Source organism: Mycobacterium sp. NGS35, assembly GCF_059812855.1.
Genome location: NZ_JCALDL010000015.1, coordinates 55,749 through 100,212, shown reverse-complemented (window position 1 = coordinate 100,212; position 44,464 = coordinate 55,749). Strand labels below are relative to the sequence as shown.

At 66.0% G+C, this 44,464-nt stretch carries 41 protein-coding genes and 2 tRNA genes (1 of these 43 running past the window's edge); 18 read left to right on the top strand and 25 right to left on the bottom strand.

Annotated features, from left to right (window positions below; genetic code table 11):
• Positions 1–43: 43 nt before the first annotated feature.
• The 10 genes from pth to AC5Y4C_RS20040 form a co-directional block, all read right to left on the bottom strand.
• Positions 44–622 (bottom strand): aminoacyl-tRNA hydrolase, encoded by a 579-nt coding sequence (gene pth, locus AC5Y4C_RS20085; RefSeq protein ID WP_499964634.1) that lies wholly within the window; start codon positions 620–622, stop codon positions 44–46.
• A 3-nt stretch (positions 623–625) separates the two neighbouring features.
• Complete coding sequence (locus tag AC5Y4C_RS20080) at positions 626–1,282, bottom strand: 50S ribosomal protein L25/general stress protein Ctc (protein ID WP_499964636.1); 657 nt, start codon at positions 1,280–1,282, stop codon at positions 626–628.
• A gap of 122 nt (positions 1,283–1,404) precedes the next feature.
• The gene (locus AC5Y4C_RS20075) at positions 1,405–2,271 is read right to left on the bottom strand and encodes an oxidoreductase (protein WP_499964638.1); all 867 of its coding nucleotides are present in this window, start codon (positions 2,269–2,271) and stop codon (positions 1,405–1,407) included.
• 124 nt (positions 2,272–2,395) lie between these two features.
• Positions 2,396–3,025 (bottom strand): LpqN/LpqT family lipoprotein, encoded by a 630-nt coding sequence (locus tag AC5Y4C_RS20070; RefSeq protein WP_499964640.1) that lies wholly within the window; start codon positions 3,023–3,025, stop codon positions 2,396–2,398.
• Entirely contained in the window at positions 3,022–3,375 is a 354-nt protein-coding gene (gene arsC, locus AC5Y4C_RS20065; protein ID WP_499951826.1) for an arsenate reductase (glutaredoxin), read from the bottom strand. The genes AC5Y4C_RS20070 and arsC overlap by 4 nt, the downstream gene beginning before the upstream one ends.
• Positions 3,375–4,355 carry a ribose-phosphate diphosphokinase gene (locus AC5Y4C_RS20060; protein ID WP_499909387.1) on the bottom strand — a complete coding sequence of 327 codons (981 nt, stop codon included), beginning with the start codon at positions 4,353–4,355 and terminating at the stop codon, positions 3,375–3,377. The genes arsC and AC5Y4C_RS20060 overlap by 1 nt, the downstream gene beginning before the upstream one ends.
• A gap of 75 nt (positions 4,356–4,430) precedes the next feature.
• Positions 4,431–5,885 carry a bifunctional UDP-N-acetylglucosamine diphosphorylase/glucosamine-1-phosphate N-acetyltransferase GlmU gene (glmU, locus tag AC5Y4C_RS20055; RefSeq protein ID WP_499951828.1) on the bottom strand — a complete coding sequence of 485 codons (1,455 nt, stop codon included), beginning with the start codon at positions 5,883–5,885 and terminating at the stop codon, positions 4,431–4,433.
• 112 nt (positions 5,886–5,997) lie between these two features.
• Positions 5,998–6,582, bottom strand: coding sequence for a TIGR03086 family metal-binding protein (locus AC5Y4C_RS20050; RefSeq protein ID WP_499951829.1), 585 nt, complete (start codon positions 6,580–6,582; stop codon positions 5,998–6,000).
• 78 nt (positions 6,583–6,660) lie between these two features.
• A tRNA-Gln gene (locus AC5Y4C_RS20045) sits at positions 6,661–6,732 on the bottom strand.
• A 53-nt stretch (positions 6,733–6,785) separates the two neighbouring features.
• Positions 6,786–7,190, bottom strand: coding sequence for a response regulator transcription factor (locus AC5Y4C_RS20040; RefSeq protein ID WP_499947695.1), 405 nt, complete (start codon positions 7,188–7,190; stop codon positions 6,786–6,788).
• Here AC5Y4C_RS20040 and AC5Y4C_RS20035 point away from each other — a divergent pair.
• The 4 genes from AC5Y4C_RS20035 to AC5Y4C_RS20020 all read left to right on the top strand — a co-directional run bounded on the left by AC5Y4C_RS20035 (position 7,167) and on the right by AC5Y4C_RS20020 (position 13,140).
• Positions 7,167–7,769, top strand: coding sequence for a TetR/AcrR family transcriptional regulator (locus AC5Y4C_RS20035; RefSeq protein WP_499951830.1), 603 nt, complete (start codon positions 7,167–7,169; stop codon positions 7,767–7,769). The two genes, AC5Y4C_RS20040 and AC5Y4C_RS20035, sit on opposite strands and share 24 nt — an antisense overlap.
• Positions 7,770–7,837: 68 nt before the next feature.
• Positions 7,838–8,356 (top strand): GAF domain-containing protein, encoded by a 519-nt coding sequence (locus tag AC5Y4C_RS20030; protein ID WP_499947693.1) that lies wholly within the window; start codon positions 7,838–7,840, stop codon positions 8,354–8,356.
• 75 nt (positions 8,357–8,431) lie between these two features.
• The gene (mfd, locus tag AC5Y4C_RS20025; RefSeq protein WP_499964643.1) at positions 8,432–12,034 is read left to right on the top strand and encodes a transcription-repair coupling factor; all 3,603 of its coding nucleotides are present in this window, start codon (positions 8,432–8,434) and stop codon (positions 12,032–12,034) included.
• A complete protein-coding gene (locus AC5Y4C_RS20020) occupies positions 12,031–13,140 on the top strand; it encodes a nucleoside triphosphate pyrophosphohydrolase (RefSeq protein WP_499964645.1) in 1,110 nt (369 codons plus the stop codon). The genes mfd and AC5Y4C_RS20020 overlap by 4 nt, the downstream gene beginning before the upstream one ends.
• Before the next feature lie 53 nt (positions 13,141–13,193).
• Here AC5Y4C_RS20020 and efeB read toward each other — a convergent pair whose 3' ends face one another.
• From efeB to efeU, 3 genes are read right to left on the bottom strand one after another with little or no spacing between them, the layout of a single operon-like run.
• Entirely contained in the window at positions 13,194–14,516 is a 1,323-nt protein-coding gene (gene efeB, locus AC5Y4C_RS20015) for an iron uptake transporter deferrochelatase/peroxidase subunit (protein WP_499964647.1), read from the bottom strand.
• Positions 14,497–15,666 carry an iron uptake system protein EfeO gene (efeO, locus tag AC5Y4C_RS20010; RefSeq protein ID WP_499964649.1) on the bottom strand — a complete coding sequence of 390 codons (1,170 nt, stop codon included), beginning with the start codon at positions 15,664–15,666 and terminating at the stop codon, positions 14,497–14,499. The genes efeB and efeO overlap by 20 nt, the downstream gene beginning before the upstream one ends.
• Positions 15,663–16,586 carry an iron uptake transporter permease EfeU gene (efeU, locus tag AC5Y4C_RS20005; protein WP_499964651.1) on the bottom strand — a complete coding sequence of 308 codons (924 nt, stop codon included), beginning with the start codon at positions 16,584–16,586 and terminating at the stop codon, positions 15,663–15,665. The genes efeO and efeU overlap by 4 nt, the downstream gene beginning before the upstream one ends.
• A gap of 218 nt (positions 16,587–16,804) precedes the next feature.
• Here efeU and AC5Y4C_RS20000 point away from each other — a divergent pair, with 218 nt between their 5' ends.
• From AC5Y4C_RS20000 to AC5Y4C_RS19980, 5 genes are read left to right on the top strand one after another with little or no spacing between them, the layout of a single operon-like run.
• Positions 16,805–17,536, top strand: a complete 732-nt coding sequence (locus AC5Y4C_RS20000) for a lytic transglycosylase domain-containing protein (protein ID WP_499909405.1) — start codon at positions 16,805–16,807, stop codon at positions 17,534–17,536.
• Positions 17,537–17,587: 51 nt separating this feature from the next.
• The gene (gene eno, locus AC5Y4C_RS19995) at positions 17,588–18,877 is read left to right on the top strand and encodes a phosphopyruvate hydratase (RefSeq protein ID WP_499947681.1); all 1,290 of its coding nucleotides are present in this window, start codon (positions 17,588–17,590) and stop codon (positions 18,875–18,877) included.
• Between the two features lie 3 nt (positions 18,878–18,880).
• Entirely contained in the window at positions 18,881–19,534 is a 654-nt protein-coding gene (locus AC5Y4C_RS19990; protein ID WP_499964653.1) for an FtsB family cell division protein, read from the top strand.
• Positions 19,527–20,018 (top strand): DUF501 domain-containing protein, encoded by a 492-nt coding sequence (locus tag AC5Y4C_RS19985; protein ID WP_499964654.1) that lies wholly within the window; start codon positions 19,527–19,529, stop codon positions 20,016–20,018. Before AC5Y4C_RS19990 ends, AC5Y4C_RS19985 begins: the two co-directional genes overlap by 8 nt.
• Positions 20,009–20,965 carry a Ppx/GppA phosphatase family protein gene (locus AC5Y4C_RS19980; protein WP_499964655.1) on the top strand — a complete coding sequence of 319 codons (957 nt, stop codon included), beginning with the start codon at positions 20,009–20,011 and terminating at the stop codon, positions 20,963–20,965. The genes AC5Y4C_RS19985 and AC5Y4C_RS19980 overlap by 10 nt, the downstream gene beginning before the upstream one ends.
• A gap of 72 nt (positions 20,966–21,037) precedes the next feature.
• Here AC5Y4C_RS19980 and AC5Y4C_RS19975 read toward each other — a convergent pair whose 3' ends face one another.
• From AC5Y4C_RS19975 to AC5Y4C_RS19965, 3 genes are all read right to left on the bottom strand, one after another.
• Positions 21,038–23,101 carry an APC family permease gene (locus tag AC5Y4C_RS19975; protein WP_499964657.1) on the bottom strand — a complete coding sequence of 688 codons (2,064 nt, stop codon included), beginning with the start codon at positions 23,099–23,101 and terminating at the stop codon, positions 21,038–21,040.
• A gap of 88 nt (positions 23,102–23,189) precedes the next feature.
• Positions 23,190–23,882: a response regulator gene (locus AC5Y4C_RS19970; RefSeq protein ID WP_499964658.1), complete on the bottom strand. Its 693-nt coding sequence runs from the start codon at positions 23,880–23,882 to the stop codon at positions 23,190–23,192.
• Positions 23,879–26,398, bottom strand: a complete 2,520-nt coding sequence (locus AC5Y4C_RS19965; protein ID WP_499964660.1) for a DUF4118 domain-containing protein — start codon at positions 26,396–26,398, stop codon at positions 23,879–23,881. Before AC5Y4C_RS19965 ends, AC5Y4C_RS19970 begins: the two co-directional genes overlap by 4 nt.
• 84 nt (positions 26,399–26,482) lie before the next feature.
• On the opposite strand from AC5Y4C_RS19965, the gene AC5Y4C_RS19960 reads away from it, so the two are divergent.
• Positions 26,483–26,556: transfer RNA gene (locus AC5Y4C_RS19960), tRNA-Leu, on the top strand.
• A gap of 243 nt (positions 26,557–26,799) precedes the next feature.
• On the opposite strand, the gene AC5Y4C_RS19955 is transcribed toward AC5Y4C_RS19960, so the two are convergent.
• Both AC5Y4C_RS19955 and AC5Y4C_RS19950 read right to left on the bottom strand, forming a co-directional pair.
• Entirely contained in the window at positions 26,800–27,054 is a 255-nt protein-coding gene (locus AC5Y4C_RS19955; protein ID WP_499964662.1) for a hypothetical protein, read from the bottom strand.
• Between the two features lie 4 nt (positions 27,055–27,058).
• Positions 27,059–27,697 (bottom strand): recombinase family protein, encoded by a 639-nt coding sequence (locus AC5Y4C_RS19950; protein ID WP_499964664.1) that lies wholly within the window; start codon positions 27,695–27,697, stop codon positions 27,059–27,061.
• Positions 27,698–27,725: 28 nt separating this feature from the next.
• Between AC5Y4C_RS19950 and AC5Y4C_RS19945 the strand changes: the two genes are divergently transcribed.
• Positions 27,726–28,433 (top strand): site-specific integrase, encoded by a 708-nt coding sequence (locus AC5Y4C_RS19945; RefSeq protein WP_499964665.1) that lies wholly within the window; start codon positions 27,726–27,728, stop codon positions 28,431–28,433.
• A gap of 1 nt (position 28,434) precedes the next feature.
• On the opposite strand, the gene AC5Y4C_RS19940 is transcribed toward AC5Y4C_RS19945, so the two are convergent.
• Complete coding sequence (locus AC5Y4C_RS19940) at positions 28,435–29,187, bottom strand: toll/interleukin-1 receptor domain-containing protein (RefSeq protein ID WP_499964667.1); 753 nt, start codon at positions 29,185–29,187, stop codon at positions 28,435–28,437.
• A gap of 307 nt (positions 29,188–29,494) precedes the next feature.
• Positions 29,495–31,120 carry a DNA methyltransferase gene (locus AC5Y4C_RS19935; protein WP_499964668.1) on the bottom strand — a complete coding sequence of 542 codons (1,626 nt, stop codon included), beginning with the start codon at positions 31,118–31,120 and terminating at the stop codon, positions 29,495–29,497.
• Between the two features lie 622 nt (positions 31,121–31,742).
• Here AC5Y4C_RS19935 and AC5Y4C_RS19930 point away from each other — a divergent pair.
• The 3 genes from AC5Y4C_RS19930 (at position 31,743) to AC5Y4C_RS19920 (ending at position 35,022) form a co-directional block, all read left to right on the top strand.
• Positions 31,743–32,996 carry a cytochrome P450 gene (locus AC5Y4C_RS19930; RefSeq protein WP_499964669.1) on the top strand — a complete coding sequence of 418 codons (1,254 nt, stop codon included), beginning with the start codon at positions 31,743–31,745 and terminating at the stop codon, positions 32,994–32,996.
• Positions 32,989–33,666 carry a TetR/AcrR family transcriptional regulator gene (locus AC5Y4C_RS19925; protein WP_499909427.1) on the top strand — a complete coding sequence of 226 codons (678 nt, stop codon included), beginning with the start codon at positions 32,989–32,991 and terminating at the stop codon, positions 33,664–33,666. The genes AC5Y4C_RS19930 and AC5Y4C_RS19925 overlap by 8 nt, the downstream gene beginning before the upstream one ends.
• Before the next feature lie 264 nt (positions 33,667–33,930).
• The gene (locus AC5Y4C_RS19920; RefSeq protein WP_499964671.1) at positions 33,931–35,022 is read left to right on the top strand and encodes a GGDEF domain-containing protein; all 1,092 of its coding nucleotides are present in this window, start codon (positions 33,931–33,933) and stop codon (positions 35,020–35,022) included.
• 72 nt (positions 35,023–35,094) lie between these two features.
• Here the strand turns inward: AC5Y4C_RS19920 and AC5Y4C_RS19915 are convergent, their stop codons facing one another.
• From AC5Y4C_RS19915 to AC5Y4C_RS19905, 3 genes are all read right to left on the bottom strand, one after another.
• Positions 35,095–35,505 (bottom strand): hypothetical protein, encoded by a 411-nt coding sequence (locus AC5Y4C_RS19915; RefSeq protein WP_499964672.1) that lies wholly within the window; start codon positions 35,503–35,505, stop codon positions 35,095–35,097.
• A 60-nt stretch (positions 35,506–35,565) separates the two neighbouring features.
• Entirely contained in the window at positions 35,566–36,195 is a 630-nt protein-coding gene (locus tag AC5Y4C_RS19910; RefSeq protein WP_499964674.1) for a DUF3060 domain-containing protein, read from the bottom strand.
• Positions 36,196–36,357: 162 nt separating this feature from the next.
• Positions 36,358–36,738 carry a DUF4189 domain-containing protein gene (locus tag AC5Y4C_RS19905; protein WP_499947615.1) on the bottom strand — a complete coding sequence of 127 codons (381 nt, stop codon included), beginning with the start codon at positions 36,736–36,738 and terminating at the stop codon, positions 36,358–36,360.
• A 331-nt stretch (positions 36,739–37,069) separates the two neighbouring features.
• Here AC5Y4C_RS19905 and AC5Y4C_RS19900 point away from each other — a divergent pair, with 331 nt between their 5' ends.
• Positions 37,070–39,808: a glycoside hydrolase family 2 protein gene (locus AC5Y4C_RS19900; RefSeq protein ID WP_499964676.1), complete on the top strand. Its 2,739-nt coding sequence runs from the start codon at positions 37,070–37,072 to the stop codon at positions 39,806–39,808.
• A gap of 151 nt (positions 39,809–39,959) precedes the next feature.
• Positions 39,960–40,193: a microaggregate-binding protein 1 gene (gene mbp1, locus AC5Y4C_RS19895; RefSeq protein WP_499909439.1), complete on the top strand. Its 234-nt coding sequence runs from the start codon at positions 39,960–39,962 to the stop codon at positions 40,191–40,193.
• Positions 40,194–40,239: 46 nt separating this feature from the next.
• Here the strand turns inward: mbp1 and AC5Y4C_RS19890 are convergent, their stop codons facing one another.
• Positions 40,240–40,941 (bottom strand): EthD domain-containing protein, encoded by a 702-nt coding sequence (locus AC5Y4C_RS19890; RefSeq protein WP_499964678.1) that lies wholly within the window; start codon positions 40,939–40,941, stop codon positions 40,240–40,242.
• A gap of 353 nt (positions 40,942–41,294) precedes the next feature.
• Between AC5Y4C_RS19890 and AC5Y4C_RS19885 the strand changes: the two genes are divergently transcribed.
• A complete protein-coding gene (locus AC5Y4C_RS19885; RefSeq protein ID WP_499964680.1) occupies positions 41,295–42,326 on the top strand; it encodes an MmpL3/TtfA transport complex stabilizer in 1,032 nt (343 codons plus the stop codon).
• 7 nt (positions 42,327–42,333) lie between these two features.
• Here the strand turns inward: AC5Y4C_RS19885 and AC5Y4C_RS19880 are convergent, their stop codons facing one another.
• Complete coding sequence (locus tag AC5Y4C_RS19880) at positions 42,334–43,440, bottom strand: NDMA-dependent alcohol dehydrogenase (RefSeq protein WP_499909445.1); 1,107 nt, start codon at positions 43,438–43,440, stop codon at positions 42,334–42,336.
• Between the two features lie 105 nt (positions 43,441–43,545).
• Here AC5Y4C_RS19880 and AC5Y4C_RS19875 point away from each other — a divergent pair, with 105 nt between their 5' ends.
• On the top strand, positions 43,546–44,464 hold the 5' portion of the coding sequence (locus AC5Y4C_RS19875) for a fatty acid--CoA ligase (RefSeq protein WP_499964747.1). The gene runs 707 nt beyond the window's last position; only the first 919 of its 1,626 coding nucleotides appear in the window; the start codon lies at positions 43,546–43,548; its stop codon lies beyond the right edge, outside the window.

The window sequence follows — 44,464 nt, the reverse complement described above, 5'->3', positions numbered from 1 at the left end:
CCGTATTCTCGCGCTGAGCTCACGCTCGCGGCGGTGGCCGCGCCTAATCCCAGGCGTGCACCTGGTTTTGGGCGGCTTCCAGGCCCAGCTTGAGTAACAGCTCGGTGGCGTCGGCGGCCTGCTCGCAGATGACCGGCACCTCCGGCCGCTCGGCCGCGGTGAAGGTTTCCAGCACGAACGTGGCAGGGTCTTTGCGGCCGGGCGGACGGCCGATGCCCACCCGCACCCGGTAGAAGTCGTTGCTGCCCAAAGCAGAACCCACCGAGCGCAAGCCGTTGTGCCCGGCAACCCCGCCGCCGAACTTCAGGCGGATGCGGCCGAAGTCGATGTCGAGTTCGTCGTGAATGACGACGAGCTCGCCGGGCGCCGCCGAGTAGAACTTCGCCAGCGCCGCGACCTGCCGCCCCGACTCGTTCATGTAACTGCGCGGCTTGCCCAGGATGACCGGCCGCCCGGCCAGCCGGCCGGTGGCCACCTCGGCCCCGGACTTCTTGTGCGCCTTGAAGGTCGAGCCGGCACGAGCGGCGAGCAGATCGGCCACCATGAACCCGAGGTTGTGCCGGGTCTTGGCGTAGACCGGCCCGGGGTTGCCCAGGCCGACCAGCAGTCGGGGTTCGGGCACCAGCTACTCGTTGTCGGGCGCTTCGCCCGGCTCTTCCGCTGACGTCTCGCCAGCGCCTTCCGCGGCGGCCTGCGCGGCCTCGGCCGGCTCGGCTTCCATCTGCTCGGCGGTCGGCGCAGGGACCACGTTGACCACCAGCGTCTCGGGATCGGACACCAGAGTGACACCGCGAGGCAGCTCCACCTGGCTCGCCAGAATCTGCGTGCCCTCCTCGGCCCCTTCGACCGAGACGATCAGCTGCTCGGGAATCGACAGGGCCTCGGCCTCGATCTGAATCGTGGTGGCGTCCTGCGTGACCAAGGTGCCCGGCGCCGGCTCGCCCTCGATGATGACGTTCACGTCCACCGTCACCTTCTCGCCGCGGCGAACCACCAAGAGGTCGGCGTGCTGGATGTTGCGGCGAATGGGGTGGATGTCGAGCGCCTTGGTAAGGGCGAGTTGTTCCTTGCCCTCAATGTCCAAAGTCAGTACGGCGTTCGCGCCCGAACTGCGCAGCACGGCGGCGAAATCATGTGCGGACAACAGCAGATGGCGCGGCTCAGAGCCGTGGCCGTACAGCACGGCGGGCACCTTGCCGTCGCGACGAGCGCGCCGCGACGCGCCCTTGCCGGTCTCGGTACGGACCTCGGCGGTCAACTGGTTGGTGGTGGTCTTCGCCATGCGGTTGCTCCTGTAGTCGGTTCAGAGCACGACGCGGGAGAAAGCAACCAAACAGGTCTCCGTCGATAACGGTGGCTGCCCACCCTCGCCGTGACGTCGTCCGAGGGTAGCCGATGAGCGCGTCAGAGCGGAAATTTGGTACCCGTGAGCTGCTCAGACAGCTCCCACAGCGCCTTCGCGGTGTCCGCGTTGCGGGCGCGTCGACTGCGGCCCACCGGCTGAGTACGGCCGACATAGCCGAATCGCGGGCCGACGTAAGTGTTGCCGGGCAGGTCCTGCGACACCGCATACAGGGTTGGCCTCGCCCCGAAGTCGGCGTCCGTGGCGATCCGCGCGCCGAGCCGCATCAGCGCGGCGCTGAGCCGACTCGCGGAGTGGCCCTGCAGGTTCGTCGCCGAGTAGCCGGGGTGTGCGGCCAGCGCGCGCACGCCCGAGCCCGCCTCGTCCAGGCGCCGCTGCAGCTCGCTGGTGAACAGCAGGTTCGCGAGCTTGGACTGCGCATAAGCCAACCACGGCCGGTAGCGGCGCGACTGCCAGTTGAGATCGTCGAGGTCGATCCGTCCTAGCTGGTGTGCCTGCGACGACACCGTCACCACGCGGTCGGTGATCTTCGGCAGCAGCAGGTTCGTCAAGGCGAAGTGGCCGAGATGATTTGTGCCGATCTGGCTTTCGAAGCCATCCTTGGTCACCGCGTGCGGGACGGCCATGATGCCGGCATTGTTCACCAGCACGTCGACCGCGGACACGCCTGCGGCGAATTCGTGCACCGATGCCAGATCCTGCAAGTCGAGTCTGCCCACCTCGACGTCGCCGCGGATGATCCGTGCCGCCTCGTCTCCTCTCTCGGTGTTGCGCACGGCCAACACCACATGCGCTCCGACACGAGCCAATTCGCGTGCGGTGACCAGTCCGAGGCCGCTGTTGGCCCCGGTGACGATCACAGTGCGTCCGGTGAAGGCGGGAAGGTCAGCAGCTGTCCAGCCGGTCATGAGAAGTCACCCTAACGTGTCGCCTCCGGCGGCGAGCAGGCACAGAATCGCATTGCAAAGACCTCGATCGTGCGATTTGGTGTCTGCTCGCCGTACAGCCACCGCCCGCCGGGCCATGCTGGGATCAGCGGACCGCGACGGTGAATCCCTTGATGATCGTCAGCACGTCGGGATCGGATTCCTGCGCCGGATCGGCCAGAGTGGTGACCGAGAACTGAATGAGGTAGCGCTGATTAGCCGGCGGCTTCGCCGTGGCGATCACGATCCTGTTGTAGCGGTGCACCCGCTGGCCGGTCGTGTCGGGGTAGGACGCCTCGATCTTCGCCGAAGGCATGCCGTTGAACGACTCCTGTATTGCGCCGGGCATCTCGTAGGCGTGCTTGAGCGCCTCGACGGGATCGAAGGGGGCTCCAGTCAGCTTGAACACCAACAGCATTGCGGTCGGCTGGAACGTTCCCACCGCGGTTTTGCGGATGATCTCGAACGCCGACGGCTGATTCGGGTCGGTGACCACCGCCCAGCCTGGCGGGTGCGGCATGGACACCGTCAGCTCGGTCAGGGTTTGCGGCGTCATCGGTGTGCCGTCGACGCCTTTCTGCTGAAGATATTGCGAAAACGGGACGGGCGCTTGGCTTGTGGGCGTCGGTGAAGCCGACGTCGACGACCACACTGCTCGATAATCCGTCGGCTTGGTGGTACAGCCGGCAACCGAGCAGAGCACCACCACCGCAAATGCGAGCTGGCGCAACGTCACAAGATCTCGTGCAGCACGTCGACCGGCCGGGCCAGCCGGGTGCCCTTCGGGGTGACGACGAACGGCCGCTCGATCAGGATCGGATGCTCGGCCATGGCGTCCAGCAGCTCGTCGTCGCTGGCATCGTCGAGGCCCAATTCCGAGTACTGCGCCTCTTTCTTGCGCACCGCTGCGCGCACCGGAATTCCAGCGTCGCGGATCATGTCAGCCAGCTGCCCGCGTGTCGGCGGAGTCTTCAGATACTCGACGATCTGCGGCTCGATTCCGTTGTCCTGCAACAATTTCAGTGCGTTGCGCGACGTCGAACACCGGGGGTTGTGGTAGATGACACTCGCGGAGCGGTCCGCCATCACGCTTCTCCGTCGAAAAGCCCTGTCACCGAACCGTTTTCGAACACCGCGCGAATGGTACTGGCCAGCAGGGGCGCGATCGACAGCACCGTCAGCTGCGGGAAGCGCTTGTCTTCGCCGATCGGCAGCGTGTTGGTGACGATCACCTCTTTGGCGCCACTGGCCTGCAGCCGCTCGGCCGCGGGTTCGGACAGCACGCCGTGCGTGGCGGCGATGATCACGTCCCGCGCGCCGTCGTCGTGCAGCAGCTTCACCGCCCCGGCGATGGTGCCGCCGGTGTCGATCATGTCGTCGATCAGCACGCAGGTACGCCCCTGCACGTCTCCGACCACGCGGTTGGACACCACCTGATTCGGCACGCGGGGGTCGCGGGTCTTGTGAATGAACGCCAGCGGAACGCCGCCCAGCGAATCGGCCCACTTCTCGGCGATGCGCACGCGACCGGAGTCCGGGGAGACCACCACCATGTCGTCGGTCGAATAGTTGTCCTTGATGTAGCCGGTGAGCAGGTTCTGCGCCCGCATGTGGTCCACCGGCCCGTCGAAGAAGCCCTGGATCTGGTCGGTATGCAGGTCGACGGTGACGATGCGGTCAGCGCCGGCCGTCTTGAGCAGGTCGGCGACGAGCCGAGCGGAGATCGGCTCGCGGCCGCGGTGCTTCTTGTCCTGCCGCGCATAGGGGTAGAACGGCACGATCGCCGTGATGCGCTTGGCACTGCCCCGCTTGAGCGCGTCGAGCATCAGCAGCTGCTCCATCAGCCACTTGTTCAGCGGCGCGGGATGGGACTGCAGCACGAACGCGTCGCAGCCGCGGACGGACTCCTCGAAGCGGACGAAGATCTCGCCGTTCGCAAAATCGCGGGCCGTCTGCGCGGTGACCTGGACGTCGAGCTCCTTGGCCACCTCTTCGGCGAGCTCAGGGTGCGCGCGGCCCGCAAACAGCATCAGGTTCTTGCGGTTATCGGTCCAGTCGGTGCCCACGGTGCCTCGCCGATTCGTCGGGAATGTCGGCCCAATGGTACGTGGTTGCGGGCACGCGAATAACGGGTGACCGGATCAGGTTTTTTCCTCGTCTGCAGTTGCCTTACGCGCCGCCTCGTCCGCCGCCGAACCCGGCCGGTTGCGGGCCACCCAGCCCTCGATGTTGCGCTGCGGACCCGCCGAGACGGCCAGCGCGCCCGGCGGCACATCCTCACGGATCACCGTGCCGGCACCCGTATACGCGCCGTCGCCGATGGTCACCGGGGCGACGAACATGGTGTCCGAGCCGGTGCGCACGTGCGATCCGACTTTGGTGCGGTGCTTGGTCTGGCCGTCGTAGTTGACGAACACGCTGGACGCGCCGATGTTGCTGTGCTCGCCGATGTCGGCGTCGCCGACGTACGTCAGGTGCGGCACCTTGCTTCCGGTGCCGATCGTGGCGTTCTTGGTTTCGACGAACGCTCCCAGCTTGCCGTCGGCGCCCAGCACTGTGCCCGGCCGCAGATACGTGAACGGCCCCACCTGGGCGTTGTCGCCGATCGTCGACGACACGCCGTGGGTGCGCACCACCGATGCGCCAGCGCCGACGGTCACGTCGATCAGCGTGGTGTCGGGTCCGATCGCGACACGTTCGCCGACGCGCGTCCGACCCAGCAGCTGCGTGCCGGGCTGGATCACGGCGTCGCGGCCGATCGTCACGTCGACGTCGACCCACGTGGTTGCCGGATCGATGACGGTGACACCGGCGCGCTGGTGGCCCGCGACGATACGGCGGTTGAATTCCGCCGCCAGCATGGACAGCTGAACGCGGTCGTTGACGCCGGCCACCAGCATCGCGTCGTCGACGTGCTGGGCGTGCACGGTCAAGCCGTCCTGGCGGACGATCGACACCACGTCGGTGAGGTAGCGCTCGTGCTGCGCGTTGTCGTCACGCAGCCGGCTCAGCGCAGAGCGCAGCGCCGCAAGGTCGAACGCGTAGACCCCGGCGTTGACTTCGCGGATCTGGCGCTGCGACGCCGTCGCGTCGGCCTGCTCGACGATTGCGATCACCTCGCGGTCCTGGGTGCGCAGGATGCGGCCATAGCCCGTCGGGTCGGGCAGCGTCGTGGTGACCACGGTGACCGCCGCCGGCTCGGCGCGATGGGTTGCGACGAGCTCGGCCAGCGTGTCGGCGTCCAACAGCGGGATGTCGCCCGAGGTGACGACGACGATGCCGTCGAACCCGTCCGGAAGCGCATCAAGGCCGCACGCCGTCGCGTGGCCGGTGCCCAGCTGCTGATCCTGCACCGCGACCTCGATCGGGCGGCCCAGCTCCTGCGCCAGTTCGGCGACGGCCGGGGCGATCCGGTCGCGGTCCTGGCCGAGCACCACGACCAGGTGCTGCGGCGCGAGTTTGCCTACCGAGTGCAGCAGGTGTGCCAACATGCTGCGGCCGGCCAGTGTGTGCAGCACTTTGGGGGTGTCGGACTTCATGCGGGTGCCTGCCCCGGCGGCCAGCACGATCACGGCCGTATCGGAATGTTCAGTCACCAGGACCTCCCGCCTTGCGTTCGCCCCCACATCGCGAGCGTGCGTGTCTGTTCACCGACACGCCGTCAAGCGTGTCATTTTGTGCACGCTCGCGGCAAAAAGTTGACGCCAATCAATTTTGGTCGTCGACCGAGCGCCCGAGATAGGCCATCAGCCGGGCCGTCGGCGTCGCGTCGTCCGGCGCGCGTTTGGCCGGCCCGAACGCTCCGGGGCGACGCATCGCCTCCGCGGGAACCGACTCGACCAGCCGGCGGCAGAACTGCAGCAACTCATCGGGCAGCTCGATCAGCCTGCCTTGCGAGCGGTAGATATCCCAGCTGTGAATTGCCAGGTCCGCGACGGGGAAGGTCAATGCCTGGCGCAGCGGCACCTCACCTGCAGGTGACGGACGCGGCGCCTCGAGGTCGGGATCAGTCGACACGTCCCGCAACCGCGCCGACAGGTCGCGAAGCCGTGCGGCCGGGTTTTCGCTCACCCAATCCGCCGGCTCCGAACGGCCCCACAAATCTGCGCCCTCGAAGAGCGCGACGATCTTCGCCGCGCTGCCCGTGGCGTGGCCGACGAGCTCTCGGATGGTCCAGTTCTCGAGGTTGGACGGCCGGTCCCAGCTATCCGGCAGGATCTGCTCGACGGCTGTGAGCAAGAATTGCAGCGCCTCTGCAGCGAGTACGTCGATGCGCGCGGTCGTCTCGTCCATCGTGGCAAGCCTCGCTCTGTGCCGATTGTCGCTCGGGCCAGCCTCGCTCCGTGCCGATTGTCGCTCGGGCCAGCCTCGCTCCGTCGCCAGGACTCGAACCTGAACTCTCAGAACCAAAATCTGATGTGCTGCCGATTACACCACGACGGACTGTTCACCAGCGTCAGCGTGACTCTAACCGAACCTCTAGGGCCGGCTCGTGATCAGGGAGTGAGCACGAGCAGCAGCCGAACCAGCTCAGCTTGCCGGTGGGTGTCCGTTTTCTCGAAGATGTGCTGCAGATGGGTGCGAACCGTCGTCAGCGAAACACACAGTTCTTCGGATATCTGCTTCAGCTCGTGGCCGTGAAAATGCGCAACGCAACATCGGCTTCGGAATTGGTCAGACGATAAAGACGCCGCAGCAACGCCATGGTTGGCTCCGGTTCCTGTTCCGGGTCGATAAGAAGCATCAAGGCCGACTTGTTCGGAGGACACGGCGAGGAGGGAACGCGTGTACGGCAAGAAGCAGGTTGCCGCGCGCTGAAAGCGTAGCCTGGCTCCGTGGTGGCACCAGACAAGAAAGCGCGCGCCCCCCGCGCTCGCATGACCGGGGCAGAGCGCCGCCATCAGCTCATCGACGTCGCCCGGTCGCTGTTCGCCGAGCGCGGCTACGAAGGCACTTCGATCGAGGAGATCGCCCAGCGGGCGAACGTGTCCAAGCCCGTCGTCTACGAACACTTCGGCGGCAAGGAGGGCCTGTACGCCGTCGTCGTCGACCGCGAAATGTCCGCACTGCTCGACGGCATCACCTCGTCGCTGACCAAGACCACCAACAACCGGTCGCGGCTGCGCATCGAGCGCGTCGCGCTGGCGCTGCTCAGCTACGTCGACGAACGCACGGACGGCTTCCGCATCCTGACCCGCGACTCCCCGGTCGGCATCACCTCGGGAACGTACTCGACGCTGCTCAACGAGGCCGTCAACCAAGTGTCGTCGATCCTGGCCGGCGACTTCTCCCGGCGCGGCCTGGACCCCGAGATGGCGCCGTTGTACGCGCAGGCGCTCGTCGGTTCGGTGTCGATGACGGCCCAGTGGTGGCTGGACGTACGCGAGCCGAAGAAGGAAGTGGTGGCCGCACATCTGGTGAACCTGTGCTGGAACGGGCTGATGCACCTCGAAGACGACCCGGTCCTGCACGACGAATAGCACGAATAGACAGCCTTCTGCCAGCCACCCCACGGCGTTACCATGGGTGCTTCCGCAGGGAGCTAGCCGTGACTGACACCCCCGAGTTCCACCTTCTCGCCCAAGAGCTGCAGGCTGCCCGCCGGCTGGAAGATCTTCAGCAGAAGGTCAAGGTCGCCGCCCGCCGCCTCGCCGACGCCCAAGGCGCGACGTTCGTGCTGCTCGACGGCGACTGCTGCTACTACGCCGACGAAGATTCGATGAGCCCGTTGTGGAAGGGTCAACGCTTTCCAGCGTCGGCATGTATCAGCGGTTGGGCCATGATGCACCGCACGGCCGTGGCGATCGGCGACATCCGCCACGACGAACGCATCCCGCAGGAGGCCTACCGCCCGACGTTCGTCCGCAGCCTCGTGATGGCGCCGATGCTGGCGCCCGAACCGCTGGGCGCCGTCGGGGTGTACTGGTCGCGGCCGGGACGGCCGACGCCAGAGGTGGTGGCAGCCATCGAACGCCTGGCCGACCTGGCGGCACGCGAACTTCGGCGCTTCCCCGACGGGCTGCCCGATCCCAGCTTCAAACCTGCCTGGGCCACCGCGCCGGCCTGACCTCGGCGCCGTCACCGCGTCGGATTTGGGCGGCACCGCAACGGCTTTGGCGCGTTGCTTACGATGGATGACATCATGACCGACACCCCGATCGCGGGGCTCGTCAACCTGGCGCTGCGCGACCCGTCGCTGCAAGACGTCGCCCGGCGCGCCGCCGCTTCGCCCCCTGAGCTGAACGTGGTCGGCCCGGCCGGCGCCCGTCCGTTCGTCACGGCCGCGCTGGCGCAGGCGGGCCCGCTGCTGGTCGTCACGGCCACCGGCCGGGAAGCCGACGACCTGACCGCTGAACTGAAAGGCGTGTTCGGTGACGCCGCCGCGCTGTTTCCCTCGTGGGAGACGCTTCCGCACGAGCGGCTCTCACCAGGCGTCGAGACCGTCGGTGCCCGCATCGCTGTGCTGCGCCGGCTCGCATTCCCGGGCGACGAGCCGCTGAAAGTCGTTGTCACAACGGTGCGTTCGCTGCTGCAGCCGATGGCGCCCAACCTGGCCGACATCGAACCGGTGACGCTGACGGTCGGCAGCGAAGCCGACTTCGAAGCCGTCGTTGCCCGGCTGGTCGACTTGGCCTACACCCGCGTCGACATGGTCGGCAAGCGCGGTGAGTTCGCGGTGCGCGGCGGCATCCTCGACATCTTCCCGCCGACCGCCGAGCACCCGGTGCGGGTGGAGTTCTGGGGCGACGAGGTCAGCGAGATGCGGATGTTCGCCGTCGCCGACCAGCGGTCGATCCCCGGGCTGGACGTGCACACCGTCACAGCCGTCGCCTGCCGCGAATTCCTGCTGACCGACGAAGTCCGCGCCAAAGCCGCCGAGCTGGCCGGGACAACCGCCAAGGGCGGCCCGATCGGCAGCGTCGGCGACATGCTGGCCAAGCTCGCCGAAGGCATCCCGGTCGACGGCATGGAAGCACTGATGCCGGTGCTGGGCGCGGGACAGCTCAGCCTGCTGCTCGACCATCTGCCGAAAGGCACGCCGCTTCTGGTGTGCGAGCCCGAGAAGGTGCGGACCCGCGCGGCCGATTTGATCAAGACAGGCCGTGAGTTCCTGGAGGCGTCCTGGTCGACGGCCGCGCTGGGCGCCGAGGCGCCAGTGGACGTGGAGCAGTTGGGTGCGTCGGGCTTTCTGGAGCTCGACGACGTGCACGCCGCGGCGATCGAGGGCGAGCATCCGTGGTGGACGCTGAGCCAGCTGCCCGACCCCGACGCCGTGCAACTCGAGATACGGGCAGCACCGTCGGCGCGCGGCCATCAGCACAGCGTCGAAGAGATCTTCGCGATGCTGCGGGCGCACGTCAGCACGGGCGGCACCGCGGCGATCGTCGCGCCCGGCACCGGCACCGCGCACCGCGTGGTCGAGCAACTCAAAGACGCCGACGTCGCCGCCGTCTGCCTCGAGCCCGGCGACGCCCCGAGCCCCGGTGTCGTCGGCGTGCTCAAGGGCACGCTGCACGACGGCGTCGTACTACCGGGCGCTGCGCTGGTGATAATCACCGAAACCGACCTCACCGGCAGCCGGGTCGCGGTCACCGAGGGCAAGCGGCTCGCCGCCAAGAGGCGCAACGTCGTCGACCCGCTCGCACTCACCGCAGGCGATCTCGTCGTTCACGACCAGCACGGGATCGGCCGCTTCGTCGAGATGGTCGAGCGCACGGTCGGCGGCGCCCGCCGCGAGTACCTGGTCCTCGAATACGCATCCGGGCGCCGCGGCGGCCAGGATCGGCTGTACGTGCCGATGGACTCCCTCGACCAGCTGTCGCGCTACGTGGGCGGCGAATCGCCGACGCTGTCGAGGCTCGGCGGCAGCGACTGGGCGAACACAAAAACCAAGGCGCGCAGAGCCGTTCGCGAAATCGCCCAGGAACTCGTCGCGCTGTATGCGAAACGTCAGGCCTCGCCGGGACACGCGTTCAGCCCGGACACCCCGTGGCAAGCCGAGATGGAGGATGCGTTCGGTTTCACCGAGACCATGGACCAGCTGACCGCGATCCAAGAGGTCAAGGCCGACATGGAGAAGCCGATCCCGATGGACCGGGTGATCTGCGGCGACGTCGGCTACGGCAAGACCGAGATCGCGGTGCGGGCGGCGTTCAAGGCGGTGCAGGACGGCAAGCAGGTGGCGGTGCTGGTGCCGACGACGCTGCTGGCCGACCAGCATCTGCAGACGTTCACGGCGCGCATGGCGGGGTTCCCGGTGCGCATCAAGGCGCTGTCGCGGTTCACCAGCGCAGCGGAATCGCGCGAAGTGCTCGAGGGCATGGCCGACGGCACCGTCGACATCGTCATCGGCACCCACCGGCTGCTGCAGACCGGCGTGCGCTGGAAAGACCTGGGCCTAGTGATCGTCGACGAGGAGCAGCGGTTCGGCGTCGAGCACAAGGAGCACATCAAGAGCTTGCGCACCCATGTCGACGTGCTGACCATGAGTGCCACCCCGATTCCGCGCACGCTGGAGATGAGCCTGGCCGGGATCCGCGAGATGTCGACCATCCTGACTCCGCCGGAGGAGCGCTATCCGGTGCTGACGTACGTCGGTCCGCACGACGAGAAGCAGATCGCCGCGGCGCTGCGGCGTGAGCTACTGCGCGACGGCCAGGCGTTCTACATCCACAACCGGGTCAGCTCCATCGACGCCGCCGCTGCGCGGGTGGCCGCGTTGGTGCCGGAGGCCCGGGTGGTGGTCGCGCATGGGCAGATGCCGGAGGATCTGTTGGAGCGCACCGTCGAGGGGTTCTGGAACCGCGAATACGACATCTTGGTGTGCACCACGATCGTCGAGACCGGGCTGGACATCTCCAACGCCAACACGCTGATCGTCGAGCGCGCCGACACGTTCGGCCTGTCGCAGCTGCACCAGCTGCGCGGACGCGTGGGCCGCAGCCGGGAACGTGGCTACGCCTACTTCTTCTATCCGCGCGAGCAGCCGCTGACCGAGACGGCCTATGACCGGCTGGCCACGATCGCCCAGAACAACGAACTCGGCGCGGGCATGGCCGTCGCGATGAAGGACCTCGAGATCCGCGGCGCCGGCAATGTGCTGGGGGTCGAGCAGTCGGGGCATGTTGCCGGCGTGGGTTTCGACCTGTACGTGCGGCTGGTCGGCGAGGCCGTGGAGGCGTATCGCGCCGCGGCCGACGGTCAGATGGTCAGCACGCCCGAGGAGCCCAAGGAGGTGCGCATCGACCTGCCGGTCGACGCACATTTGCCGCCGGACTACATCGGCAGCGATCGGCTGCGGCTGGAGGCCTACCGCCGGCTGGCCGCCGCGGCCGACGACGACGCCGTCGCCTCGGTCGTCGAAGAGCTGGCCGACCGGTACGGGCCGCTGCCCGAGCCGGCGCGGCGGCTGGTGGCGATGGCCAGGCTGCGGCTGCTGGCACGCCACTACGGCGTCACGGAGGTGCTCGCGACGGGCACCACGCTGCGGCTGTCACCGTTGACGCTGCTCGACTCGCAGCAGCTGCGGCTCAAGCGCCTGCATCCGTCGGCCAGCTACCGGGCGACCACGTCGACCGTGCAGCTGCCGATCCCCCGGGCCGGCCAAGGCGTCGGCGCGCCGCGCATCCGTGACCTCGAACTGGTGCAGATGGTCGCCGACCTGCTGTTGGCGCTGGATGACAAGGCGCCGGGAAGTATTGATATAACCGAGGTCACCGACACGCGGGAGGGGGCGAGACCATGACCGTGATTCTGGTCGACCCCCGGCGCCCGGCGATGGTTCCGGTCGAGGCGGTTGGTCTGCTCGCGGGTGATGTCCAGTACACCGAGGAGATGCCGATCCGGGTGCCGTGGTCGCTGCCGGCGGCGCGGCCGGTGTTCGACGGGTCCGATGCCCCGGTGCTGCTGTCGTCGGATTCCGAGCACCCGGCAGTCAAGGCGCGGTTGGCTGCCGGCGACCGGGTGATTGCCGCGCCCGCGCCGCAGCCGGGGGAGCGGTTGGTCGATGCGGTCGCGCTGATGGACAAGCTGCGCACCAACGGGCCGTGGGAGAGCGAGCAGACCCACGACTCGCTGCGTCGCTACCTGCTGGAAGAGACCTACGAGCTGTTCGACGCAGTGCACAGCGGCAACGCCGACGACCTACGCGAAGAACTCGGCGACGTCCTGCTGCAGGTGCTGTTCCACGCCCGGATCGCCGAGGACGCGCCACAGCATCCGTTCACCATCGACGACGTGGCGGACTCGCTGCTGCGCAAGCTCGGCAACCGCGTGCCCGGAGTGCTTGCCGGAGAGGAGATTTCGCTCGAACGCCAAATCGCCGAGTGGGACGAACGCAAGGCCCTGGAGAAGGCTCGAGGGTCTTGCCTCGACGGCATCCCGACGGGCCAGCCGTCGCTGGCACTTGCGCAGAAGGTGCTCAGTCGGGTGCGAGACGCCGGGCTGCCGGCGGACCTGGTTCCGCACGGCGTGACGACGGTCGCGGTGACCGCTGACGGGGATGCCGAAAACGCTTTGCGTGCAGAGGTTTTGCAGTTCATGGAAATGGTACGGACAGCCGAGAAGAACATCGCGGCGGCGCGTCGCGGTTCCGACGTACCGGAGGAGCTCGACGTGGCGGTGCTAGACGCGATCACCGAAGACGAGTGGCGGGCGGGGTGGCCGGCCACCGAGCCGACGGACACCGAGCCCGGTGAGCCGGCGCCCGCGCCGGAGCCTGGTGAGCCCGCGCCCGACCGCATTCCCGAGCCGGGCCCGGCCGACGTACCCGAACCCGGGCCCGTCGAAGTCCCGGAGCCTTCGCCGGTGGAGACGCCGGAGCAGTCACCCACCCAATCGACTGTGCAGTGAGGGTGCGACCTACTCGCACTTCTGCGCCCTAGGCGCACACTCAAAAGTTCAGCTCAGGCGAACAGGGTCGAACCCCAGAAGCCCGACGAGTCGTGCTCCCGAACACCGGGCGGGCAGGCGAACACCGCGCTGCTGGTGTGAGTGATGTATTCGTTGAGCAGGTCCTTGCGCGACAGCACGGTCTGCATCGGCACGAAGTGCGTCAGCGGATTGCGCACGAACGCGATGAAGAACAGGCCGAAGTCCAGGTGGCCGAATCCGTCGGCGCCGTCGGTGAAGTTGTAGCCGCGGCGCAGAATTTCGATTCCGCCGAGCTGCTCCGCCGAGGCCAGCCGCACGTGGGCGTCGCGGTCGATCAGCGGTTCGCCCTTACTGGTCGTGCTGGTCAGATCCAGCTCGTCGAACTCGTCGCCATAGCCGATCGGCGCACCGCTGCCCTTGTGCCTGCCGATCACCCGCTCCTGCTCCAAAAGCGTTGTGCGGTCCCAGTTTTCGATCCGCATCCGGATGCGCCGGGTAATCAGGTAGCTGCCCCCGGTCATCCAGTCCGGCCCGTCCCCCGGCGGTACCCAGACGTGCTGGTTCAGCTTCTCGGTGTCCTCGGCCTTGAGATTGCGCGTTCCGTCCTTGAAGCCGAACAGGTTTCGCGGCGTCGTCTGGTCGCGAGAGGTGGACGACGTGCGTCCGAAGCCCAGCTGCGTCCAGCGCACCGCGGCCGTGCCGAACGCGACGCGGGCCAGATTGCGGATCGCGTGCACCGCCACTTGTGGGTCGTTCGCGCACGCTTGCACGCAGATGTCGCCGCCGCATCGCGCCGGGTCCAGCGTCTCGTTGGGAAATTTCGGCAAGTCCGCCAGTGCGGCCGGCTTGCGATGAGCGATGCCGAAGCGGTCCTTGCCGTCTTTGAGGAAGAACGACGGCCCGAACCCGATCGTCAGCGTCAACGCGGAGGCCGGAAGTCCAAGCGCCTCACCGGTATCCGACGGCGGCGCATGGGGGTTGAGTCCTACCGCGCCGCGTGGGACGGTTTCGTCGCCCGCGGTCATCCGCTCCGCCATCTTCGTCCACTGCCGCAGCAGCGCCACGACGTCGTCGCGCGAATCGGTGGTGACGTCGAACGCGCAGAAGTGCAGCCGGTCCTGCTGCGGGGTGACGATGCCGGCCTGGTGCTCGCCGCGGAACGGAATCGGCCGGTGGATGTCCACCGCTTCAGCGGCGGCCGTCGCGCGCCCGGCCAGCGCACCCGCTCCTGCGGCGCCCACCACCGCCGCGGTCACCCCGGCCGCGCCGAACAGCGTGCGCCGAGAGATGCCGCGCCGCTCGCCGGTGGCGACGGCGTCGGGCTCGACCGGATCGTTACTGCGGGGCGATGACACCTTGAACCTGGCTGACTTCCTTGGACAGTGCGTCGATGGCGCGTGAAAGTTCTTGGCGTGCAGGCTCGGTCACGGTCTCATACGAGACGAATGCGTCGCCTTTGCGATACTTGTCCAGCAGTGCGAACACGTCGGTGAACCGCTGGTCCACCCGCTTGCCTAGCTGTGCATCGCGCTGGTCGAGGATCGGGCGCACCGACGCGACCGCGGCCTGGGAGCCCTCCACATTGGCGTGGAAGTCCCATAGGTCGGTATGGCTGAAAATGTCTTCTTCGCCGGTGATCTTGCTGATCGCGATCTCGTCGAGCAGTCCCTGCGCGCCGCCGGCGATCTGGGTGGAGTCGATTCTGTAGTCGGGCGACGCCACCTGCTGGTGAAGTTCGCGGACGTCGTTCATCAGCTGGTCGGCGATCGCGTTCGTATCGGGCTGGGGGCCGGTCACCCACAGATCCTTTTCCAGCCGGTGGAAACCGGTCCACTTCTGGCCCGGCTCGAGGTCGGCCTCGCGCCGGTCGATGCGCGGGTCCAAGTCATTGGGGAACGACTCGGCGACCGGCTCGATCCGCTCGTAATACGTTCGGGCCGTGGGGTATTGGGCCTTGGCCGCAGCGACGTCGCCCTTTTTGACCGCATTGACGAACAACTCCGTGGCGGCGAGAAGCGCGTCGGTCTGCGACAGCACGTAGCGCTTGTAGTTGTCCGAGGCTTCCTCAAACTTGCCCTCGGCGCTGGTGTTCACCGCTTCGCCGGTGACGGTGAAGTCTCCCCGGATGCCGTCGCCCACCATGCCTGGTTTGCAGGCGGTTTGGTACTTGCCGGGTTCGTCGAGGTTCACGACGAGCTTGCGCTGCAAGCCGGGGGAGATGTTCTCGACCTCGCCCATCACCCGCTGGCCCTCGCCGTAGACATAGAACTCGGTGACCTTGTTGCCGTTGTTGGTGATGACGAAGGTGGTTGCGCCCGTTGTGGTTTCGGTCTTCGACAGCTGACAGCTGGTGTCGGTTGCGGTGACCGTGACCTCCGTTGCGGCTCCCGCCGCCGAGGAGTTGTTCTTGGCGGAATCCTTGGCGGCACAGCTTGCCAGCGAGGCGCCGGCCAACACGGCAGCGATCGCCGCCAAGCCTCTGCTCGCGGAAGAACGACGGCTCACGTAGTGGACCTTTCCGGGGTGGGTTGGGGCGCCGGCTGCGCGGCGCTCTCGGCGGGACGTGCGGGCTTGTGGGTGGGACGAAGGAACAGCGCCAGCACCACGACCAGGTAGGTGAGGTAGACGACCAACTGCAGCACCGACGGCATCGGGCTGATGTTGAAGATGCCTTGGATCAGTTCGCCGTACCAGGCGGACCAATTGATCCAGTGGCTGATGTCGAAAGCGGTGGCGCCCAGGCCGGGAAGCCAGCCGACCGTCTGCAGCGCGTGCACGCCGTAGCCGAGGATGCCCGCGGCGACAAGGATGAGGAATACCCCGGTGTAGGTGAAGAACTTGCCCAGGTTGATCCGTACCGCACCCAGGTACATGCCCCAGGCGATCGCGGCGGCCACCAGCACCCCGAGCAGCAATCCAACCAGCGGCCAAGCGGTTTCGGCTTCGGCGTAGCCGACCATGAACAGCGCGGTCTCGAAGCCCTCCCGGCCGACGGCCAGGAATGCCAGCGCGAACACCGCCAGCGCACCGGTTTCCAGCGCCTTGGCCATGCCGGCGCGCAACTCACCGGAGATACCGGCCGCGGCCTTCTTCATCCACAGCACCATGGTGGTGACGATCGCGACCGCGACCAGGGACGCAATCCCGGCGATCGCCTCAGCGCCGAGGTCGGTGACGGTGTAAGCGCTGTACTGGATGATCAGGAACACGCCGACGGTCATCGCAACCGCTGCGCCCACACCGAGCCACACCCACTTGAGTGCGTCGCGCCGCTGTGCCTTGACCAGAAACGCCACGAGCACCATCACGACGATCCCGGTTTCCAGGCCCTCGCGCAGCCCGATCAGTCCGCTGCCAACCAGCTGAGAAGAAAGCGTCGGGGCGGCCGCGGTCACGCTCACAGAGAGATCTGGGCCTGCAGTCATGCGCTTCCTTACGTCACTTTGGCACGCCGAGTTAGGTTCCGCTCACCTTACCAATTCACAGAATTTCACGGTATACGTCGTCAACCGCATGGAGGAGAGCCGAGGGTCGCCGTTCTCATGGGACCATGAGGTGAACCGAAGCACGTTGAGGAGATGTGTTGCCGCCGCAGGGCTGGGGGTTGGACCCTCGTGCGAGTGATGCCGGAAAGGGCCGGGCTTTGACCGGGGGGCGCTGGCTGCAGGTTGTCGTCGTATTGGCGGCGACGGCCGTGCTGATGGCCTCGAGCTGCTCGTGGCATCTGGGGACGCCGATACCCGAGGGTGTGCCGCCCCCGGCGGGCGACCCGGTCCCCGAAATCGACACCCATGCCGCGGGGCGTCCGGCTGATCAGCTGCACGCCTGGGCCGCCGCCCGCGCGCCCGCGCTGCACATGCCGGTGAACGCGCTGGAGGCGTACGCCTACGCCGCCCGGGTCGCCGAGGTGGAAAACCCCGACTGCCACATCTCGTGGACCACGCTGGCCGGCATCGGGATGGTCGAAAGCCACAACGGCACCTACCGCGGCGCCACGATCGCGCCCAACGGCGACGTCACACCCGCCATTCGCGGCGTGCAGCTCGATGGCAGCAACGGCAACCTCGAGATCATGGACACCGACCACGGTCTGCTCGACGGCGACAACGGCATCGACCGGGCAATGGGGCCGATGCAGTTCATCCCGGAGACGTGGCGGCTCTACGGTGTCGACGCCAACAACGACGGGGTGGTCAGCCCGGACAACTTCGACGATGCCGCGCTGTCGGCGGCCGGCTATCTGTGCTGGCGCGGCCGCGACCTGTCCACCCCCGAAGGCTGGATGAGAGCCCTGCGCGCCTACAACCTGTCCGACCAGTACGCCAGAACCGTGCGCGACTGGGCCACCGCATACGCCGACGGACACCCGCTGTAATAACAGCCCGCTAGGGTGAGTTGTCCTAGCCAGCCGATCCAAGGAGAGACTGTGCCCATCATCGAGCAGGTCGGAGCACGGGAAATTCTCGACTCCCGCGGTAACCCGACCGTCGAGGTCGAACTGGCCCTCACCGACGGGACGTTCGCGCGGGCAGCGGTCCCATCGGGAGCGTCCACCGGCGAGCACGAGGCCGTCGAGTTGCGCGACGGCGCTTCGCGCTACGGCGGCAAGGGCGTCGAGAAGGCAGTCACCGCGGTGCTCGACGAGATCGCGCCAGCGGTCATCGGAATGTCCGCGGACGACCAGCGGCTGGTGGATCAGGCGCTGCTGGACCTCGACGGCACTCCGGACAAGTCGCGGCTGGGCGCGAACGCCATCCTCGGGGTGTCGCTGGCGGTGGCGAAGGCGGCCGCGGAATCGGCCGCGCTGCCGCTGTTCCGCTACCTCGGCGGGCCTAACGCGCACATCTTGCCGGTGCCGATGCTCAACATCCTCAACGGCGGCGCGCACGCCGACACCGGCGTCGACGTCCAAGAGTTCATGATCGCGCCTATCGGTGCGCCCAGCTTCAAGGAGGCGCTGCGCGCCGGCGCGGAGGTGTACCACGCGCTGAAGTCGGTGCTCAAGAAGCAAGGCTTGTCGACGGGTCTCGGCGACGAAGGCGGATTTGCCCCCGACGTCGCGGGCACCAAGGCCGCCCTGGATCTGATTCTGTCGGCGATCGAGGCCGCGGGTTACAAACCCGGTTCGGAGGTGGCGCTGGCGCTGGACGTGGCGGCAACCGAATTCTTCGACGCCGCAAGCGGTTATGCGTTCGAGAAGGAGACCCGCGACTCCGCGCAGATGGCGCAGTTCTACGCCGAACTGCTCAACACCTATCCGCTGGTGTCGATCGAAGATCCGCTGGCCGAAGACGACTGGGACGGCTGGGTGGCGCTGACTAAGGAGATCGGCGACCGGGTTCAGCTCGTGGGCGACGATCTGTTCGTCACCAACCCCGAGCGCCTGGAGGAGGGCATCGAAAAGGGCGCCGGCAACGCGCTTTTGGTGAAGGTGAACCAGATCGGCACGCTCACCGAGACGCTGGACGCGGTCGCACTTGCGCACAACAGCGGATACCGCACGATGATGAGCCACCGCAGCGGCGAGACCGAGGACACCACGATCGCCGACCTGTCGGTGGCCGTCGGCAGCGGTCAGATCAAGACCGGTGCGCCGGCGCGCAGCGAGCGCGTCGCCAAGTACAACCAGTTGCTGCGGATCGAGGAGACCCTCGGCGACGCCGCACGCTACGCCGGAGACCTTGCGTTCCCGCGCTTTTCGTTGGAGGCCGACTGAGCAGTGCCCGACTCCAAGCGGTCCGACCCGAAGCGGCGCTCCCCGGGGTCACGTCCCGGCCGGGGCGACAGCGCGCGGGAGCGTCCGCGGTCGACGGCACAGCGCCGGGAGACGCGCGCCGCTGAGTCCCGGGCCACGGAAGAGCCTGCGGCAGAGTCGATTACAGCGTCGATCGCGGCGGCCGCGGCTCGCCAGAGCGAACAACGGCTGGGTTTCACCGCGCGCCGTGCGGCGATCCTGGCCGCAGTGATCTGTGTGCTCACGCTGACGATCGCCGGGCCGGTGCGAACGTACTTCGCGCAGCGCACCGAGATGAAGCAGCTGGCCGCCAGTGAGGCCACGCTGCGCGCGCAGATCGCCGAACTGGAGCAGCAGAAGGCCAAACTGGCCGATCCGGTGTTCATCGCTGCGCAGGCGCGTGAGCGGCTCGGCTTCGTCATGCCCGGTGACATCCCTTATCAGGTGCAGCTGCCGCCCGGGGCGGTGACGCCGTCGGATCAGCCGGGCGCGTCGGCGGCGAAGCCGTCGTCGAATGGCCCCTGGTACTCCGCACTTTGGCGCACGATCGCCGACACACCGCACAACATTTCGCCCGCCGGCCCTGCCCCGGAACCACCACCGCCGCCGCCCAGTCCGCCTCCGCCGCCCGGTGGTTGACCGCGCCGACCTCGACGCGGTCGCACGCCAACTCGGCCGGGAACCGCGTGGCGTGCTGGCGATCGCGTACCGCTGCCCGAACGGCGAACCGGGGGTGGTCAAGACCGCGCCGCGGCTGCCCGACGGTACGCCGTTTCCCACGTTGTACTACCTGACGCACCCCGCGTTGACCGCGGCCGCCAGCCGGCTGGAATCCTCTGGGGTGATGAAGGAGATGACCGCGCGGCTGGCCGCAGACCGGCAACTGGCGGCGGCGTACCGCCGCGCCCACGAGAGCTATCTGGCCGAACGCGACGCCATCGAACCATTGGGCACCACTTATTCCGGTGGCGGCATGCCGGACCGGGTGAAGTGCCTGCATGTGCTGATCGCGCATTCGCTGGCCAAGGGGCCGGGCGTCAACCCACTGGGAGATGAAGCGCTGGCGATGCTGGCGAACGACCCTGCGATGGAAGGCCTTCTGGTCAAAGAGGATTGGACGTGACGCGGATCGGGGCCGTCGACTGCGGCACCAACTCGATTCGGTTGTTGATCGCCGACGTGGCCGACGGCCAGCTGCACGAAGTGCACCGCGAAATGCGGATCGTGCGGCTGGGTCAAGGTGTCGACGCCACGGGCGAGTTCGCACCCGAGGCGCTTGCGCGCACTCGCGCCGCGCTGACCGACTACACGCGCCTGCTGCAACGGTTCGAGGTGGCGAAGGTTCGGATGGTGGCGACGTCGGCCGCGCGTGACGTGGCCAACCGCGACGAGTTCTTCGCGATGACCGCCGAGGTGCTGGGTGCCGCGGTGCCGGGTGCCGTCGCGGAAGTGATCACCGGCGAAGAGGAGGCGGCGCTGTCGTTTTCCGGTGCGGTGGCCGAATTGGATTGTGCTGAAGCGCCTTTCCTCGTCGTCGACCTCGGGGGCGGCTCGACGGAACTGGTGCTGGGCTCGGCCGAGGTGGAGGCCAGCTTCTCCGCCGACATCGGCTGTGTGCGGCTGACCGAGCGCTGTCTGCACTCCGACCCACCGACCGCCAATGAGGTGGCCGCAGCGCGTGAGGTGGTTGGCGAACGGCTGGGGGAGGCGTTGCAGGTGGTGCCCGTCGAGCGGGCCCGTTCATGGGTGGGTGTGGCCGGCACGATGACGACGCTGTCGGCGTTGGCGCAGAAGATGCCGACGTACGACTCGGCGGCAATTCACCTGTCGCGCGTGGGTTTTCCCGAGTTGCTCGAGGTGTGCGAGCGTCTCATCGGCATGACGCGCGCGCAGCGGGCGGCGCTGGGTCCGATGCACGAGGGCCGTGTCGACGTGATCGGCGGCGGGGCGATCGTGGTGGAAGAAATGGCCGACGTGCTAAAGCAGCGTGCGGGCATCGACCAGTTGATCGTCAGCGAGCACGACATCCTCGACGGCATCGCGCTCTCGATCGGTCAGTTGCCGCGCTAGACGCCGAAACTGCATTCCACGCGGCCCTTTCTCGCACTTTGCCGCAGTGGCTACCGTCTGGGCGCCTGCCGCTCACGACATGCGGTAAACGGGTTCGGCAGGAAGGTCCGTCGCGTGGCCTGTCGTCGAAGTGGGTGCGGACTGGTCGATGCCTCTGCGGACTTCGCCTGCCACATGTTCCACTCGGGCATGGTCGCGTCGGGTCGAGGAGCGCAGCTGCCACGGCACGCTGGTGACCATCACCGACGGCTCGAAAAGCAGCCGGCCCTTGAGCCGAAGCGAGCTCTGGTTGTGCAGCAGGTTCTCCCACCAGCGGCCCACGACGTACTCGGGGATGTAGACGTTGACGATGTCGCGCGGTCCACTCCTGAGTTGCTTCTTGATGTAGTCGACGACGGGGCGGGTGATCTCCCGGTATGGCGATTCGATGACCTTGAGCGGGACGTCGACGTCGAGTGCCTCCCATTCCTGCATCAGCGCTCGCGTCTCCGCGTCGTCGACGTTCACAGTCAGAGCCGTCAGCGTGTCCGGCCGTGTCGCCTTGGCGAACATCAGCGCTCGCTGAGTTGCCTTGTGCCATCCGGAGACGAGCACGATCGCATGGGTTCTGCTGGGCAACTTCGGCTCGTCTTCGCCCTCGTGCACGGTGCGCAGCTCCTCGCGCACGGCCGCGTAATGCCGGTGAATGGCCTGCATCATCACGCAGAGCACGGGAATCGCGATCACCACCAGATACGCGCCGTGCGAGAACTTGGTGATCATGACGACGATGAGCACCACCCCGGTGAAGCACGCGCCGAAGGCGTTGATCGCGCGGGCACGGTGGATGCGGTACCGCTGCCGACGTGATTCGGCGTTGCGCAACATCGCATTCCAGTGCGACACCATGCCCGTCTGGCAGAGCGTGAACGAGGTGAAGACGCCCAGGATGTAGAGCTGGATCAGCCGGGTCGTCGAGCCGTCGAACGCATAGATCAGGCCCCCTGCGATGACGGCCAGCAGGATGATGCCGTTCGAGTAGGCCAGCCGATCGCCGCGGGTGTGCAGTTGCCGGGGCAGGTACCGCTCCTGGGCCAGGATCGAGCTGAGCAACGGAAAGCCGTTGTATGCGGTGTTGGCGGCCAGGATCAGGATCAGCGCGGTGGCCGCCTGGATGTAGAAGAACATCATGCTGTTGTTGCCGAACACCGCGGCGGCGATTTGGGCGATCACGGTGCGCTGCGCGTCGTTGTGGCAGTCGCCCGGGAAGCCGATCAAGTCGCACGCGTCCTCCACGACCCGGGTGTGCGAGACCAGTGCAAGGGCGGTGACGCCGGCGAACATCGAGATCGCCAGCCCGCCCATCAGCGACATCGTCTGAGCGGCGTTGCGGGCCTTGGGTTTCTGGAACGCGGGCACGCCGTTGGAGATGGCCTCCACTCCGGTCAAGGCGGTGCATCCCGACGAGAAGGCGCGCAGCGCCAGCAGGGCGATCGCCAGGGTGTTCAGGCCGGACTGCTGGGCATGGATGCCGTAGTGGGCGCTCTCGGCCTGGGGCGCGTCGCCGAGTAGCGCACGCACCAAGCCGATGACGATCATCGCCATCACGCCGACAATGAAGGCGTAGGTCGGCACAGCGAACGCTCGGCCGGACTCGCGCACTCCGCGCAGGTTCATCGCGGTGAGCAACACGATGAAGGCGATGTTGATCGCCACGCGATACGGATTCAGTTCCGGCACAGCTGAAATGATGTTGTCGACACCCGCCGCAACGGAGACAGCAACCGTCATCACGTAGTCGACCAGAAGCGCCGCAGCCACCACCAGTCCGGCGCGTGCGCCGAGATTCGTCGACACCACCTCGTAGGAGCCGCCCCCGCTGGGGTAGGCCTGTACCACTTGCCGGTAGGACAGCACCACCACGCCGAGAAGCAGCACGACGGCGGCAGCGATCCACGGCGTGAGGTAGAGGTACGCGAGTCCGCCCAGGGTGAGGATCAGCAGAATCTCCTGGGTCGCATACGCGACGGACGACAGTGGGTCGCTGGCGAAGATGGGCAGCGCAATCCGTTTCGGCAGCAGGGTGTGGCCTATCCGGTCGCTGCGGTACGGCCGTCCGACGACCAGGCGCTTGAGCAATGACGTCGGTGACGACACAAGATCGGAGCCTAATGTCGTTGCGCCACCGCGACTCGTCCGGAAGCCGTATAGATTCCGTAAAAGTGCACGAGTTCGGCGTGCCCGGTCACTCCCGGAAGCGGTAACCCATCCCGGCCTCGGTCAGCAGATGGACGGGGTGCGACGGGTCGTCTTCGAGCTTGCGTCGCAGTTGCGCCAGATAGACACGCAGGTAATGGGTTTCCTTCGCGTAGGCCGGGCCCCAGACCTCTTTGAGCAGCTCCTCGCGGCCCACCAGCCTCCCGCGGTTGCGCACCAGCGTTTCCAACATCCCCCACTCGGTCGGGGTCAGGTGCACCTCTGCGTTGTTCTTGGTGACCTTCTTCGCTGCCAGGTCGACGGTGAACGACGGTGTCTCGACGACGGGCTGGTCGGTGTCTGACGCGGCCGCGCCCCGGCGTACCGCGGCCCGCAGCCGGGCCAGGAACTCGTCCATGCCAAAGGGTTTGGTGACGTAGTCGTCGGCTCCCGCATCGAGAGCTTCCACCTTGTCCGAAGAGTCGGTGCGCGCCGACAGCACGATTACCGGTGCCGTGAGCCAGCCGCGCAGTCTCCGGAGCACCTCGACGCCCGACATGTCGGGCAACCCTAGGTCCAGCACAATGACGTCGGGCCGATGTTCGGTCGCCGAGCGCAGCGCCTGGGCGCCGGTGGCCGCGGTCGCCACCTCGTAACCGCGCACCGACAAGTCGATCCGTAACGCACGCAGGATCTGCGGTTCGTCGTCGACGATCAGCACCCGGGTCTTGTGCTGAGTCATGGCGAACCGGCCAATACCGGTGCTCCCAAATCGATTTCGATGGTCAAGCCGCCGCCGGGAGTATCGCTGGCCGAAATGGTGCCGCCCATCGCCTCGACGAAGCCGCGAGCCACCGACAGGCCGAGGCCGACGCCGATGCTGGTGTCGTGGTCACCGAGCCGCTGAAACGGCGCGAACAACTGCTCCCCGCTGCCGGGAGGGATCCCGGGTCCCTCGTCGACCACGGCGATCAGCACGCGGTCGCCGACGCGGCCGGCGGTGACTCGCACCGGGCTGTCGGGCGCATACCGTAGCGCGTTGTCGATGAGGTTCGCCAATACCCGTTCGAGCAATCCGCTGTCGGCCATCACGACTGCGCCATCGACGTCGACCTTGACGCAGTCGAGGCCACGCCGCCGAAACCCGGTGACTCCCTTGCTGATTGCCAGCAGGGCCTGCTGCACGGTTTCCTCCAGATACACGGGTCGCAGCTCGGGGCGCACCGCGCCGGCGGCGAGGCGCGACGAGTCCAGCAGATTGCCGACGAGCGCGGTGAGCTGGTCGACGGACTCCTCGATGGTGGCGAGCAACTCGGCGGTGTCTTCGGCGGAGAAGTCGACGTCACTGCTGCGCAGGCTCGAGACCGCGGCTTTGGCGGCGGCCAGCGGGGTGCGCAGGTCATGGCTGACTGCCGACAGCAGCGAGCGGCGGAGCGCGTCGGCCTGCGCGATCGCTTGGGCTTTGCCGGCTTCTTCGGCGAGTTCCCGTTGGCGGACGAGTCCCGCCGCTTGTTTCGCGACGGCGGTGAGCACGCGACGGTCGCGGGCTGCCAGCTTTCGGCCCGCCAGGAGTAGCCAGAATGCGTCGTCGCCGGCTTGGACTGCGGTGTCGGCAGTTTCGACGGCGACGCATGGATTCTCGCCCACGCATCCGACGATGCCCGTGCCTTCTCGCAGCAAGCTGACGGCGCGCTGTGAATAGGATTCGCGCACGCGCTCCAGCAGCGTATCGAGGTTCGCGCCGTGCAACACCGACCCGGCGAACAGTGTGAGGAGTTCTGCTTCGTGCGATGCGTGGCGGGCTTCGCGGGTGCGGTTGGCGGCATTGTCAACCAGCGCCGCGACAGCGACGGCGACGGCGAGCAGCACAACGATGGTGACGGCGGCGTCGGGCTCGGCGATGGCGAAGGTGTGCCGTGGCTCGGTGAGGAAGTAGTTCAACAGCATTCCCGAGAGCACGGCCGAAAGTACAGCGGGGGCAACGCCGCCCAGTAAGGCGACGATGAGCACACCGATGACGAACAGGGCACTCTCACCGCCGATGCCCATGACGCGGTCAAGCCATGCGACCGTCACCGCGCAGATCAGCGACGGCACCATGATCGCCGCGAGCCAGGAAATCAGGCGGTGGCGGCGAGGCGATAGCTCTGGGCGGCGGGACGTCTCGTTGGCTTCCGGATGAGTGACCATGTGCACGTCGATGGGGCCCGACTGCTGGACCACGGTTGCGCCGATGCCCTCGTCGAAGATGCGCGCCCATCGCGAACGCCGGGAGGTGCCGAGCACCAATTGGGTGGCGTGCACCTGGCGAGCGAAATCCAATAGCGCCGTGGGCACATCGTCGCCGACAACGGTATGCGTGGTGGCGCCGAGGCTGGCAGCGAGCTCGCGTATCTTGGCGATCCGCGGTGCGGAGTCGGCTGAAAGGCCTTCTCCGCGAAGCACATGCACCACCATGAGGTCAGCGCTGGACTTGGAGGCGATGCGAGAAGCTCTGCGCACCAATGTCTCTGACTCCGGCCCGGTGGTGACGGCGGCGACGACGCGTTCGCGCGCCTCCCAGGTGTCGGTGATCTGGTTCTCTTCGCGGTACTTCTCGAGGGCCGCATCGACTTGGTCGGCGAGCCACAGCAAGGCAAGCTCGCGAAGGGCGGTCAGGTTCCCGGGGCGGAAGTAGTTGGACAAGGCGGCGTCGACGCGGTCAGGGGAGTAGATGTTGCCGTGGGCGAGCCTGCGCCGCAACGCTTCTGGCGTGATGTCGACGAGCTCGATCTGGTCGGCGGCACGAACGACCTCGTCGGGAATCGTCTCCTTCTGCGCGATCCCGGTGATCCGCTCGACGACGTCTTTCATGCTTTCCATGTGCTCGATGTCTACGGTGGAGATCACGGTGATTCCGGCATCGAGGAGCTCTTCGACGTCCTGCCAGCGTTTGAGGTTCTTGCTGCCGGGCGCATTGGCGTGGGCGAGGTCGTCGACGAGCACGACGTGCGGCCGACGTTGCAGCACGGCTTTGACGTCGAGTTCCGGTACACGCCTGCCGCGGTACTCGACGAACTTGGGCGGCACCATCTCGATGCCCTCGAGCAGTTGCGCGGTCTTCTTGCGGCCGTGCGTCTCGACTGCCGCCGCGACGACGTCGGTGCCGCGCTCCAGACGGCGGTGGGCCTCGCAGAGCATGGCGTAGGTCTTGCCGACACCGGGAGCGGCGCCGAGGTAGATGCGCAACTCCCCGCGTTTGGCCGACGCGGAGCTCACGTGATCATCATCCCCCTGCGGCAGCGGTTCGCTCGCGATGACGGTGATCAATCCCGCGCGGTACCGTGCTGAGCGGGTTGCGACGCCCCCATAGCCCAATTGGCAGAGGCAGCGGACTTAAAATCCGCCCAGTCTGGGTTCGAGTCCCAGTGGGGGCACGGTATATGACCTGGTCAGGGGCGGTATTCGGTAGTTAGGACGGCTAGATACAGCTTCGAGGACGCGAAAAGGACGCGGCCGAGCAAGAGCAGACCCCTGCACGAGTTAGCTAGAACCGACGCCTCGGCTGATCCGTCCAGCGGCGTTACAAGCCGCTGTGGCGACGCTCAATCTCCCGGCGTACGGCCCGATACCTACAAATCGCTGCACGGGCCGTGCAGGCCGATGCCAGGCGGCGTGGGTTAGTCGTTTCGCGGAGGTACGCCCCGCCCGTCCAGACCCATCGGGTAGCGCTCACCGGGTTCGACGGGTTCGACGGGTTCGCGGATCGGCACGACACGCCCCGCCTTGGTGACGCGGACGTTGCCCATCGGCACGTCGGGGTGGGCTCGCTCGAACGACCGCGCGATCACGTCACCGCATGGGCCGCATACGTTCAGCATGTAGATGTGCGTTCCGTACGGAATGGCGACCAGCCGGGTCTCCATGCCTGCCATGCCGTTATCGCAGCCGTGCGAAGGGAAGGTCGCAGAGTCCGCCCGACCCAAACAGCCGGTGCCGTGTCTCGGCGTATAGGAAGAACACCGTTGGCGTGTAGTCGCCGCGCAAGACGTGAACTGTCTCAGGGCTGGCAACGATGGTAGCCATGGGAACTGACTGATGGTGCGGGTTGTCGGGGTCAAACGCCGGCCAGCCGTCCGCCAGGTTATACTTGTTCTTGTCGTCGTTGAAGGTGAGTAGCCTTCGGCGATGGCCTTCGCGCTGGCGCGCGCGAAGTTGGTCGAGCCGTTCGCGGAGTTCTGGGGTCAGCTCCCATGTGATCCATGCGTTCGCTCGGTTGTACTCGTCGCAGGCACGCCGAACCTCCATAGCCGACAAGACGTGCTGTTCAGCCTCTGCGCGGATCGCGGCGAGGGCGGTCTGCGCGTCGGCGCCCAAGCTAGCGGCGTAGTCGGCCAGCCAGGGCGGTCCGCTGACTACATCGGTCGTAACCGTCAGTAGTTCGTAGCCGCGCTGATCGCAAAAGCGTTGGAGCTCATCGCGTTGTGCCCCTAAGCCGTGGCCGTTGTTGCCTTGGTCCTTGGTGCTAACGCGGCAGTAGCCGATCACCCGCAGCGGTCCCGTGGTCGTCGTATTCACGTCCGCCTATGCACTCAAGGTGGAGTTCATGGCCTACACCGGCTTACGGGCATCAGAGGTCATGGGGCTAGAGGTTCAAGACCTCCAAATCACCACCCGCCCCGGCGAACCAGCTCGCGGCATCGTTCACGTCCGGCGAGCCAAGGAACGCAAGGCAGGGCAGTGGGTTACGGGGACGCCGAAGTCCAAGAAGTCGCGCCGGACGGTCCCGCTACCGGCGTGGCTCGCGGAGCGGATGGCCCGGTACCGCCGGGACGTACATCGCCGCTCACACGAGCCCTCAGCGCCGCTGTGGCCGAACCGGAAGAACGGGTGCGGCTACCGGGCGAAGGGGGAGCGGTACGCGGTCCCGTTGGACGCGTCCGAGCCCGTCGCTATCGGCACGTTTTACGACACCAACCTCAAGCCCGCCTTGGAGGCCGTCGGGCTACCGGCGAGCCGCCCAGGAGTACCCGCGACGGCTACCGCCCCGGCGATACCGGCGACTCGTGGCGTGCGGCTCCACGACCTCCGGCACACGTTCGCAGTGCTCCAGCTGTCGGCGGGTGTTCACTTCATGCAGGTATCAAAGTGGTTGGGCCACAGTACCTTCACGCTTACGCTACACGTGTACGGCGACTACATCCCCGAGCAGGACGGCGGACCACTTAACACGCTGCCCGAACCGCCCGCCCCGGGGGAGCCCGCCGACCTACCGAGCAATGTAGTGCCGCTGTTCGGCGTGAAGGCAAACTAACTCAGGCTGCCCGCCGCCTCAGTACGGCGGCAGCGATCATGTCGGCTATCTCCTCCACGGAGTGGCGCGCCGTCTCGAAACCGGCGAGGTCGGACAACATCCCGCTGTATTCCTTGACCTCTTTGAAGTCCACGCCGTGCGCGACGGGGATCAAGGTGTCCTTGCCGAGGAGTACTCCCAGCTCCCGCTCCGTCCAGAAGCGGCCCGCGATATAGGCGGGGGTTAGTAGCGCAATACCGCAGTGCGCCTTCGTGAGACCCCAGTCCATCTGGCGCGCCTGGCTTTTGCCGGGTTGGATAGCGACCTCATCGAACCAGACCCGAATGCCGAGAGCTTCCAAACGGTCGCGCAATTCGCGCCCGACCTCCGCGCCGTCAAGCCGGGCATAGCTGAGGAAAACATCCCACTCGCGTGGATCCTGCGCGGCGACTACCTCCGCAACTCGTTGTGCCAGCTGCGCCTCCTGCGGGCTGTACTGAGTGGAGTTGAGCCGTCGAGCCAGGTCGGCAATGACGGAGTTCTTCCGGGCATCGACCTGACGGTTGTGTTGGTTCACTTTCGCGATCTGCCGGTTGTGGTCATTGATCGCGCGGACGTTGTCGCGGTGATCCTTCTCGGCCCGCCGCCGAACTTCGTCGTTGTGGCGTTTTGCCTTCCGGTTGTACTCCTCGATCCGCCGCTGTTGCTCGCGCGCAGCCCTGCGCGCCTGTTCATTGACCTTGCGGACCCACCGCTGATACTCGCTGTTGGACATTCTCTTGTCTCTCTCATGTTGTTTGGCCGTAGCCCTGACAGAGGTCCACCACAGATCACCGGATAGCCGGGTCGTGACTCCGTTCCATCCCGTAGCATCGGCTCGTCCTAGCAGACACCCGAAGCCCTGTTGGAGGTCCCGCCTCGGCAGGGCTTTGGCGTTTCCTGGCGCAGACATAACGTCCACGGCTGAAACACTACATATAGGGGGTGGCAACCGGAAGGGATACCAGATGTTCTGAAGAACATTCTTGTAATTCCCTTGCCGGACTCTTAGCTTCGGCTAGAGGCAGCGCGGCGAGACCCGCTTAGAACAGCGTTTCGTTCTCGTCCGCGACCGTGAGTTTGTCGGCAGCAATGTACGGCAGGTACGTCGGCGGCATCTGCGGCCGTTTCCCGTCCAGCAACTCGGCGATGGTGATGTGCTGGAGGCGCGGGAAGACCTGACCGTTTGCCGGGTGCGCGTAGATGCCGCCCTTGTCGATCTCTTCTTGCACGCCCTTCGTGGCGGGCTCCAGGGTGATCAAAATCCCCATCGCGCCCTTCTGCGTGTCGAGCGTCCCCTTGAGATCACGAACCATACTGGGCGTCAACGTTTTCCCGCCCTTGACGGAGACGAGTACCCGACCTAGCTGACCTTTTACCCCGAGCGGGAAGCGTGCCACGCCGTCGATGCCCTTGTCGCCCACCTGCTTCTGGTTCGGCTCGGCGTTGATAAGCGACACGGCCCAGCGCTCGAAGTCGAACGGCGAATGGGAGAAGAGTGCTCTAGCGGCCGCAACGTCTTTCGGTATTCCGACGATGTCGAAGGTTCCCATGATTGAGTTGCCGTAGGTATGGCGCAGCCGCTTCGAGATCAAGTCCACTGCAATGTAGGTGATGTCTATCCCGATCCACTGCCGGTTAAGTCGCTGGGCCGCATCGACTGTCGTGCCACAGCCGCAGAAGGGATCCAACACAACGTCGCCCTCGTCGCTCGAAATCGCAAGTATGCGCTCAAGCAGCGCGAGAGGCTTTTGGGTGGGGTAACCGAGCCGTTCCTTAGCTTGCGAGTTGATCGGGTCAATATCCATCCACACGTCTTGCAGCGAGACGCCGGCAGCTTCATCGAGATACCGCTTAAAGCGCGGTACCGCACCGGGTTTCGGTTGAACAACAAGCCCTTGCTCGATGTACTCTTGCATCCTCGCTTTCGAGTACCGCCAATAGCGCGTGACGCCCATAACTTCGTACTGTGGGTTGCCCTTGGCCGCGCCGCCCGGTCCAGTCATATCCCATAGGCCGTACCTGCGGCCGGTGCCTTCTTCGATGTATGGGTACTTGCTGATGATGTACTCGTCTTTGTAATCGGTCGTTAAGTGGTTGAACTTGTACTTCGATGTCTTCGCGTACAGAAAAATCACGTCGTGGAGTCGGCCCAGGTGGCGGCTTCCCTGCTTGCGATCACTGTGGGCCGTGCTCCGTTTCCAGATGATCTCGTTAATGAACATTTCTGGACCGAAGATCGCATCCAATATGACCTTCAGGTAGTGGCTCATCGTCGGGTCGCAGTGGAGGTAAAGCGAACCGGTGGGTTTAAGAACACGGTGCAGCTCTTGAAGTCGTGGCGCCATGTTGACGAGATACGCCATGGCATCGTTCTCGCCGAGCAGTAGACGGTAGGCCGTTAGCGCGTTCGCGACCGCCATAGGCGCGTGGGTGACGAACTCGTTGTACTGCTGCTCCGTCGTATGGGTCCAGTGCCACGTATCTTCAAACGCTTCAATCTGAGCCTTGTTTTCATCCTCCGCTTTGCCGTTTTTGCTGAATATGACGGAGTAGTTGCGGTTGGAGTTGAATGGCGGATCAAGGTACACGAGATCGACAGACTCATCCTTGATGTACTCACGAAGGACGGCCAGGTTGTCGCCGTAGTAGAGCCGGTTTTTCTCCACGCTCGCACCCTATGTCGGGCTACCGACGCCGCGCTGCTACGCCACGCCCGCCGTCCCAGTCCGTCTAGGCGCGAAGTTAGCTGCGCGAGGACGCGACAAGGACGCGACCGAGGGCGGATTTGGACGAAACCGGGCACGAACTCGGACCGTACCGCCAACGCCCAAAGCGCCTTTGAACAGCGGTTTTGCGGCGTTTCGCGAAGCGTTTACCGAGGTCCCGAGGAGCCGCCTACCGTTCTTAACATCCGCACAGTGTGGGTTCGAGTCCCACTGGGGGCACCAAGCGAGTCTGCAGGTGAGGCAGTTCTAAGCGGCGATGACGGGCGTGGAAGCAAGTGCCCCGCGGGACGCCGAGTCCACACGGCGTCCACACCCAGCGTCATGCGCCACGTGGTCCAGCAGCCAACCCCCGGCTATCGCGCTGACTCGAAGGCCAGCACATCACGCTGAGGCCTCATGGTGTGGACGTTACGGTGCTAGATGTATGAGCTATCTAGCAAACGTCGCCTGTTGAACAGCAGATATACCGAACATCGTTGACGTTCGAGGGTTTTGGTCATACATTTCTGGGAGACATGTCCGTACCCGAGCCTGTCGGGCCCCAACGGAAGTTGAGACGTCGATGAACGCGCACAGCGCCGCCCCCAGCGTCTTCGACGCTGGCCTCCCCACGATCAACTACAGCCTCACCGCCACACCGAGAGATCTGCTCGATGATCTGCGAAGTGCGCAATCGCGCGCACCCATTGCCATTGGCCCCCTCGGCCCCGAAATTCTGTCCTACCAGTTGGCCCGAGATATCCTGCGCGACAATAGGTTTCGACTCCCGCCGGGTATCACTCTGGCGGCGCAGGGCATCACGTCAGGCCCGTTGTACGACAAGATGGCGAACAGCCTCCTGGGCCTTGACGGCGCACCGCATGTCCGGTTACGCAAATTGGTTTCCAAGGCGTTCACCCCGCGCGCGACGTCCCGCCTGACCGACACGATCCACGAGGTGGTGAATGGGCTGATCGATCGGGTGATCGACGCCGGCCGCTGCGACGTCGTCACCGACATCGCGCGTCGCTACCCGACTCCGATCATGTGCGCGCTGATCGGCGCGCCCCGCGAGGATTGGCAGCTATTCGCAGACTGGACAGAAGAGATCTTCAAAGCACTCAACTTCCAGCCGGACGCCACCTTCGATGAAGCTGCGATCATGCGCGCATGGAGCGAACTCGACGCCTACGTCGACGACATGGTCGCCGCACGCCGAACCAACCTCACCGATGATCTGCTCTCCGGACTCATCCGCGCCGAAAGCGACGGCGATCGGCTGAATCTCGATGAACTCCGCATGCTGGTGGCCGGCTTCTTGATGGCGGGAACGGACACCACGCGAAACCAACTGGCGGCGTCGGTGCAGGTGCTCTGCGAGCATCCAGACCAGTGGGCGAAGCTGCGCGACCATCCAGAACTCGCGATGCAGGCGGTCGAGGAGAGCATGCGCCACTCGCCGGCAGCTTGTATCGTGCCGCGGGTCGCCGTTGAGGATGCTGAGTTCGGTGGCTACATGTTCCCGGCAGGTACCTTCGTACTCGCAAACACCTTTGCCGCCAACCGAGATCCGGCGATCTATGACGACGCTGACCGCTTCGACATCGCGCGCAAGGATGTACCCCCAATTCTGACCTTCGGCGGCGGCGCGCACTACTGCCTAGGGGCCAACCTCGCACGCCGGGAATTGGCGGAAGCACTTGTAGTCCTGACACGACGTCTTCCTGCACCTCATCGTGTGGGTCCGGCCCCTTGGAAATCTGTGTTGGGAATGACCGGCCCGACAACACTTCTCATCGAGTTCGACGTCGAAATGCTTGTGACGGCGGATGCGTAGTCGCGGCTGGGCGGGGTCCACACCAGGCTCGGACGAGGAGGCGATCGCCCGCATTCTGGATGCGGTGGACGAAGTGGTCGCCGAACGCGGATCGGCGATGCGCCTTGCCGACGTCGCCCGCAAGCTTGGTGTCACTCGCCAGACGGTGTACCGCTATTTCCCGAATGCTGACGCACTACTGATTGCCAGCTCGATGCGTGCGGTCAACGGTTTCATCGACCAAGTTGTCGACCACGTCAGTGGACTCAACGACCCGGTCACTGCCATCGTCGAAAGTGTGTCGTTCGGAATCGAGAACCTCGCCGGCGATCCACAGCTGGAGAATCTGCTGACGCGGCGCCAGGAGGGTGAAGCCGTCACCTCGCTGACGTCCGACACAGCGATCAGCTTCTGCCTGTCGGTCTTTCACCGCTTCGATGTCGACTGGCGGCTGCACGGTTTCGACACAACCGCGCTGCGTGATCTTGCCGAAATGACCTTGCGCACAGTGCAATCCATGCTGACCGATCCCGGGCAGCCCCCGCGGGAAGGAATCGAACTGCGCCGCTTCCTTGCGCGATGGCTCGGCCCAGCGATCCTCTATCCACGGATAGCGTCGCTATCGATCCACGAACGATCGCATCATCGGACTGGCGCATCCGAGCAGCAATACAGAACCTCGCCGTTGTAACCGTTGTCCGAGGGAGGTCGAGGCTGCGCGTACCCAGCCGGAGATGGAAATCAATCGGTTCGCTTGGTCGCCCGATGCGGCTGGTCCGTTTTTCGCACCCGCCCAGTGTCGGTTCGAGTCCGACTGGAGGCACCACCCGCGCCTGGACACCAATGAACTTTCTCAAAAGCCCGTAGCACCCCGTTAACACCGATGTCGTACCATCCGCCCGGCAGAGTGCCGATGGCGATGGTGGTGCTCCGACGTCCGCGGGCGGGTTGGATCATGAGCAGCTGGGTGGTGCGGTGGTGGCAGCAGAGCGACCACTACGACTGGCTCAGTGGCTATGTCAGTTCGCGCGGCATGGACCGGTTATGGCGAACGATGATGGCGGCGACGATAGCGTCGCTGGCTGTGCTGCCGGCAGCAGCCTGCTACAGCTCCGCGGCGCCCGGTGATCTGTGGCCGGCACGCGCCTGCTCGGTCATCATCGTCGCGACATGCGCAGTGCTGGCGCTGTTGTGGTTGTGGCGCTGGCCCACCTGTCGGCAATCCATCTTCTTCGTCCTGGTCGCCGAGGTTGGTATCGCGGTTTCGTGTCTCGTACAGTCCGAGCCTTGGGCCGGTGTGCTGGGGTGTAGCGCGTTCGCCTTACTGGCCGGCTACATCGCGTTCTTCCACACCGCTCCCTACATGGTTCTCAACTTCGTGATCGCGACGCTCACCGCCCTGCTGCTCCTCGAGCAGGTAGCGCACCGCTCCGGGGCCTTACTGGCCGGGTGTGCTTTGGCGCTGATTCTGATGCTGAACACGGTCATACCTTTTGCGGTGCAGTCGATGGTGCATGCGCTCAGCGTCGACCTGCACCGCTCCAGCCGCGACGGATTGACGGGCCTTTTGACGCGTCGGGCTTTCCACGCCGCGGTGCAAACTCTGCTCGTTCAACACGGCGACTCCGGATTCCTGGCAGTGGCGATGATCGACCTCGACAACTTCAAGCAACTCAACGACAGCCAAGGCCACGCCGCCGGCGACGCAGCGTTGATCGAAGTCGGCAATGCGTTGCGGGCACACTGTCGGGCGACTGCGGTGATCGGGCGCGTCGGTGGTGAAGAATTTCTCATTGCCGACACCCTCACCGCCGGCGAGTTCCTCGAAGCACTCGAACAGCTCCGGCATGCGATCGCGATCAGTCCGCACCCGGTGACGGCAAGCATCGGCTGTGCCAGCGCATCACTGGAGGAGCGGACTGACGGCGGCAACCGACTGTTCGTCGAGGCGTTGATCGCAGCCGCAGACGCCGCCATGTATGACGCTAAACGCGCCGGTGGAAATCGGACACGAATCGCCAGGACCGCCCAGCCCGCAGTTGATTGAGCCAGGCTGCGCTCGTCGCCAGGCGCGCTCAGGCGAGAGCACAGCCTGTCGCCCGTTGGCGCCCTTTGGCTCTCAGCGCATCAACCCGCCAAGAGACCCCAGCAACCGGCCCAACCCGAATGGTCCGGCCGAACGTGCGTCGGCCCACCCATGCCGGTTGAGCCCCGTTGCCGCGGCGTCAGACCGGCCGCCCAGGGAGCCGAACGGATTAGCCGTCGTCGTCGGTGCCCCCGAGTTCACGTTCACCGTCGTCCGCTGCACGCGAGCGGCCACCGGTGTCCCCGGCGACGTGAATCGTTTGGCGATGGTGTTCGGCGCGACCCGATTGCCGTGCGTCATCGTGTCCGCCGCTACGGGAATGTTCGGCGGCGTGGGCACGGACGGGCGCGTGTCTGCGTTTGCCACGCCCATCCCCAGGGCGGCGGCGGGCAGGCCGAGACTCCCGACAACGATTGCTTTAGCGACGAATTTCTTGAACTCCATCGCCATCACCTCCTTGTGCAGCGATTCCTGGGTTTACCCGAGAGCCCGTGACCTGAATCGTCAACCCCGTTGTACGACATTTCTCAGTCCGCTTCTATCAATTTGCGGAGATCCCGAGTGATACGTGATCTTGTTGTCGAAGCCGGACACACTGATGGTCTCGACGCCGTCGACGGAGACGACGTTCTGCGCCCCTGAAACCGTCACTTGCCCGCAGTGGCCTCGAATCACGACGGTGTTCGAAAGTCCGCTGACGCTGACGAGGCTGTCGTTGCACTCGATTGTCTTGGTGACCTGGCTGCCGGCCACGCTCACATTGCCGCCGGGCGGCGGAACGGGCGAAGCCGCGGTCGGCGCGGGGGCGAAGCCGGTCGGCGCCCCCGGCTCACTCGCGCGCGGGGTCGGTGGGCTGGCGGTCGGGCGCCCATCGGACAACACCTGTGCGCCGAAGCCGGCCACACCTGCGGCCAGCGCCACCACTCCGATTACCAGCACTGCCGCCACCATCCACCACGCACCCGCACTCACCGCCCGGGAAGCCGACGGCATCGGACCGTAGGTGACCGGCGGACCTGCCGGCCCAAAACTCGCTGCGCCCGACGAAGCACCCAGTTCAGAAGCGCGCGCCTGCGTCGCTAAGGGGCGCTCCAACTCCCGGATGCGCGCCTCGGGATCACCGTCGGACTCCATTGCGCGATGGTCCCACGGTCCGCGTTGGCCGCGGGCAGGTCGCGACAAATAGCCGACACAAAAAGGGGTGCGCCGTCAGAGGCGAGAAAAGCGGGCGGTGCGGAGGCAACGTTCACCTCCGCACCGCACCCCGACCGGCTACCAGCTAACGCTGGATGCGATTTACGTCGAGCACTTCGAAATCTGAATGGCGCCACCGCCATTTCTGCCGAGCGCATTGCTCTCAGCAGCCGCCAGCGTTCCGCCGAAACCGCCGTACCAACTATTCGCCGAGGTGGCGAGCGCCGCGCAACCGTTCACCGCCCACGCGGCGATGCGGCAGTCGGTGCCGCCGTACTGAATGCAGTAACCCATCGCGACGTCCTCGGCCTGCGCACGGGTAGACGCGTTGTTTCCCCAGCCGAAGGCGCCGGTGGCCGGGGAGTAGGCAATTGCGACGTAGGTGTCGGATTGGGCGCTGGCCGGCGCGACGCTGAGGACTCCCAGCACTGCGGCGGTGGCAGCGCCGCCGGCGGCTAGTGCCGTGAGGCGCTTGATCGACATTGTGGCTCCTTCGGGCGGTTCATTAATTCCGGCTTTCCGGGGTGAAGTGACTGTAATCCAGGGCCCGTGAAATCGCTGTGAGAATCATGAAAATCGTCGACAGTTAACCCCGACCGACTTCAATCGAAGCCGGGATCGGCCGCCGTCAGTAAATGACATCAGGGTCATTTCATTGGCGGCACTTGCCGGAAATTAGTCGACCGAGCAGCGAGCGTGGCGCCTCCCGCGACCACCGGCCGCGCCCGAGGCTTGTTACTGTGTCGGATCGCAGCGGCATGATGACTCGAGCGCCGGGTGGCGCGGTGCCGGGGCGCCAGGAGTTCCAAACACCATGCTGAAGGTCGTCGCGAAGGTCTGCATCGCGCTGTCGCTGCTGCTGTGCGCGGGGGCATACCCGGTCTTCGCTAGCACCGATCCGCCGGAAAGCCTTGAGTTGGCGCAGAACTGGAGCCTGTCGCCGGCGGGCGGACTTCCGCCGGGCCCGGCTGTCTCCCGCACCGATTACCGCGACTCCGCGTGGTACCGAATCCGGCACATGCCGGCGACCGTACTGGAAATTCTGCGCGAGAACGGCGTCTATCCCGACCTCTACGTCGGCAAAAACCTTCGGGACAAAGTTCCGCAAGATTTGTACAAGCAAGATTGGTGGTACCGAACCACTTTCACCGCACCCGCGGGCCGCACAACCTATTTGCTCGATTTCCCGGGAATCAACTATCGCGGCGAAGTGTGGCTGAACGGACATCTCGTCGCCGACAGTAAGCAAATTGTCGGCATGTATGTCGACCACCAGGTGAACGTGACGCCGTGGATTGCGCCAGGACAGCCCAACACGCTCGCGGTGAAGGTCACCCCCGAACGCGCGCTGCAAGACATCGACGGCGTCGAACTGGCCGATAGCTGGAACGACTGGATCAACTGGGACTACCTCGGCTATCAGGGGCCGGGAAAGAATGCGCTGCACGGCAACTCGTTCGTGTCCGACCGCAACGCCGGCATCTTCAAACCCGTCTACCTCAAGGCGACCGGCGTCGTGGGGCTCGGTCCTGCGCTCGTCAACAGTCAACTTCCGTTGCCCCGCACCGACTCTGCGCAGCTGACCATCCGCGCGAATGTGCACAACTACTCGACGCAGCAGACCCGCGGTGTTCTGCGCGCAATCATCACGCGGGCCGGCAAGCCTGCAATCCGTGTGGACAAGACGGTCATGCTTTCCCCCGGCGAAGATCGCGAAGTGACGTTGTCGCCCGACGAATTCGAGCAGCTGCGTGTCGACAAGCCGGACCTGTGGTGGCCCTACACCATGGGCCAACCCAACCTGTATGACCTCAAGGTGGAATTCCGGGTCAACAACCAGCTCAGCGACACCCGCACGCAGCGGTTCGGCGTCCGCACCGTGACGCAAGACCGCGACACCCGGTTCTCCGACAACGGCGGCGACTTCTATCTCAAAGTCAACGGCAAGAACTTCCTGGTGCGCGGCGCCGCCTACACCCCCGACCTTCTGTACCGGTATGACCCCGCCCGCGAGACCGCGGTGCTGCGCTACGCCAAGGACCTGGGCCTCAACATGCTGCGGCTCGAAGGAAAATTCTCCAGCGAGCACCTGGTCGAGAAGGCCGACGAACTCGGCATTCCGCTGATGTTCGGCTGGATGTGCTGCAACCAGTGGGAGAAATGGGAGCAGTGGGACGCCGAAGATCACCGCGTCGCCATGGACAGCCTGCGCTCGCAGATACTGACGCTGCACAACCACGCTTCTGCGTTCGTGTGGGCCAACGGCAGCGACGGCCTGCCACCACCGCCGATCCTCGCCGAATACCGCAAGATCCTGACTGATCTGCACTGGCAGAACGCGGTCGTCGACACGGTGTCGTCGTTGGCCCGCGACCGCAACGGCGTACCCACCTGGGACGGCATCGACATGGCCGGGCCCTACAGCTGGCGCCCGCCGACGTACTGGTTCAGCGGACGCTACGGCGCCACCTGGGGATCGTCGGCCGAGCAGGGCAACAACGAACACATCCCGCCGTTCGCGAGCCTGAAGAAGTTCATCCCGCCCGACAAGCTGTGGCCGATCAACGACACGTGGTACTTCCACGCCGGAGCCCAGCCGAGCAACGCGACGTTGGCCAACATCCAGCGGGCCGTCAACCGGCGCTACGGCCCGTCGACGAGTGCCGAAATGTTTGCCGGCAAAGCGCAATTAGCGCATTACGAAGCGACCCGCGCGCAGTTCGAGACCTTCGCCGCCGACGGCTGGGCCACCCACAAGATGACGATCTACTGGATGCTCAACAGTCATTGGCCGTCGTTCTACGGCAACCTCTTCGACTACTACCTGCGGCCCGGCGGCGCCTACTACGGAGCCAAGAAGGGCCTGCGGCCGCTGTCGGTGGTGTTCGACTCCTACGCGACAGGCGACCACACTTCAGCGAACGTCACGGTCGTCAACCAGACCCAGACCTACCAGAAGAACCTCGATGTGCGGGTTCGCGTCTACGACCTCCAGGGACGCGTCCGCACAGATCGCACAGCGAATGACATCAGCGTGATGTCGGGCGAATCGGTCAGGGCGATGACGCTGCCGCGGGGACCGGCCGACTCGCCGGTCTACTTCGTGCGCTGTGAATTGCGGGACAGCACGGGCAAGCTGATCGCCGAGAACGTCTATTGGCAGTCGCAGCAGCGCGACGACCTCGGTGTGCCGGAGAACGATTCCGCGTTCGACCTGGCCCAGGCCAGCTGGGCGGACATGACGGCGCTGAATTACATGACGCGGGTTCCGCTCGAGGTGTCAGCCCGGCACGTGGGCGCCGAGGGCGGTGACGGCGTCGCGATCCGGCTGCACAACCCGACGACGTCGATCGCGTTCTTCGAGCGGGCGGAGATCTTGCCGACGCGCGACGGCGACGAGATCCTGCCCATCGAATACGACGACAACTACGTGACCGTGTTTCCCGGCGAGACGGTCGAGATTCGCGGTGTCGTGCCGACGCCCGGAACCGCCGGGACCTGGGTCAGGGTCACCGGCTACAACACACCTGCCGTCAGCGTGCCGATCCGGTAGAAGTCGTTGGCGCTGAAGCGGGATTGCGCGCGCTGGTTTGAATGCCTGCCCTTCGGGAACTCAGAACCCGACGGCGGGACCTGCATCGTGTGTGCGGGTAGAACCGGCCCCGCCGGTCACCCAAGAACGTACAGCCAAACGAGGAGGATGCATGGCTGAGAACAGTGGACCGGAAGAAGGCATCAAGGGTGTCGTCGAAGGCGTCAAGGGCAAGGCCAAGGAGGCTGTCGGGACCGTGACCGGTCGCGACGACCTCACCGAAGAGGGACAGGCCCAGCAGGACAAGGCCGACGCTCAGCGTGATGCCGCCCGCAAGGAGGCAGAGGCCGAGTCGGCGCGCGGCGGCGCCAAGGCTGCCGAAGAGCGCCAGAAGGAAAACCAGTAAAAGCCCATCCCACACGGGCCCGGTTCATTGCGAACCGGGCCCGTTCCTATTGGCCGAACGGCGTGCGCAGCACATAGCGGCTGGTGGGCACGGTGTCGATGTTCTCGTTCGCGCCGAACGCCGACGTGCTGGCGATCATCCGGCCCATCCGGTCAGCCAAATCGGCGTCGTCGGCAGCCCCGAAGAAGGCGTGCAGATCACCGACCGCCTCGATCGGGAACAGCTCCTCGACGATCCCGTCGACGGCAGGCGCCTCCGGCGTCAACGCGCGCCACACGACGTTCTGCGTGTAGCCGAACGTCGCCTGCGTCTCGATGGCGACGCTCGTGTGGTGAAGCTGCCAGCGCTGCAGCCACGTTTCGCGGTCGAACTGCGGCGGCCGGCGCAACACCGCGATGTTCGCCAAACCAGTTGTGCGCTGGCCTGATTCGCCACTGGGCGGCGCCAACGGCACGGATTCTGTGACGAGGTACGCAGCCACGCTGGCGCAGTGCTCGGACAGCAGCGCGATCGCGTCGGCCACCTGCGCGCCATACGACTGCTGGACCCACATGCTCACGACGGCAACTACTGGCGGATCCAGCGTCGTGAGCGTCATCAACGAGCCACGCACCGCGTCGTCGCGCACGTTCACGGCAAGTCCGGCAACACCGAGCGCCAGGATTTTCTGGGCCACCGGCCCGCGCAGATGGGAGCACCACGTCTCGTCACGCTCCGCGTCGCGCAAGAGCGCGATCACCTTCTCCACCCGAGTCAACTTAGCCGCTGACGTCGTGTGATTTGCCCCTCATTTACCTTGCCGATACTAAGAATTCGTTACACATCATCGTTGCCCACGCAACGACGACGTGGTTGCCGAACAACGCAGTTTCGCAGGCAGACCCGCCCGAGTCGATAACCGGTGAGCCGCCGACGAGATTCGCTTGACAGTTTCTTAAGCACACTCTGAGAAGGGCACATCGGCCCTCGAGCGCGGGTCGTTCGTTTCTCGTTTACCGCGATTTCAGATGGCTAGACTCAACGAGGATGTGCGCCGCACGGCGCAGTGAGACGAAAAGTCCGGAGCCGGCACCACGATTGCCGGCGGAGGTTTTGATGGTTATGGCCAATTCATTGCTGTTGCATGCTGCCGACATTCGGCCGCTCAGCCGCGCGCGTCTTATCACGGCAATCGCGGTGGGCCGCGGTCCGATCGGCGACCTCGCCGTCGACCGCGACGGCGTCACGATCGTCGCCGCCAACGCGGGCGACAACAGTGTGTCGTTGCTCGACGGCCACGGGCTCCGCGCGCACGCCACTGTGCCGATCGGCGGCGAGCCCCTCGCGGTCGCCGTCACCGGTGGCCGCGCATTCGTCGCGGCGTCCGCGCCCACGTATGACTACGTGTCCGCCATCGACACCCACTCCGCGAGCCGACTCGCCAGCCTGCCGCTGCCGCTGCAGGTGGCCAAGATCGCGGCACGGCCCAACGGTGGCCACCTCGTGGTCGGCGGTGCCGGTGACGACAACGTCGACCTCGCATTCGTCGACGTCGCGTCCGGCTATGTCGACACGGTCGCGATCGCGGATGCGGACAGCACCATCGATGCGCTCCGGATTTCGCCGAACGGCCGGTTCGTGTACGTCGGCACCTCCGACACGTCGCGGTCCCGCCTCAGCGTGGTCGACGCCACGACGTCGCGTGTGGTGGCCACTGTGCCGACGGTGTCGCCCATCCGGGACGCCGTGGTCCGCGGCGACGGGCGAGTGGCGTACGTGCTGGGCTCCGACCCGGAATACGGCGGCCTGGTGGAGGTCATCGACATGACGACCGGCAAGCCGGTGGCCACGGCCTGGCTCGGCGGACATCCCGTGCAGGTGGCGCTCAGCGCCGACGCGGCTCGCGTCTATGTCGTGTACCGAGACGCGGTGGCCGTGGTGTGTGCCAACACCCATGAGGTCGTCGACACCGTCAGTATCGGCGCGCAGCCGTCCTGTGTGGCGACGAGCCCGGACGGCCGACTGTACGTCGCCGACTACACGGGTCGGGTCAGCGTCTTCGACGGGGCGACGCCGGCCCACTTCGACGATGTGCTCGGCGTGGAGACCGTCGCGATGCGCGACGTGCGCGAGCTGCAGCCGGCCGGCGTCTGAGCCGTCGTCAGTAGCGGATCAGGCCGCGCAGGTTCACTCCGCTGAGCATGTCGTCGTAGCCCTGGTTGATGTCTTCGAGCGGGTACTCGCGGGTGACTAGTTCATCGAGCTTGAGCTGGCCGTTGTCGTACAGCGACAGCAGCCGGTAGATGTCGCTGCGCGGGTTCGACGACCCGAACAACGAGCCCCGCACCTGCTTTTCGTAGCTCGTCAGGTCGAACAGCGACATCGTCGCGGTGAACTCCGTCGGATGCCCGATCGCGGTGACCACCACACGACCCCGCTTGCCCACCAAACTGAGCGCCTGCGCCAGGTAGGACCCTTCGGCGACGTCGGTGGTGATGATGCAGACGTCGGCCATCTCCCCCTGGGTGAGACTGTTGACCAGCGGCCAGGCCTCGTCGACCGACGAGGCGACGTGGTTGGCGCCGAACTCCCGCGACCGCTCGCGCTTGTACTCCACGGGATCCAGCGCGACGATGTGCTGCGCCCCGGCGATGCGTGCGCCCTGCACCGCGTTGATGCCGACCCCGCCGACACCCATCACGACGACGGTGTCGCCCGCGCGGACTTCACCGGTGCGCACCGCGCTGCCCCACCCGGTGGTCACGCCGCAGCCCAGCAGCGCGGCCTTGTCCAGCGCGACGTCCTGGTCGAGCTTGATCACCGACGCGGTGGGCACCACGGTGTACTCCGAGAAGGTCCCGAGCACGCAGAACTGGCCGACGTCGTGGCCGCGCGCGTGGAACCGATACGTGCCGTCGAGCTGAGGACCGGAAAGAATCGTCGCCCCCAGCTCGCACATGTTGCTCATGCCGCGGGCGCAGGGCTTACAGCGGCCGCACGCCGGGATGAAGCTGAAGACGACGTGGTCGCCTTCGGCGATGTCCGCGACGCCGGGGCCTACTTCCACGACCTCGCCCGCGCCCTCGTGCCCGCCGATCAGCGGGAACGCCATGGGCAAGTCGCCGGTCACCAGATGATGGTCGGAGTGGCACAACCCGCTGGCGGTCATCTTCACCAGCACCTCGGCCTGTTTGGGCGAATCGAGGTCGATCTCTTCGACCTCCCACTTCTGGTTCCGTCCCCACAACACCGCGGCCTTGGTCTTCATGCATCCGCCCTTCCCTAGTGGTTCGGCTCGATTATTGGCCTGTCACCCCGGTGCGCGGGCCAAGATGGGAACTAAGACGGCGAAGAGCAAGCACAGGGGGTGGCAGTGGAAAGCACCATGCAGGACTTCCCGCTCACGATCACCATGTTGTTGCGGCACGGCACCGGCTGGCATGCCGAGCGCAAGGTGATCACCGCGACCGACGACGGCTACCGCGAGGCAAGCTACGGCACTGTCGGTGAGCGCGTCGCGCAGTTGGCACACGGACTGCGGGAGCTGGGCATCACCGGCGACGAGCGGGTCGCGACGTTCATGTGGAACAACCAGGAACACCTGGAGACCTACTTGGCGGCACCGTGCATGGGTGCGGTGCTGCATACGCTGAACATCCGGCTGCCCGCCGATCAGCTCGCCTACATCGCCGAAGAGGCGCAGGACAGGGTTGTGGTGGCCGACCTGTCGCTGGCGCCGCTACTGGCCGCTGTGCTGCCGAAGATGTCGACTGTGCACACCGTGGTGGCGGTCGGACATGGCGACCTCGACGCGCTCACCGAGTCCGGCAAGACCGTGGTCCGCTACGACGACCTGCTGGCCGACCAGCCCACCACCTACGACTGGCCTGACGTGGACGAAAAGTCCGCTGCCGCAATGTGTTACACCAGCGGCACCACCGGAAACCCGAAAGGCGTGGTCTACAGTCACCGCTCGGCATTCCTGCAGTCGATGGCGATCTGTGCCGGCTTTGCGATCAACGAGGACGACCGCGTCCTGCCGATCGTGCCGATGTTTCACGCCAATGCGTGGGGCAAACCGTACGCGGCGCTGATGGCCGGCGCCGACCTGCTGATGCCGGACCGCTTCCTGCAGGCGGAGCGTCTGGTGAAGATGGTGCACGAGCATCGGGCCACGATCGCTGCCGCGGTGCCTACCATCTGGAACGACGTGCTCAAGTACCTGAATTCCCATCCGGAGTACGACATTTCGTCGCTACGGGTGGTGCCGTGCGGAGGCTCGGCGGTGCCGC

Coding starts and splice junctions, on each gene's coding strand:
- AC5Y4C_RS19900 (WP_499964676.1), top strand. CDS start 37,070: ATGCTGAAGGTCGTCGCGAAGGTCTGCATCGCGCTGTCGCTGCTGCTG.
- AC5Y4C_RS19885 (WP_499964680.1), top strand. CDS start 41,295: ATGGCCAATTCATTGCTGTTGCATGCTGCCGACATTCGGCCGCTCAGC.
- mbp1 (WP_499909439.1), top strand. CDS start 39,960: ATGGCTGAGAACAGTGGACCGGAAGAAGGCATCAAGGGTGTCGTCGAA.
- AC5Y4C_RS19880 (WP_499909445.1), bottom strand. CDS start 43,440: ATGAAGACCAAGGCCGCGGTGTTGTGGGGACGGAACCAGAAGTGGGAG.
- AC5Y4C_RS19920 (WP_499964671.1), top strand. CDS start 33,931: ATGAGCAGCTGGGTGGTGCGGTGGTGGCAGCAGAGCGACCACTACGAC.
- efeU (WP_499964651.1), bottom strand. CDS start 16,586: ATGACTGCAGGCCCAGATCTCTCTGTGAGCGTGACCGCGGCCGCCCCG.
- AC5Y4C_RS20075 (WP_499964638.1), bottom strand. CDS start 2,271: ATGACCGGCTGGACAGCTGCTGACCTTCCCGCCTTCACCGGACGCACT.
- AC5Y4C_RS19970 (WP_499964658.1), bottom strand. CDS start 23,882: ATGACTCAGCACAAGACCCGGGTGCTGATCGTCGACGACGAACCGCAG.
- AC5Y4C_RS19925 (WP_499909427.1), top strand. CDS start 32,989: ATGCGTAGTCGCGGCTGGGCGGGGTCCACACCAGGCTCGGACGAGGAG.
- AC5Y4C_RS20020 (WP_499964645.1), top strand. CDS start 12,031: ATGACCGTGATTCTGGTCGACCCCCGGCGCCCGGCGATGGTTCCGGTC.
- AC5Y4C_RS19945 (WP_499964665.1), top strand. CDS start 27,726: ATGGCCTACACCGGCTTACGGGCATCAGAGGTCATGGGGCTAGAGGTT.
- AC5Y4C_RS20080 (WP_499964636.1), bottom strand. CDS start 1,282: ATGGCGAAGACCACCACCAACCAGTTGACCGCCGAGGTCCGTACCGAG.
- arsC (WP_499951826.1), bottom strand. CDS start 3,375: ATGGCGGACCGCTCCGCGAGTGTCATCTACCACAACCCCCGGTGTTCG.
- AC5Y4C_RS20040 (WP_499947695.1), bottom strand. CDS start 7,190: ATGGCGGCGCTCTGCCCCGGTCATGCGAGCGCGGGGGGCGCGCGCTTT.
- AC5Y4C_RS20050 (WP_499951829.1), bottom strand. CDS start 6,582: ATGGACGAGACGACCGCGCGCATCGACGTACTCGCTGCAGAGGCGCTG.
- AC5Y4C_RS19930 (WP_499964669.1), top strand. CDS start 31,743: ATGAACGCGCACAGCGCCGCCCCCAGCGTCTTCGACGCTGGCCTCCCC.
- AC5Y4C_RS19905 (WP_499947615.1), bottom strand. CDS start 36,738: ATGTCGATCAAGCGCCTCACGGCACTAGCCGCCGGCGGCGCTGCCACC.
- AC5Y4C_RS19910 (WP_499964674.1), bottom strand. CDS start 36,195: ATGGAGTCCGACGGTGATCCCGAGGCGCGCATCCGGGAGTTGGAGCGC.
- AC5Y4C_RS20035 (WP_499951830.1), top strand. CDS start 7,167: ATGACCGGGGCAGAGCGCCGCCATCAGCTCATCGACGTCGCCCGGTCG.
- AC5Y4C_RS19915 (WP_499964672.1), bottom strand. CDS start 35,505: ATGGAGTTCAAGAAATTCGTCGCTAAAGCAATCGTTGTCGGGAGTCTC.
- AC5Y4C_RS19940 (WP_499964667.1), bottom strand. CDS start 29,187: ATGTCCAACAGCGAGTATCAGCGGTGGGTCCGCAAGGTCAATGAACAG.
- AC5Y4C_RS19955 (WP_499964662.1), bottom strand. CDS start 27,054: ATGGCAGGCATGGAGACCCGGCTGGTCGCCATTCCGTACGGAACGCAC.
- mfd (WP_499964643.1), top strand. CDS start 8,432: ATGACCGACACCCCGATCGCGGGGCTCGTCAACCTGGCGCTGCGCGAC.